Source organism: Bradyrhizobium sp. 22, assembly GCF_000482425.1.
Taxonomy (GTDB): Bacteria; Pseudomonadota; Alphaproteobacteria; order Rhizobiales; family Xanthobacteraceae; genus Bradyrhizobium; species Bradyrhizobium japonicum_B.
The window spans coordinates 316,756-373,914 of sequence record NZ_KI519401.1; the positions used below are offsets into that span (position 1 = coordinate 316,756).

50 protein-coding genes and 6 pseudogenes are annotated in these 57,159 nt (G+C 60.2%); 26 read left to right on the forward strand and 30 right to left on the reverse strand.

All coding sequences use genetic code 11. The features are described from left to right. Nucleotides 1-109: 109 nt before the first annotated feature. Nucleotides 110-1,098, forward strand: a pseudogene (locus tag K410_RS39110) (ATP-binding cassette domain-containing protein); the annotation flags it as partial. An 18-nt stretch (nt 1,099-1,116) separates the two neighbouring features. Here K410_RS39110 and K410_RS0135875 read toward each other — a convergent pair. Further along, a protein-coding gene (locus K410_RS0135875) for an IS3 family transposase (RefSeq protein ID WP_155253484.1) occupies nt 1,117-2,300 on the reverse strand; the annotation gives its coding sequence in 2 pieces (ribosomal slippage) (nt 1,117-2,048 and nt 2,048-2,300; 1,185 coding nt in all). Nucleotides 2,301-2,363: 63 nt separating this feature from the next. Here K410_RS0135875 and K410_RS0135885 point away from each other — a divergent pair. Continuing rightward, nucleotides 2,364-2,836 (forward strand): annotated as a pseudogene (locus K410_RS0135885) (ABC transporter permease); the annotation flags it as partial. A gap of 402 nt (nt 2,837-3,238) precedes the next feature. On the opposite strand, the pseudogene K410_RS0135895 reads toward K410_RS0135885, so the two are convergent. From K410_RS0135895 to K410_RS0135925, 7 genes and pseudogenes are all read right to left on the reverse strand, one after another. Next, nucleotides 3,239-4,857: pseudogene (locus K410_RS0135895) on the reverse strand (DHA2 family efflux MFS transporter permease subunit). Further along, a pseudogene (locus K410_RS0135900) lies at nt 4,854-6,004 on the reverse strand (HlyD family secretion protein). Before K410_RS0135900 ends, K410_RS0135895 begins: the two co-directional pseudogenes overlap by 4 nt. A gap of 811 nt (nt 6,005-6,815) precedes the next feature. Beyond that, complete coding sequence (locus K410_RS0135905) at nt 6,816-8,360, reverse strand: MDR family MFS transporter (RefSeq protein WP_024343490.1); 1,545 nt, start codon at nt 8,358-8,360, stop codon at nt 6,816-6,818. Between the two features lie 4 nt (nt 8,361-8,364). Beyond that, nucleotides 8,365-9,531 carry an HlyD family secretion protein gene (locus K410_RS0135910; protein ID WP_024343402.1) on the reverse strand — a complete coding sequence of 389 codons (1,167 nt, stop codon included), beginning with the start codon at nt 9,529-9,531 and terminating at the stop codon, nt 8,365-8,367. Continuing rightward, complete coding sequence (locus K410_RS0135915; RefSeq protein WP_024343403.1) at nt 9,524-10,006, reverse strand: MarR family winged helix-turn-helix transcriptional regulator; 483 nt, start codon at nt 10,004-10,006, stop codon at nt 9,524-9,526. The genes K410_RS0135910 and K410_RS0135915 overlap by 8 nt, the downstream gene beginning before the upstream one ends. A 455-nt stretch (nt 10,007-10,461) precedes the next feature. Next, on the reverse strand, nt 10,462-10,701 hold the full coding sequence (locus K410_RS0135920) for an acyl carrier protein (RefSeq protein ID WP_028139161.1): 240 nt from the start codon (nt 10,699-10,701) through the stop codon (nt 10,462-10,464). 246 nt (nt 10,702-10,947) lie between these two features. Further along, the gene (locus K410_RS0135925) at nt 10,948-11,547 is read right to left on the reverse strand and encodes a PepSY domain-containing protein (RefSeq protein WP_024343405.1); all 600 of its coding nucleotides are present in this window, start codon (nt 11,545-11,547) and stop codon (nt 10,948-10,950) included. 593 nt (nt 11,548-12,140) lie between these two features. Between K410_RS0135925 and K410_RS0135935 the strand changes: the two genes are divergently transcribed. From K410_RS0135935 to K410_RS0135945, 3 genes are all read left to right on the forward strand, one after another. Next, entirely contained in the window at nt 12,141-13,019 is an 879-nt protein-coding gene (locus tag K410_RS0135935; RefSeq protein ID WP_049820510.1) for an alpha/beta fold hydrolase, read from the forward strand. Then, nucleotides 13,016-13,435, forward strand: a complete 420-nt coding sequence (locus K410_RS0135940; protein WP_049820511.1) for a hotdog fold thioesterase — start codon at nt 13,016-13,018, stop codon at nt 13,433-13,435. The genes K410_RS0135935 and K410_RS0135940 overlap by 4 nt, the downstream gene beginning before the upstream one ends. Nucleotides 13,436-13,720: 285 nt before the next feature. After that, nucleotides 13,721-14,950, forward strand: a complete 1,230-nt coding sequence (locus tag K410_RS0135945) for an ABC transporter substrate-binding protein (RefSeq protein WP_024343408.1) — start codon at nt 13,721-13,723, stop codon at nt 14,948-14,950. Nucleotides 14,951-15,353: 403 nt separating this feature from the next. On the opposite strand, the gene K410_RS0135950 is transcribed toward K410_RS0135945, so the two are convergent. The 14 genes from K410_RS0135950 to K410_RS0136015 form a co-directional block, all read right to left on the reverse strand. Further along, the gene (locus K410_RS0135950) at nt 15,354-16,517 is read right to left on the reverse strand and encodes an LPD7 domain-containing protein (protein WP_024343409.1); all 1,164 of its coding nucleotides are present in this window, start codon (nt 16,515-16,517) and stop codon (nt 15,354-15,356) included. Beyond that, on the reverse strand, nt 16,501-18,447 hold the full coding sequence (locus K410_RS0135955) for a type IV secretory system conjugative DNA transfer family protein (protein ID WP_024343410.1): 1,947 nt from the start codon (nt 18,445-18,447) through the stop codon (nt 16,501-16,503). The genes K410_RS0135950 and K410_RS0135955 overlap by 17 nt, the downstream gene beginning before the upstream one ends. Then, nucleotides 18,413-19,444: a P-type DNA transfer ATPase VirB11 gene (gene virB11, locus K410_RS0135960; RefSeq protein WP_024343411.1), complete on the reverse strand. Its 1,032-nt coding sequence runs from the start codon at nt 19,442-19,444 to the stop codon at nt 18,413-18,415. The genes K410_RS0135955 and virB11 overlap by 35 nt, the downstream gene beginning before the upstream one ends. Beyond that, nucleotides 19,441-20,586, reverse strand: a complete 1,146-nt coding sequence (gene virB10 / locus K410_RS0135965; RefSeq protein ID WP_024343412.1) for a type IV secretion system protein VirB10 — start codon at nt 20,584-20,586, stop codon at nt 19,441-19,443. The genes virB11 and virB10 overlap by 4 nt, the downstream gene beginning before the upstream one ends. An 11-nt stretch (nt 20,587-20,597) precedes the next feature. Beyond that, nucleotides 20,598-21,449, reverse strand: a complete 852-nt coding sequence (gene virB9 / locus K410_RS0135970) for a P-type conjugative transfer protein VirB9 (protein WP_024343413.1) — start codon at nt 21,447-21,449, stop codon at nt 20,598-20,600. Continuing rightward, on the reverse strand, nt 21,446-22,117 hold the full coding sequence (locus tag K410_RS0135975; RefSeq protein WP_024343414.1) for a VirB8 family type IV secretion system protein: 672 nt from the start codon (nt 22,115-22,117) through the stop codon (nt 21,446-21,448). The genes virB9 and K410_RS0135975 overlap by 4 nt, the downstream gene beginning before the upstream one ends. A 351-nt stretch (nt 22,118-22,468) precedes the next feature. After that, a complete protein-coding gene (locus tag K410_RS0135980) occupies nt 22,469-23,455 on the reverse strand; it encodes a TrbL/VirB6 family protein (protein WP_024343415.1) in 987 nt (328 codons plus the stop codon). An 11-nt stretch (nt 23,456-23,466) separates the two neighbouring features. Next, nucleotides 23,467-23,712, reverse strand: a complete 246-nt coding sequence (locus tag K410_RS0135985; protein WP_024343416.1) for an EexN family lipoprotein — start codon at nt 23,710-23,712, stop codon at nt 23,467-23,469. Next, complete coding sequence (virB5, locus tag K410_RS0135990) at nt 23,709-24,431, reverse strand: P-type DNA transfer protein VirB5 (protein WP_024343417.1); 723 nt, start codon at nt 24,429-24,431, stop codon at nt 23,709-23,711. The genes K410_RS0135985 and virB5 overlap by 4 nt, the downstream gene beginning before the upstream one ends. Then, nucleotides 24,428-26,794, reverse strand: coding sequence for a VirB4 family type IV secretion/conjugal transfer ATPase (locus tag K410_RS0135995; RefSeq protein ID WP_024343418.1), 2,367 nt, complete (start codon nt 26,792-26,794; stop codon nt 24,428-24,430). Before K410_RS0135995 ends, virB5 begins: the two co-directional genes overlap by 4 nt. Then, complete coding sequence (locus K410_RS0136000; protein WP_024343419.1) at nt 26,787-27,125, reverse strand: VirB3 family type IV secretion system protein; 339 nt, start codon at nt 27,123-27,125, stop codon at nt 26,787-26,789. Before K410_RS0136000 ends, K410_RS0135995 begins: the two co-directional genes overlap by 8 nt. Then, nucleotides 27,125-27,421, reverse strand: coding sequence for a TrbC/VirB2 family protein (locus K410_RS0136005; RefSeq protein ID WP_024343420.1), 297 nt, complete (start codon nt 27,419-27,421; stop codon nt 27,125-27,127). Before K410_RS0136005 ends, K410_RS0136000 begins: the two co-directional genes overlap by 1 nt. Before the next feature lie 75 nt (nt 27,422-27,496). Next, nucleotides 27,497-28,066, reverse strand: coding sequence for a lysozyme family protein (locus K410_RS0136010; protein WP_024343421.1), 570 nt, complete (start codon nt 28,064-28,066; stop codon nt 27,497-27,499). A gap of 45 nt (nt 28,067-28,111) precedes the next feature. Further along, nucleotides 28,112-28,747 (reverse strand): acyl-homoserine-lactone synthase, encoded by a 636-nt coding sequence (locus K410_RS0136015; protein WP_024343422.1) that lies wholly within the window; start codon nt 28,745-28,747, stop codon nt 28,112-28,114. A gap of 205 nt (nt 28,748-28,952) precedes the next feature. Here K410_RS0136015 and K410_RS0136020 point away from each other — a divergent pair, with 205 nt between their 5' ends. The 5 genes and pseudogenes from K410_RS0136020 (at nt 28,953) to K410_RS39125 (ending at nt 34,817) form a co-directional block, all read left to right on the forward strand. Next, nucleotides 28,953-29,693, forward strand: a complete 741-nt coding sequence (locus K410_RS0136020) for a helix-turn-helix transcriptional regulator (protein ID WP_024343423.1) — start codon at nt 28,953-28,955, stop codon at nt 29,691-29,693. A gap of 187 nt (nt 29,694-29,880) precedes the next feature. Next, nucleotides 29,881-30,184: pseudogene (locus K410_RS41655) on the forward strand (transposase zinc-binding domain-containing protein); the annotation flags it as partial. Nucleotides 30,185-30,778: 594 nt separating this feature from the next. Then, the gene (gene ftsH / locus K410_RS0136025; protein WP_024342346.1) at nt 30,779-32,620 is read left to right on the forward strand and encodes an ATP-dependent zinc metalloprotease FtsH; all 1,842 of its coding nucleotides are present in this window, start codon (nt 30,779-30,781) and stop codon (nt 32,618-32,620) included. Nucleotides 32,621-33,113: 493 nt separating this feature from the next. Continuing rightward, nucleotides 33,114-33,878: an NADH dehydrogenase ubiquinone Fe-S protein 4 gene (locus K410_RS37900; protein ID WP_024342345.1), complete on the forward strand. Its 765-nt coding sequence runs from the start codon at nt 33,114-33,116 to the stop codon at nt 33,876-33,878. A gap of 669 nt (nt 33,879-34,547) precedes the next feature. Beyond that, nucleotides 34,548-34,817 carry a hypothetical protein gene (locus K410_RS39125; protein WP_080672325.1) on the forward strand — a complete coding sequence of 90 codons (270 nt, stop codon included), beginning with the start codon at nt 34,548-34,550 and terminating at the stop codon, nt 34,815-34,817. A 463-nt stretch (nt 34,818-35,280) separates the two neighbouring features. Here K410_RS39125 and K410_RS0136035 read toward each other — a convergent pair whose 3' ends face one another. Continuing rightward, complete coding sequence (locus tag K410_RS0136035) at nt 35,281-35,652, reverse strand: hypothetical protein (protein WP_155248720.1); 372 nt, start codon at nt 35,650-35,652, stop codon at nt 35,281-35,283. Nucleotides 35,653-35,791: 139 nt separating this feature from the next. Next, nucleotides 35,792-36,244 carry an Hsp20 family protein gene (locus K410_RS0136040; protein ID WP_024342340.1) on the reverse strand — a complete coding sequence of 151 codons (453 nt, stop codon included), beginning with the start codon at nt 36,242-36,244 and terminating at the stop codon, nt 35,792-35,794. Nucleotides 36,245-36,969: 725 nt separating this feature from the next. On the opposite strand from K410_RS0136040, the gene rpoH reads away from it, so the two are divergent. After that, nucleotides 36,970-37,863, forward strand: coding sequence for an RNA polymerase sigma factor RpoH (gene rpoH / locus K410_RS0136045; protein WP_029674525.1), 894 nt, complete (start codon nt 36,970-36,972; stop codon nt 37,861-37,863). Nucleotides 37,864-37,902: 39 nt separating this feature from the next. On the opposite strand, the gene K410_RS0136050 is transcribed toward rpoH, so the two are convergent. Continuing rightward, the gene (locus K410_RS0136050; RefSeq protein ID WP_024342338.1) at nt 37,903-38,133 is read right to left on the reverse strand and encodes a hypothetical protein; all 231 of its coding nucleotides are present in this window, start codon (nt 38,131-38,133) and stop codon (nt 37,903-37,905) included. Nucleotides 38,134-38,409: 276 nt separating this feature from the next. On the opposite strand from K410_RS0136050, the gene groES reads away from it, so the two are divergent. The 6 genes from groES (at nt 38,410) to K410_RS0136085 (ending at nt 43,611) form a co-directional block, all read left to right on the forward strand. Next, a complete protein-coding gene (groES, locus tag K410_RS0136055; RefSeq protein ID WP_028139166.1) occupies nt 38,410-38,724 on the forward strand; it encodes a co-chaperone GroES in 315 nt (104 codons plus the stop codon). 36 nt (nt 38,725-38,760) lie between these two features. Further along, the gene (gene groL / locus K410_RS0136060; RefSeq protein ID WP_028139167.1) at nt 38,761-40,383 is read left to right on the forward strand and encodes a chaperonin GroEL; all 1,623 of its coding nucleotides are present in this window, start codon (nt 38,761-38,763) and stop codon (nt 40,381-40,383) included. 188 nt (nt 40,384-40,571) lie between these two features. Continuing rightward, nucleotides 40,572-40,901, forward strand: coding sequence for a hypothetical protein (locus K410_RS37905; RefSeq protein WP_024342335.1), 330 nt, complete (start codon nt 40,572-40,574; stop codon nt 40,899-40,901). Nucleotides 40,902-41,420: 519 nt separating this feature from the next. After that, on the forward strand, nt 41,421-41,879 hold the full coding sequence (locus K410_RS0136075; protein ID WP_024342333.1) for an Hsp20 family protein: 459 nt from the start codon (nt 41,421-41,423) through the stop codon (nt 41,877-41,879). Nucleotides 41,880-42,053: 174 nt separating this feature from the next. Beyond that, complete coding sequence (locus K410_RS0136080; RefSeq protein WP_024342332.1) at nt 42,054-42,386, forward strand: hypothetical protein; 333 nt, start codon at nt 42,054-42,056, stop codon at nt 42,384-42,386. Nucleotides 42,387-42,519: 133 nt separating this feature from the next. Further along, nucleotides 42,520-43,611, forward strand: coding sequence for a trypsin-like peptidase domain-containing protein (locus K410_RS0136085; protein WP_024342331.1), 1,092 nt, complete (start codon nt 42,520-42,522; stop codon nt 43,609-43,611). A gap of 135 nt (nt 43,612-43,746) precedes the next feature. Here K410_RS0136085 and greA read toward each other — a convergent pair whose 3' ends face one another. Continuing rightward, a complete protein-coding gene (gene greA, locus K410_RS0136090; protein WP_024342330.1) occupies nt 43,747-44,226 on the reverse strand; it encodes a transcription elongation factor GreA in 480 nt (159 codons plus the stop codon). 244 nt (nt 44,227-44,470) lie between these two features. On the opposite strand from greA, the gene K410_RS37910 reads away from it, so the two are divergent. Further along, nucleotides 44,471-44,653, forward strand: coding sequence for a hypothetical protein (locus K410_RS37910; RefSeq protein WP_035698935.1), 183 nt, complete (start codon nt 44,471-44,473; stop codon nt 44,651-44,653). A 268-nt stretch (nt 44,654-44,921) separates the two neighbouring features. On the opposite strand, the gene K410_RS0136105 is transcribed toward K410_RS37910, so the two are convergent. Beyond that, the gene (locus K410_RS0136105; RefSeq protein ID WP_024342328.1) at nt 44,922-45,566 is read right to left on the reverse strand and encodes a MarC family protein; all 645 of its coding nucleotides are present in this window, start codon (nt 45,564-45,566) and stop codon (nt 44,922-44,924) included. 298 nt (nt 45,567-45,864) lie between these two features. On the opposite strand from K410_RS0136105, the gene K410_RS0136110 reads away from it, so the two are divergent. Further along, nucleotides 45,865-47,376, forward strand: a complete 1,512-nt coding sequence (locus K410_RS0136110) for an ATPase domain-containing protein (RefSeq protein ID WP_024342327.1) — start codon at nt 45,865-45,867, stop codon at nt 47,374-47,376. Beyond that, nucleotides 47,366-49,054, forward strand: a complete 1,689-nt coding sequence (locus K410_RS0136115; RefSeq protein ID WP_029674520.1) for an ATP-binding protein — start codon at nt 47,366-47,368, stop codon at nt 49,052-49,054. The genes K410_RS0136110 and K410_RS0136115 overlap by 11 nt, the downstream gene beginning before the upstream one ends. Before the next feature lie 38 nt (nt 49,055-49,092). Here the strand turns inward: K410_RS0136115 and K410_RS0136120 are convergent, their stop codons facing one another. The 3 genes from K410_RS0136120 to K410_RS0136130 all read right to left on the reverse strand — a co-directional run bounded on the left by K410_RS0136120 (nt 49,093) and on the right by K410_RS0136130 (nt 50,398). Next, nucleotides 49,093-49,287 carry a hypothetical protein gene (locus K410_RS0136120; RefSeq protein WP_024342325.1) on the reverse strand — a complete coding sequence of 65 codons (195 nt, stop codon included), beginning with the start codon at nt 49,285-49,287 and terminating at the stop codon, nt 49,093-49,095. A 77-nt stretch (nt 49,288-49,364) separates the two neighbouring features. Then, nucleotides 49,365-49,862, reverse strand: coding sequence for an Hsp20/alpha crystallin family protein (locus tag K410_RS0136125; RefSeq protein WP_024342324.1), 498 nt, complete (start codon nt 49,860-49,862; stop codon nt 49,365-49,367). 80 nt (nt 49,863-49,942) lie between these two features. Then, nucleotides 49,943-50,398 (reverse strand): Hsp20 family protein, encoded by a 456-nt coding sequence (locus K410_RS0136130; RefSeq protein ID WP_024342323.1) that lies wholly within the window; start codon nt 50,396-50,398, stop codon nt 49,943-49,945. A gap of 618 nt (nt 50,399-51,016) precedes the next feature. Between K410_RS0136130 and K410_RS37915 the strand changes: the two genes are divergently transcribed. From K410_RS37915 to K410_RS37920, 6 genes and pseudogenes are all read left to right on the forward strand, one after another. Then, nucleotides 51,017-52,141 (forward strand): glycosyltransferase family 4 protein, encoded by a 1,125-nt coding sequence (locus tag K410_RS37915; protein ID WP_024342322.1) that lies wholly within the window; start codon nt 51,017-51,019, stop codon nt 52,139-52,141. Nucleotides 52,142-52,165: 24 nt separating this feature from the next. Beyond that, a complete protein-coding gene (locus K410_RS0136140; protein ID WP_024342321.1) occupies nt 52,166-52,624 on the forward strand; it encodes an RNA polymerase sigma factor in 459 nt (152 codons plus the stop codon). 78 nt (nt 52,625-52,702) lie between these two features. Then, on the forward strand, nt 52,703-52,876 hold the full coding sequence (locus K410_RS41660; RefSeq protein ID WP_433994225.1) for a sigma factor-like helix-turn-helix DNA-binding protein: 174 nt from the start codon (nt 52,703-52,705) through the stop codon (nt 52,874-52,876). Then, complete coding sequence (locus tag K410_RS0136145) at nt 52,851-54,074, forward strand: baeRF10 domain-containing protein (RefSeq protein ID WP_024342320.1); 1,224 nt, start codon at nt 52,851-52,853, stop codon at nt 54,072-54,074. Before K410_RS41660 ends, K410_RS0136145 begins: the two co-directional genes overlap by 26 nt. 2,126 nt (nt 54,075-56,200) lie before the next feature. Further along, the gene (locus tag K410_RS40775; protein WP_024342318.1) at nt 56,201-56,377 is read left to right on the forward strand and encodes a hypothetical protein; all 177 of its coding nucleotides are present in this window, start codon (nt 56,201-56,203) and stop codon (nt 56,375-56,377) included. Between the two features lie 204 nt (nt 56,378-56,581). Continuing rightward, nucleotides 56,582-57,064, forward strand: a pseudogene (locus tag K410_RS37920) (DUF3991 domain-containing protein); the annotation flags it as partial. Nucleotides 57,065-57,159: the final 95 nt, after the last annotated feature.

A 57,159-nucleotide genomic window follows, 5' to 3' on the forward strand; every position in this document is an offset into this window, starting at 1 on the left:
TGCCCGCGAAACAATGTCAAACTAACAATCCACTTCTGTCCTGCCTTGGGGGTGGAGGAGTTTGACTGACCGCACCCGGAGGAATTTGAAGTGACCCGCGGGGCCCGAGTTCGCCGATTCCACGGCGGTCGACCGGGTGAGCTTGCGATCCGTCGGCGCGAAATCTTCGGAGTTTTCGGTTCGAACGGTCAGGCAAAACGACCACGATGAAGATGCTAACCGGGCTTCTGCCGCAACCGAGGGTGAGGCGCTCATTTTCGGTCAGCAGCTGGAAGCCGCCGACCTCGATGCGCGTCGGCTACATGTCCCAATCCTTCTCGCTCTACTGTGAGCTGGCGGTCCGCCAGAACCTCAGCCTCCCGCTCGCCTGTTTCTTCTGCCATCGGAGTTTGCGGAGCGTAGGATTGCCGAACTGGTCGACCAGAGTGACCTCGCCGAGTATTTCGACAGTCTTGCTGCCGCGCTGCCGCTGGGTATCCGGCAGCGCCTGTCAGTTGCCGTTGCCATCATCCGCAAGCCGGATCTTCTGATCTTGGACGAGCCTACGTCCGGCGTTGATCCGGCAGCGCGCGACCGGTTCTGTGAGCTTTTGAATGATCTGGCCCGCAACAGGGTCATGACCGTCTTTCGTCTCGACCCACTCCATGAACGAGGCGGCCCGCTGCAACCGACTTGCGCTGATGCATGAAGAACGCGTGCTGGCGGGCGAGGGGAGCAAAGACGCTGGAGGACGCCTTCATCAACTTCCTCGAGCAGCGGACGGCCAATTCTCAACCAGCCGCTGGCGGAAGAAGCTGGCCCGACGCAGCACAATTCCGCCGGCGCCCTGTTCAGCTATCAGCGCTTGTTCGCTTATACCATCCGAGAGGGTCTCGAATTGGTTCGCGACTCGATACGGCTGATGTTCGCCTTGTTCGGCACAACCATTCTTAAGGTGGCCTTCGGTCTCGGTATCTCGACCGACGTGAACAACCTGACTTTTGCCGTGCTCGACAACGATAAGACACCTGAGAGTCGCCCTATCTCGAGGAGCTCAGAGGTTCAGGATACTTCGTCGAGAAGCCTCAGCTTGCCAATGGCGCAGATCTTGACAAAAGGTGACCTGCCCCTGAGTTTTCATCCAGAGGCAATTAGAGTCTCGGGGGTTTGTACGCCGATTGGCGCAGGTGGAGCAACGGGCGATCGGCGGAGCTGGTCGGGGTTGCGCAGCCGATCGCCCGTTGCGGTGAATGTGGCAGCATAGGCCGCCGGGGTGAGGTATTTCAGCGATGAGTGCGGGCGGTCGCCGTTGTAGTCGGCAACCCACGCCGCGATCTTTGCCCTGGCGTCGTCGAGGTCGAAGAACAGGGTCTCGTTGAGTAGTTCATCACGCATACGCCCGTTGAAGCTCTCGACGAAGGCATTCTGGATCGGCTTGCCCGGCGCGATGAAGTGCCAGTCGATGCCGGTGTCCTTGCACCAGGCCAGCATGGCGTTGCACGTGAACTCGGTGCCGTTGTCGGAGACGATCGAGCCAGGCTTGCCGCGCCGTTCAACGATCGCCGTCAGTTCCCGAGCCACCCGCCGTCCGGAGATCGACGTGTCCGGGACCGCGCCCAGGCATTCCTTGGTGACGTCATCGACGATATTGAGAACGCGGAAGCGCCGTCCGTTGGCGAACTGATCGTAGACGAAGTCGAGGGACCAACGTGCGTTCGGCTTCGCCTCGACCAGGATAGCCCGGGTGCCTGTCGCCTTGCGGCGAGCCCGCCGCTTGCGGACAGTGAGCCCTTCCTCGCGATAAAGCCGGTGGATCCGGTTGATCCCGGATGGCTCGCCCTCCCGCCGCAGCAGGACGAACAGCCGGCGATAGCCGAACCGGCGGCGTTCATTGGCCAGCTCGCGCAGCCGGGCGCGCAGCTCGATGTCCGGTGGCCGGCGAGAGCGGTAGCGGATCATCTTCCGATCCGCACCGACGATCGAACAGGCCCGCCGCTCCGACAGGCCCATCGCGGCCTCCAGATGCGCCACCGCGGCGCGTTTGGCGGCGGGCCCTACCATTTTTTTGAAAGAAGCTCGCGTAGCGCGGCCGCATCGAGCATCTGCTCGGCCAACAGCTTCTTCAGCTTCGCGTTCTCCTCCTCGAGCGCTTTCAACCGCCTGGCCTCGGAGACATCCATGCCGCCGAATTTGGCCTTCCAGTTGTAGATCGTCGCCTCGGAAATCCCGTGCTTGCGAGCCAGGTCGGCCGTCTTCGCCCCGGCCTCATGCTCCTTCAACACGGCGATAATCTGCTCTTCCGTGAACCTTGCTCGCTTCATCTGTCCGTCCTTTTCAGGCCGGACTCTAACTCCATCTGGAGGAAATACTCAGGGGCAGGTCAAAGGGATGGGAGCATCGATCTCAGCATCGAGATCCCGGCAAAGTGTGGCCTCAGCATCAAACTCGGGTCACCTCCCTTGTGTCGGCCTGGATCGACGGCGCCACGCCGCTCCGAGCGGAAACAATCCGGGGCAATCCGCAAAGCATGCACCAGCTCTATCTGGTCGATCCGATTATCAAGACAACGCACAGCATCGCCCCGCCGCTCGCCACCATCGAGATCAGGTTCAAGTACAATCAGGACTTCGATAGCATCTATGCCATGGTCCCCTCGACCATCGCAATGATGCTGGCATTGTTTCCGGCGATCTTGATGGCGCTCGCGGTCGTCAGAGAAAGGGAGCTCGGCTCAATCACCCAACCTCTACGTCACGCCGGTCACCCGGCTTGAATTTCTGATCGGCAAGCAATTGCGTTACGTCGCGGTGACGCCGTTATGTTTGCGCTGGCAGTTTTCTTTTTCCGGGTACCGCTGACGCCGCCGCCGACCAAGATCGGCAGCGTGCCATACAGATTGCCGATCCGCGCGACCCGAATGTCCTCGAGAACCTTGGGCCCGCAGTCGCGAGCCATCGCGACAGGCGTCAGCGCGGCAGGCTATAAATTCTCTGCTGGGCCTGCATTGCGGTTCTCTCAAGCGCAGAGCCATGATCATCGTCTTGGACTTCCGTTTCGCCGATTATGTAGATCGAAGCGGTTTTGGCTTGACACGTCCGGTGCCCCCGAAGCATCCCGGCCATGTGAGATCAGACAGGCGCGTAAACCCAAATTCGCTGTTGGATTGCAATCGTCCTGTCCCGACGCTGGCACCGGACAAGGCGGCACCAGGAGGTTCGATCCGGCGATAACGTGACGAGGCGGCCCAGCCAGGGAACCTTCAATGGGTCTTCGGCGGCGCGCTCAAGTCGATGGGCCGAAGGATCGACGCAACCGGGATCATCAAAAGCGCGACCGCGGCCAGAAGCCAGAACACGTCGATGTAAGCGAGATAGTCGACCTGCTGCTGGAGCGTTTTACCAAGCCAAGCCAGCGCTTGCGATGCAGCATCCGACGCGCTTGACCCCTGGGCCTGGAAATACCGCGTCACCGCATCGATCGTCTGTTGGTACCCGAGATCGGAAGGTGCCACATGCTCGACCAGTCGAGTCTGGTGGAATTGCTGGCGCTGCGCCAGCATCGTTTGCGCGAGCGCGACCCCCATTGAGCCGCCGATATTCCGCGAAACGTTGATGAGCGCCGAGGCCTGGTTGGTTTTCTCGGGCGGCAGACCGTCATAGGACGCGGTGGTCACCGGCAGGAACAGAAACGGCACCCCGCAGCCTGGAATATGCGCACCTCGGTCGCATAGCCATAGCTGATATCGCCGGTCAGTCCTGTGAGCTGCCACATCGAAACGGCAACGATCGCCGCGCCGACCATGATCAGATATTTCGGCTGCACCAAGTTGACCAGCTTGCCGACGATGGGCATCAGAAGCATCGTAATGATGCCGCCCGGCGAGAGCACGAGACCTGCCAGCGTGGCGGTGTAGCCGAATTCGGCTTGCAGAAGCTGCGGCAGCAATTGGGTCGTCGAGATCAGAACTGCGCCGGTTGCAAACATCACGAGGAAGCAAGCGCCAAATTGCCGTTTGCCAAGCAGCCGGAGATCGATGATGGGATCGTCACGGCCAAGCTCCCAAGGTATAAGAGCAAAGAGGCAGAAGGCTGAGATAAGCGCAAAGGATAGAATCATGGACGATCCAAACCAGTCGCTGCGCTGCCCTTCGTCGAGCACGAATTCGAGCGATCCGAGACCGATGGCGACCAGAGCGAATCCGATATAGTCTACCCGCAATCCGGCCCTTAGGAGTTCAGCCCTTTCTTCCTCGGCGCCGGATGGTTCCCTCACCAATGTACCTACCAGTAATAACGAGATCAGCCCCATCGGCACGTTGATCAGAAATACCCAGTGCCAGGAGTAGGTGTCGGTGATCCACCCGCCAAGCGTCGGCCCCAACACCGGGGCGACCACCACGGCGACACCATAGATGGCGAAGGCCTGGCCGCGTTTGTGCGGCGGAAATGAATCCGCAAGAATCGCCTGCTCGCTGGTCGCCATGCCACCGCCGCCCAGCCCCTGCAGAATGCGAAACAGGACGAGAGATTCCAGGTTCCACGCGAGGCCACATAACAGGGAGGCAACCGAAAACGTTGCCACGCACAGCATGTAGAAGCGCTTGCGGCCAATGACGGTGGAAAGCCATCCCGAGATCGACAGCACGATGGCGTTGGCGACAAGATAGCTTGTGATGACATAGGTGCTCTCGTCGAGCCCGACCGCAAGGCCACCCGCAATGTGGCGGAGCGACACGTTCGCGACAGTGGTGTCGAGCACCTCCATGAAGGTCGCAATGGAAACGACAAAGGCGATCAGATAGGGATTGTGTCCGCCGGCCGCCGATCGCTCCGGGGACCAACTCGAGGACCTTCCGCCACTCTGCGCCTGATCGGTCATCTAACCTTCGTCCAAGGCACGACCGACATACCGGGCCCGACCGGCACGTCGGACGGCCAGTTGTCGACAATGATCTTCACCGGTACGCGCTGGACGACTTTGACATAGTTGCCCGTCGCATTTTCCGCCGGCAGCAGGCTGAATGCGGTCCCCGAGCCGGGCTGCACCGACTCCACGTGCCCGGTCAGCTTGCGGTCCGGATAGGCATCGATCCGGATCTCGACCGGCTGGCCAGGGCGCATGTCCTTCAGTTGTGTTTCCTTGTAATTTGCAACCAGCCAAACCTCATCGGGCACGAACATCATATGAGGCTCTGCCCCGGGGTGACGTAGGAGCCTTTTGCTCCGGACAGCTTGACAACGCGCCCGGATCGGACCGCGAACACCCTTGTGTATTGCAAATTGAGTTTTGCCTGGTCGAGTTGAGCTTGAGACTGTTGCCGCTGGGCTGTTGCACCTTCAAGCTGCGCCTGGAGCGCCTTGATTCCGAGTTCGGCGCCAACTACGGCGGTCTTGGCCCTGTCTGTATTGGCCTGCTGGGCCTGAAGATCGGAGCGAGTCTGCTGCGCGCGCTGTACAGTGCCGGCTCCCTTGTCCACCAGCTCCTGTGCGCGCGCGGCCTCCTGCTGCGCGAACTGAAGTTGTGCCTGAGCCTGTTCCAACTGGGCCCTCACCTGATCGATCTGCGCATGCTGGGTATCGATCTGCGCCTGGTAGTTGGCGATGTTGGCCTCGGCGATCGCGAGTTGCGCCTTGGCCTGGTCGACGGCGATTGTGTAGTCGCGGTCATCGATCCGCGCCAGCAGGTCGCCGGCGTCGACATGCTGATTGTCGGTAACGGGAACGTCGGTCACATAGCCGCCCACTTTCGACGCCACCGAGAAGCTTCGTGCGGCGACAAACGCATCATCGGTGGATTCGTAATGACGGATCTCGAGCCAGTAGGCTGTTCCGCCGCCCAGGCCGGCCACAAGAACACATGCGCCGGCCAGCATCAGACCCCAGTGCTCGCGAAAGCGCTCCCATGGCGATGGCTTTCTGGTCGGCTGTGTAAGCTCGGCGCCGTCGCGCTTGTTCTGCGGCATAGTCCTGGGCAATTGACCCGGATGCTGTTCTGCCGGCCCGTGCTCTTGAACTTGGCCCTTCACCAGACAGCACCTCCGGAAGAAAATGCGTGTGGGATTCCTGCCGCATCAGGACCAAACTCCTCCTTCGGAACTTGGTTCCTTTCGATCAAGCAGGCGACGGCCCAGTGGCTCGGCACCTTCGGAAACTTCCGCGGCCTTATTGACAGGCCGGTGCCGAGCACCTTGCGGAATAGGAAAACGAAACAGCGGTGGTAACGCGCCGTACAAAATCATTCCAAACACATGGGGGGTGCTTCGACCCGCCCCCTTCGCATGAACGCTTTAGTAGCGTCTTGGGCACTCTCGGTTCATTCTGCGCGTCTAAGCAATGCCAACTATTTTGAGACGTGGCTTAGTTGGCCTCAGATTTTAAGATTGATCGCGGCTGACCGGAATTCCATGTGCTCGGCAACGACTGCAGCTAATGCAGTTTATAGCCGCCAACCAGGCCAGACTCGAGATCGCGTGTCAGCGTCCGGGGCCCACACCCGCTTCCCTACCCGCTGAGGCAGTGGAGACTGCGGCCCAACTCTTGCTTCTTGACCAGGTCAATGCGATGCAAGTTTTGGTGTGGGGACCGTCCTTCAAACGATCTCGATGCCCGAGACCCAATCCGGTCCATTCGGTTTTCCGACGCATCGCTCGACAACCCCAGTGACCAGGAGCCAGACATCGGGCTGCTGACCCTGTCCGGGCATCCTGATCGGGCAAAGAAGTTTGCCAGCTTGCGCACCCTTCATCGTGACCTCACGCCAAACTTTTGCCTGGGTTGGCAACATCAACGCATGAGAACGACAACTACCAAAGTCTGGCAATACTTTACAGCGTGTCGTCATTCCACCACTGCGTGCTCTGGCCCTGCCGTCTGCTTGCGCAGAGCGGCCTTCGTAGATCCAATCATGATGGCGAGCGGGATCGAGACGAGGATGAACAGCATGACGAGTTGATAGTCTTGTGAGAATGCGATGATCTGAGCCTGAACAGCGACCATCTTGTCCGCCATGGCGCGCCCAGCATCGGTGGACAGGTTGATGATGCCCCTGACATCAGGCATCTGCAGGGCGTGGTTGAACGGGTTGATGTGTTCGGACAGGATCGCATAAGTGCGGCGCGTTCCCTGAGTGAGTTGGGCGATCACGATCGAGATCCCGATCGAGCTTGCGACATTGCGCAACAGCGTCAGCATCGAGGTGCCGTCGGTGCGCAGGTGGTTTGGAAGCGTTAGAAACGAAACGGTCGATAGCGGCACGAAAACAAGGCCAAAACCGAAACCCTGGAAGACGCTGACGGTGACAATCTCCGGAACTTGAGTCATTTCGGTCCAGCCGGTCATCTGGAACAGCGAGCCCGCCGTCAGCGCGAGTCCCGAGATGATCAACGTACGGGCCTCGAAATAGCGCATGAGGCGACCGACCATCATCATGGCCAGGAACGTGCCGAGGCCGCGGCTCGCTAGCAACATGCCGGCGGTAATGATGGGATAGCCGATGACGTTCTGCAGGTAGGGCGAGGCCAGCGCCATGGTGGAGTACAGCACCAACCCCATCACCGTCATGAAGATGCAGCCCGTCACGAAATTGCGATCCTTGAACAGCGCGAACTGGATGAACGGCCGCGCGGTCGTGAAGGAGTGGGCGAAAAAGTAGTAGAAGCCCACGGCCGAGACGATGAACTCGCCAACGATTTCGTTGGATTCGAGCCACCCCAGCTGCTCACCGCGGTCAAGGGCTAGCTGTAAGGACCCGATGGCGACTGCAAGTGCCGCGAAGCCGAAGAAGTCGAACCGAAGCGTGAGATCCTTCTTGGTCTCGTCCATGAAAGCTATCAGACCGAGCACCGTCAGTGCGCCAAAAGGAAGATTGACGAAAAACACCCAGTGCCAGGAATAGGTCTCGGTGAGCCAGGCGCCCAGTGACGGGCCCATGATCGGGCCCATCATCACGCCCATGCCCCAGATCGCCATCGCCTTCGCCCGTTCCTGGAGCGTGTAGGAATCGAGCATCACGGTCTGCGAAAGCGGCACCAGGGCCGCGCCGAACACGCCCTGCAGCAGGCGGAACAGCACCATCTGGTTGATGTCCTGCGCGAGCCCGCACAGCACTGATGCAATGGTGAAGCCGGCCGAGCATATGATGAAGATTCGCTTGCGCCCGTAGCGGTTGGCGATCCACCCCACAGGCGCCGTCATGATGGCGGCAGCGACGATATAGGAGGTCAGCACCCAGTTGATCTGATCCTGCGACGCCGACAGCGTGCCCTGCATGTAGGGCAGGGCCACATTGGCAATCGTGGTATCCAGCGCCTGCATGATCGTTGCGGTCATGGCGCAGATGGTCACCATGTTCCGGCGTAGACCCGGAGGAAGTGGGCCCGACATCAGGTCAGTCCTTGTCCTGATTGGCGGTTGCCGACAGACCGAGCAGGCCCGCGAGCGTGCGCTTATGCCCGGTATCGATGGTGGCGTAGACGCTCATGCCGGCCTTCAGCTTGGCGACGTATTTGTCGTGCTCGTCGAAATAGATCCGCACCGGAACGCGCTGCACCACCTTAACGAAATTACCGGTGGCGTTCTGCGGCGGGAGGATCGCGAACTGCGCGCCGGTGCCTGGCGAGAGCGAGCCGATCGTGCCCTTGAACACGTGGTTCGGGAAGGCGTCGACCTCAAGCGTGACGGACTGCCCTTCGGTGACGTGGGTGAGATCGCTCTCCTTCGGATTGGCATCGACCCAGGGGTGCGCGACATCGATGATGGAGAAGACGGGCGTGCCGGCTGCAACGTAGCGTCCGAGCTGGATCTGCTCGACCTGCGTCGCCACGCCTTCCATCGGAGCTCGCAGCACCGTGTGGTCGAGATTGCGCTGCGCATCGTCCAGCTTGGCCTTGGCCTGCGCGTAGGGGGGGAATTGCTCCAGCGGCAATTCGGGGTTGCCGAGCAATTGCGTCTTGGCGTTGGAGAGTTGCTGCTTGATGTATTGCGCCTGCCCGCCGGCGGTGACCAATGCCGTCGAGGCGTTGTCGAGGTCGAGCTGCGAGCCAAAATTGCTCTTCACCAGCGCCTGCTTGCGCTCGACATCGCGCTTCTTCAGATCGATGCCCTGCTGGGCCAGATCGAGCATGTCGCCATAGATCTTGATGTTGGCGACGAGGTTGTCGTAAGTGGTGCGGGCCTGCGCGAGCTGCGCCTTGGCCTCGTCCACCGCGAGGCGGAACGGAACGGGGTCGATCTCGAACAGCTCGTCGCCGCGCTTGACCGATTGGCCCTCCTTCACGATCACCTTCAAAATCTTGCCAGAGATGTCGGGCGTCACCAGCACCTTCTGGGCGCCGACATAGGCATCGTCGGTGCTGACATAACGTCCGCCGTGCAGGTAAAATGCCAGTCCGCCGAGTGTGGCAGCAATGGGCAGCACCACCAACAGAAGGGGACGGCGATAACGGCGCAGACCCGCCATCATGCGGCGGCGCGGTTCGGCAGCGACCTTCCTAGTCGGCTTGCCGTCGGGCGCGGCCTTCTGCTCAGGCGCGAATTTGACGACCTGATCAGCCATAGCGCGGCTCCTTGCGTACCTGCTCGGCTCCAGCATTTTGAATTGCGTTGCGCACGTTTTCCTTGATCGCTTCCAGTTGTGTCAAAAGACGGTGGGCGTCCGCCGGGAGAATGCCGTCGAGCGCGGTCGCCGTGAGTTCGGATCGCAGACCGCTCAATTTGCCGAGCAATTGACGTCCAGCTTTCCGAAGATGAAGCCGTTTGATGCGACGATCGTTTGCATCCCCCCGCCGCTCGATCCAATCGCTCTCGCACAGCTTGTCAACCAGCCGCGTCAACGTGATCGGCTGCATCTCCATCTGATCGGCAAGTTCCGCCTGGCTCATGCCCTCGTTGCGCTCCACCTTGGCCAGGACCGCCCACTGCGCCCGGGTGATGCCAAACCGCGCGGCTTCCTTGTCTGCATACACGCGAAGGACGCGTGTCAGCTCGGCGAGAGTAAACAGAAAATTCTGGTCTACAGAACCGCGGCTCATAAGTTCAATCTCCATAACTTTAATATATTATAAGCTAGCTCATATATAGCAGTCAAGCGCCGGCGCCATACAAAATGCCAGGATGTCCAGGCTGGATGAGAGCCAATGGAGTCAGGAGCGATAGTGCGCTGGCGGTGACAGACGTCTGCTCAGCAACAATTTTGTCGATCATTCTCGGCTCGCGATGGGCGCTCTGGCGGTGGTCAGGCGCTCGGCCAAGACCGATTGGGTCGCCGCTGCCGGACGCCGGCCTGCGGTGAAGCCCTTGGTTGCGCGCAAAGCAGGAGGATCGATACGCGATCCTACGGTGGTGTTCGGCAAAGGGAACGATGGCAGTGCAACCTCGCAAGGCGTCGCCTCGCAACGAATTGCCGCAAACCAAAGGAGGATACGCGACCGCGGGCGATCGATCCCCATCGGCCCACCTACGCAACGCCCGCCGTAGGCATAACTGACTACGTCTTTACTTTGCCTTCAAGATACTGCCTCGCGTCTGCCACGGTGACGATCGACTCTGCGACCTCGTCGGGAATCTCGCAGCCGAAGGCCTCTTCGAAGGCTATGATGAGCTCAATTGTGTCAAGGCTATCGGCACCCAGATCCTCGATAAACCGCGCCGAGTCGGTGATCTTTTCCGGCGCAACATTCAAATGCCGGCCAACTATTTCTCTGATCCGATGGCTAAGGCTATCCACGGCTGGGGTCCCCGATCCGGCACCATCGAACATTGCCGCGTATTCCAAAAACGCGTCAAGGGAGGAAGCGGTTCCCTGTAGCCGCCACAAATGAAAGCCGCGGTGAAGCCCACGGGACATTGATCGACGCTGAAGTGGGCCACGCGCCTCGGATCCGCCGTTATTGCGATGTCGACGACTAACGCCGACTGATGAGGACGTTTAGCCGCACCACGGAGCCGGATCATAGGGAAGGCAAGAGAGCGATCATGGACTCCTTGCTCCGGGCGATTCGAGAATAACCTCCTTCAAGTGGTTGCCGCTAACGATCAAGACGAGGAACTGCAGCTTACCATCGTTGTTCAGAAGACTTGCGCCAATCGCCTTTCCGTCTGCGGCCTTCTCCGCGATAAGCACGGCGTCCGACAATTTTAGCCGAACGCTCTCCAGGGCGACGAAGTTATTCCGATCCTCAGTATCCAGATTCTCGAGGGACATGACGGTTTCATGGCCCGCAACCTCTCCGGTCTTCCCGTCGATTGCATTTTCCCAGATCCGAGCTTTACGGGTCGTTCTTACCTTGTAAACGGCAGACCCCGACGAGCTATCGAAGGTGACATCCGCAGCTCTCGACCCCGCGTGCAGTTGCTGCGCGATCGCGATCGCCCGCCGCAATGACACTTTGGCTTCGCGGAAGAGTTCGAGTTCACGTCTAGCCGCATCATTGTCGGCATCCTCTTTGTCGACTTGAACTGCAGCTTGATCCTGCAAGAGAAGCGTCGTTGCGTCGGACCAAACGATCGCCTGCGACGGCGAGCACGCCACGAGCGGCAGGAGAGGAATGAGATACTGGATTGTCTTTGACATCAGCCATATCCGTAATGATCGAGCCCTTACCCATCTAGCCAACTGCTTCCGCGGGCTCGCTGCATCGCGATGTCTTGTATGCAAGACTATCATAAGCTTGCTTGTTTAAGCAAAACGCGCTATTGTTATTTGGAGACGGCTTAAAACTGTCGCGCGTTGGATGCGGCGCTCGCTTCGTCCATCGTGCAAATAAGAATAGGCGGACGGGATGCGGGACGCCCTCATGAACCAGAAAGCTGGATCAAGCTCGGCGCCAATATCCGCGCTAGTTGGCGCTGGGTTGGCCTTCGGGATAGCCCTCGCTATCCTCAGCCTTATGTATATCCTTTTTGTATGATGCTGCCCTCCACCAATCCCTGTTTTGCAGCAATTCAGCCAGGCTGGATGTTTACAATCAACGCAAAGCGCTTCCACTTGCCAGGAGGATGAGCAATCTGGGACGAAAAGATCGCGATAAGTGCGTTGCACAACGTTCGAAAGATTTGGCAGTTCGAACCAAGTCGGCATGGCTAAGGGGCGATGGAGGAAAGTGATGTTGAGGTCCTTTGCGGATCATTTAGTCGAGCAACAATTCCCTGGTACCGGGTAGTTACATGACGCCGACGATGCTTGCTGGGTACCAGGGCCACCCGATTGCGGCCTCGATCGAAGGGAGTGAGCAGGCCTTCCCAGTCGTCCTGGCGCACGGCGGAGGGCAGACGCGTCGCGCCTGGAAGGGGATTTCAAAACTTCTGGCAAGCCAAGGATTTCGCGCAGTCGCAATCGACATGCGAGGGCATGGCGACAGTTTCTGGGCTAAGGACGGAGCCTATGATATCCGCGATTTTGCAAGTGACCTTGTGGCCATCGCTAACGCGAGCACAAGAAAGCCGGCCTTGATTGGCGCCTCCCTCGGAGGGCTGGCAGGCATTATCGCCGCGGGCGAGCTTAGCCCTGAGAGCTTTGCATCGCTCACACTGGTCGACATCACCCCGCAAATGGAACCAGAAGGTGTGGCCCGGGTGGTCGGCTTTATGGCCGCGCATGCGCGCGAAGGCTTTGCCTCGCCCGAGGAGGCCGCGCAGGTCATCTCCCAATACTTGCCGCATCGGCAAAGCCGGAAGGCTTCGCCGGGGCTTCAGCGGTATCTTCGTCTGGGGGAAAACGGGAGGTACTACTGGCATTGGGATCCCGCATTCATCGAAGGCGTGATGCAGGCCCGAATAACGGACGTCGAACTCATCGATCATCGACGTGCGGCCTTTAGCGCGGCAGCTTCACGATTGCGCTTGCCGGTGCACCTGATCCGGGGAGGGTCAAGTGATCTGGTCTCGCCCGAGGCCGTGGCCCATTTCAGGAGCCTGGTTCCACACGCCCACTATAGTGACATTGCGGACGCCACACATATGGTGGTCGGAGATCAGAACGACGCCTTTGGCCAGGCCATCGTTGAATTTCTGGTTCGTACGCACGGGGCTGAGGTGGCCCGGTGAGTTCGGAGCAGACCAAGCCTTACGATCTCGAGCAATTGCGGGAGCGCCTGCAGGTCGCGCCCTTCCATCGCTGGCTGGGCATCAATCTGGTTACCCTAACCCGGGATGAGCTGATCCTCGAAATGCCTTGGCGCGACGAGATTGTGTCCAATCCTAAGATCGCTTCCGCGCATGGCGGCGTTCTTTCTGCATTGATCGACCTGACGGGGCTGTACACGATCCTCGCATTTGGAGGGACAGCGCGCGCGACCATTGATCTGCACGTGGACTTCCACCGACCTGCAACACCCGGCGCGCTGCGCGCGATTGGCCGACCTGTCAAAATTGGGCGTCAAATGAGCGTTGCCGCAACACGAATCGTCAGTGGTGACGGCGCCCTCCTGGCGAGCGGGAGAGGCGCTTATGTTGGTGGCTAGGCTGACAATGCGCCGTTGTTTGAGCTTGACCAAGATGCCATTCGCTTTGCGTCAGAGCCAACAAGCTGATCGCGGTCAGAAGCTCCGGTGCCACAGCAACTTACCCTTAGGTGCTCGGGTCGGGATCCCGGCCTCAAGTCCTACGCTCGACTCGCCCAGCGGCTTGACAAACGATATGCCTGCTACGTGCTTGGCCTCAGCGACAAGCGCCGAGGCCCCCGGAACGTTATGCGGCACCGTCGCGTCACAAGAAAAGATACTCATCGATAATAAAGGGAGATAAAAATGACTGCCGTTACCGACAAATTCGCCGCTGCTTCTATCGCGCTCACCTTGTTGGGTCTCTCGACGTGCACCGCGCTGGCGCAGAAGAGGTACGATACCGGGGCCACGGACACTGAGATCAAGGTCGGCAACATCATGCCCTATAGCGGCCCGGCATCCGCCTACGGTGTGATCGGCAAGACCGAAGAAGCTTACTTCAGGATGGTCAACGACCGCGGCGGCATCAATGGTCGGAAGATCAATTTCGTCACCTATGACGACGGCTATTCCCCGCCGAAGGCCGTCGAACAGGTTCGCAAGCTCGTCGAAAGCGACGAGGTACTCCTCGTTTTCAATCCGCTCGGCACGCCCTCGAACACTGCGATCCAAAAGTACCTCAATTCCAAGAAAATCCCGCAATTGTTCGTCGCCACCGGCGCCACCAAGTGGAACGATCCGAAGCATTTTCCCTGGACCATGGGCTGGCAACCATCCTACCAGAGCGAAGCCCAGATCTATGCGAAATGGCTGATGAGGGAGAGGCCCGATGCGAAGGTAGCAATTCTCTACCAGAACGATGACTTCGGGAAGGACTACGTGAAGGGTACCAGGGACGGCTTCGGAGCCAAGGCCTCCAGCATCATCATGGAAGAAAGCTATGAAGTTTCCGAGCCGTCGATCGACTCCCATATCGTCAAGATCAAAGCCGCCAATCCCGACGTCCTGCTGATCTACACCACGCCGAAGTTCGGCGCCCAGACCATCAAGAAAACAGGCGAACTCGGCTGGAAGCCGTTGCAGATCATGACCAACGTCTCAGCCTCAGTCGGCAGCGTTATGCAGCCCGCGGGCTTCGACAACGCTCAGGGCGTGATATCTGCGGCCTACGCCAAGGATGCAACTGATCCGCAATGGGCCAAGGACTCCGGCATGATGAAATGGTCCGAATTCATCGACAAGTACATGCCGGGAGCTGACAAGACGGACAGTGGCCACGTCTATGGCTACGGGGCCGCCCAGACCCTGGCGAAGGTGCTTGAAATGTGCGGCGACGATCTGACACGCGCCAATGTCATGAAGCAGGCAGCGAGCCTGAAGGAGTTTACCCCTGACACTCTTCTGCCCGGCATCAAAATCAACACCGGTCCGGCCGACTTCGCGCCGATCAGCTCGCTTCAGCTGATGAAGTTTCAGGGCGAGAAGTGGGAGCTGTTCGGCGACATCATCAATGGCGACGTCGCGACAGAATGATGGTCGAAAAAACGCAGCAACGAGCATGCGCTTAGACGCCAAGCGGCTCGTCAAGGGGAATGGAACGCGCTGGGACTGGGTGGGGCGCTCCAGGGCAATTCAAGCGTAAACTCAGCAAAGCCTCAGACGGCCAGGGCCCTCGGGTCTGGTGAACGGGTGACTGATCGGGTTTGGACTTGGTTGGCAGTGCCATCGTAAGTCACAGCCATCCGACTCCCGAGCAAGAACAACCGTGGGAGTCCCCCCTTTGTTCGAACCATCACCTGGATCGCCGGCATCCGCACTCGTCCGCTGGGGTGACGATTCTGCTTCTCTTGTTCTGCATTGTCGCGACGGTTGGGTTGGCTCGAGCGGAGGTACTTTCCCAAAAGCCCAGTTCGGCTCATTGATTGACCTCGTGAATTCAGCGCTCACGCTCACGCATTCTCGCGCTTTGACCAGTCTGAGCTCGGATCTCCTTATCTCCTTGCGACGGATAACGATCTCGAACCGGTTCCATGACTGTTGCCCGCGCAAACGAATGTCCGTTCTCCAGATGCTGGGCAATGCGCTCCTTGGCGAAAGCCATAATGTTGTGACGAGCATTCTCATCGTTCGGCAGAGCGCGTTCGACAAGCTTGTTGATGACGGCCATCTGGGATTGGGCCGCGAGCAGGTCGGAATCATACGCGGCCGCCGGTCGGTCTGCACGGCGTTCCTCTACCGTCACACTCCACATGTTGCGCCACATCTGGCGCTGTTCAATACGAGCGAGTCCAGTGGCGTCGTCTACTGACTTGATCGCCCTGATGACGGGTACGACGTTATCTCTTCGCAGAGAGATACGGTCGCCAGGCTTGGCGCCACTATCTGCGACGTCTGCTACAATGCCGACGCCCCACACCTGATGTCGCCGGCCATTGTCCAGTTCGATGGCTACATAGGTTGATGGCTCCGCGTCGGCGCGGTTGCGGTAGGGGCCATAACCGACCTCCAGCAGACGTCCGGAAACGCCCTTGTCGTAATCGAGCCTATCCGCCTGTAGTGACCTGTCGGAAGGCGTGCTGGCTCCGACTTCGTTGTTGTGGGCCTGGGCTCGATCCCATCGGATTCGTCGGTCAGCGAGCGCCTGGCGATCGAGCTCGCTTGGTTGATAGCCCTTCACATCCATCCCGCGCGCGCTAGCCTCGAACCAGGCCTCGCGTCGGAACTCGACAGAACCACGGACCTGAAGTGCCTCCCACTGGCGATGTTGTGCCACGCTGACCATGTCCCGGATCACTTCTGCGGCAGCTATGCGGGTGACCAGGCGATCGTCAGTGGTCTTGAACGCGAGGTACTCTTTCCGCTCGTCGGCATAGAGCCGCGCTTCGCGGTCGGATCCATCCTTGTGGAATTCACTGGCCACCACGTAATATTTCCGACGGATGCGGTCCGGAAACGCACTATCTGTGACCTCCGCGGAAGAAGGCTTGTTGGGGGCTGTAGTTGCGGCCTCGTCTTCCCCCTTTTCTCGGGCGGAAGCGTGCCCCGCGCGACGCTGCCGCTGCAGGCTGAATTCCTCGCTCGCGTCATGCCCGCCGTTCATGCTGCTCGCCCTTTTGCTTGCGGCCCGTCCGCCGCGTCGGCGGAATGACCTGAGCGTCGATGTAGTTCAGGGTCCAGGCTTTCAGGTCGTCCTCAGAGAGGCCTTCGAGATCGACATCCACGTCCCCAAAATCGAAGGAGGCGTCGGCGGGAATTGTGGAGGGATCGGCGACCTCCTCGTCGGTCATCGGCCGCGACCGCAATACCGCCTGGAGCTCCGCAACCTCGGAGCGAAGCTCGTTGATCTCGGCGTGAAGCAGTGCTGTCGAGCGACCTTTCGGCAGATTCTGGACAGGCGCGGGTAGCAGGCGTGTGAGGAACGCCTTGTCTTCGTAATAGACGATCTTGTCGGCGACGATCGGCGGAAGGCCGGTGCCCAGGATGAAGGCCTTGGACCTTGGAAGAAGCTTCAGCTCCTGGGGCAGCATCAGGGCGCGCCGATGCTCGGAGACGGTCTCGCTGGTCGACCGCGTTGCCAGCCCTTTCGGTCCGCTGCGGCTGCGCGCTTTGACCGTGTCATAGCCGATGCGCTCCGAGAGTTCATTTGCGACATCCTGTTCTTTCGGCGCGAATACCACTTCGACGGCATGGTTGGTCATGAAGTTGCGGGCCGCATCGATCCCGTAGATCGCCCGCAGCTGGGCCGGACTCTGGACCACGGTCAGCAGACGGATGCCGTAACCGGCGATGAACGCCACCGATTTCGCGAGCACGTTGACATTGCCCAGCGCCGGAAATTCATCGAGCAACAGCAGCACCTTGCGATTGAGTTTGAGATTTTGTTCCGGCAGCTCGCGGGTATTGAGATCGACCACCTGCTGAAAGAACAAGTTCAGAAGCGGCGCCATGCGGTCGAGATTGTCAGGGGTCACGCCGAGATAGATCGACATGAGCCGTTGCCGCAGCTCTCGCAGATCGAAATCATTGGCCGAGGTTGCGGCATCGATGCGGGGATTGAGCCAGAGACCGAGCCGTGCCGTCACGGTTTTGCGCACCGAGTTCATGGTGTTTTCGGACGCAGCGAGAAAATCGTTCAAGGCCGTGACGCAATGCCGCGACAGTGGCGAAGGGCCGGACTTGCGAGTGGCGATGAGTTTCTCAAAATGTGCCTTGAGGTCACTGGCCACGGAGAGCTGGTGCAGGATTTCGCCGATCGTCAATGGAAGACCCGGCGTCTCCGCGACATAACCGCCGATTGCTACGAACGCAGACCGCGCGGCCTCGAACCAGAAGGGATCACCGCGGCTTTCGGCCGGAAACAGCATGACGGAGATGCGTTGCAGATCGTCATAGAGGTCGGCAGGATCCCTGCGCACGTAGCCAAGAGGATTGTAACGCGCGGTGCGACCGTTCTCCTCGAGCGGGTCGAACAGATAGACCTCCTGCCCGTGGGCTGCGCGAAATCCGGCCGAGCGGTCCCAGTTCTCCTTCTTCACATCCAGAACGACGACTGAATCTGGCCAATTGAGCAGGTTCGGAATGACGTAGCCGACACCCTTCCCGGCCCGGGTCGGAGCGTAGACCAGGACGTGTTCCGACCCGCCGAAGCAGAGCAGCGCGCCGTCCTTGCGGCCGAGAAGCACGCCATCTTTGGATCGCAGGCCAGCGGCCTTGATTTCGCGTTCAGACGCGAAGCGCGCGCTGCCGTGCAGCGGGAGAGGACGGTGCCGGAAGATCGCACCGAGCAGCCCAAAGACGACGACCGCGCCGGCAAGGCTCGACAGGGTCAGCCAGCGGTCGAAACGAGGGTCGGCACCGTAGCGGGGCCAGCCGGTGGCGATCTCCGACCAGTGCAGGCCGCCATCGTGAAGCCTGAGCCCCAGCAGCAAAACGTTGGAGGCGACCAGCAGGAACAGTGCGCTGGCCGCGAGCGCGACCGCGAGGCCCTGCGCCGCCTTAACGGAGGTGGTCGCGCTTGCGAACGGGGTCATAGTAGATCTCCGAAATGCGATAGCGACCGTCCCGCTTCCGCATCTGGATGACGACGTCGACGAGAAGCAGCAGCAGCGAGCGGATGTCGTCGCGATGCAGGTCGCGGCCTTCCGCACTTTCCTTGACCAACAAGGTCAGCTGCTCGAAGGCGAGCCGGGCGCTGTCGGCATGAACCGTTGTAATCGATCCTGGATGGCCGGAGTTCACGTTCCGCAGATAAAAGAACGCCGTACCATCGCGCAGCTCCTGCAGCAGAATGCGATCCGGCCGCATCCGCAGGCAGGATTCGAGCAGTTCGCGCGGTCCTATTTTGGCAACGCCCTGCCCGTCCTTGGCGTAAAGCAGCCGCACGCAATTCTGATGAGGGATGACTAGCTCAGCGGTGTCTTCAATGGTGATGAGCCGCTCTTGTGCCGGGATCGCCGCGATCAACGCCTTGGATAGCGTCGTCTTTCCCGAACCAGTCGCCCCGGAAATGATGATGTTGCGGCGAGTTTCGACGGCAAGCTGGAGGAACTCGCGCCAGGCGCCGGCGTCTTTCAGCGCCATGAGCCGATTCTCGTCGGTTGTGAGTTCGTCATCGGCGACACGGACCTCATCGAACAGTTTTGCCTGCTCAAAGGTCTCCAATGTCATCGTCAAACCTGACGGCTTGCGGATGGTAAGACTGACGGTGCCTTCTGGCACCGCCGGCGGGACCACGATCTGGCAGCGCTCCTCGCCGATCAGGGTGGTCGACACCACGGGGTGCTCCGGACCTATGTCTTGACGGGTGTGGCCAGCGGCCGCGGTCGCCAGGTGTGAGAGATAGGCATGCGTCAAAGCTGGCGCTTCGTGCCGGGTCCAGCCGTCAGGTCCTTCCACGAAAACCTCGCCGGGACGGTTGACGATGATTTCGGTCAAGGATTTGTCCGCCAGAAATGGCGCCAACGGCTCGAGATAGCGCGTCAGCACGAGGCGGCTGCCATCGCGCTCGATGGAATGTACGGCGCTCACTTAGTCACCACGGCCGGGGCCGCGAGGCCTCCGGGAACAGTGCGGTCCAAAATCTGCGTGCGGGTCTCGACCCGCCGCAATTGATAGACCGAGGAGAAATCAACATCGCGAGCGACAAAGATGTTGACCAGTTCGCCCTGGTTCTTGTTCAGCGTCGGCGGAATGTTGATCGACTGCTCAACGGCGATTGCCGCGGCGGTATTGGTGGCGCCGGTGGTGTTGTTGATCTGGATGGAGCTGTCCTGCAGCTGCTGGCGCCCGATCGAGGAGGCATCATTGACGACCGACAGCAGCAGTGCTGAGCCAAACCGCTCAAAGAAATGGGTGTCAATGTCGCCGTCGAAGCCGGCGCGCCCCAGCGCATCGGTCGCCGGCGAGGCCAGCGCTGCAATGACGCCGGTCGGCGTTTTGGCGCGAGTCCACAGTACGAACAGGCGTTTTGATCCGCGCCGCACATTGCCGCGATATTCGCCGACCACTTGTGTGCCCTTTTCCATCAGCACCACGTTGCCGGAATCCGACATCACGTCCCGCACGACGACGCAGGAAACGAAACCGGCCACGTCCGAGGACATCGCGGTTTCCAGCACGCACGGGATCGAGGTGCCTTGTGTGACCAGCAGATTGCGGTTGGGGAGCCGCGCCGCGCGCACGCCCTCGATCGGCGTGGGCTTCAGCTTGTCGGCGAGGTCATTGCGCGGCTCGCCCCGGCCAAACCCGTAAGAGTCGGTGACGACACCTCCTGTCACGCTGTCGTGGGCCGCCCGCCCAGCAGAACTTGGCCGGTTATAGGCCAGCACGGGCGCGCGCCGGGCGCTCTCCAGAAGCTGGTCGGAGGCGGGTGCCGGAGCCGCTGGCGTGGCTGGGACCGGAGCGCCTCCAATTGAGGCCGTGGTAACAGGCACGGCCGGCGCTTCCGGGAGGGGCTCGAAGGCCGCCGCCTGGCGGATCACCAGCTTCCGGGCGGAATCGCTGACCGGCTTATCGCCTTTCCAGGTCCCCCAGATGATCAGAGCGGCAAAGGCGGTGAGCGCCAGCGCACCGAAGCCGCGTTTGAGCATTGCCGTTCGGCCATTGTCCCCTCCGCCCACTGGCGTAATGCCGCGGTCGCCGGCGATCGTCTCATCTTGATGTTCGGTCATATCGCCCTCGCCTATCGCGGCCTTGGGGTTAGTGGTGATTTCTTCGCCCGCCGCTCGATCGATGGGCTGGTGGTATTGGTGCCCGGGTTAATCCCCACCGCGTCGAATGCTTCGTTGAAAATGCAGAGAACGTTGTCGCCTTTGCGCAGCCTGAACTCCCGCGCCGTGGCATGAACCACCACGAGCTCCCCGCGGACGTCTTTTGGCACGAGGCTTTCCGAGCCGTCGGAGTTGATCAGATAGATCGCGGGGACTTCGCGGTTGCCTGCGAAGCGGAACGTGGTCTCCTTGCCGTCGTCGAAAACAGCTTCGGGCTCGAGGTCGATCGATCCCTGCGCCGAAAAACGCCAATTGCGCGCGCCATAGGCATGATGCAAGTCGAAGGTCTGGTCGATCAGCGCGCCTTCCCGCTCGGCGCCGCGCGCGGCCGCCTCAGTGCGCCGGCGCTCTATCTCGTCGCCGGGATAGGCGAAGCGGACGACGAAGTAACTCTCCGCGAGCGTCGTCTCGGCAATTGACAACTCGAATTGATACGAGCGCTTGCGTCCGTCAGGGCGCGTGGTGACGACCTGCAAATTGGTTGGTGGATGTTTCTCTCGGGGTTTAAGGAACAGGATTGAGCCCGCCGGTGCGACCTCCCATGCAATCGCGTCACCAATCGCGACATGCGCAACCTCCTCATCGTCGGCAAACAACACCTGTGTTGATGCCCGAATCACGCCGTTGACCTTGACGACGTTGGCCGGATCGTAGGTCACGGTTCTCACGCGGGCATCATGTTGACCTGGTGACGGCTGTTGCAAGGCCATTGCCGGCCCCGCGAATCCGAGGGCGAAAATCATCAAGAGAGCGAAGGATTTCATGGCACGACCTCCGGATCGGCGCGATATTCCGAGACCAGAAAGCCGAGAGGATTAATGAGACGGTCGGCGGAGGACATTGGCGCGTTGGCATAGGTGAACGTCAGGGTCGAGACCCAATGGGTGATGCGGGTTTCCTCGCCTTTGCGGCTCTCTCTCATAAAGCGCACCGAGGCGACATTGTCGGCCAGGAGCGAGATCGCCTTGATCCGCACGGTCGCAACGCCGAAACGGCCCTGAACGACTTGCGGGCTTTCGGGATTGGAGCCCCGGTACCAGACCGCGAACCGTGCCTGTTCGCCCTGCCCCGAGAGTAGCGAAATGGTGCGAAAATTGGTTTCGGCCTCCGGATAACTGTAACCTTCGCGCGCGCGGACGTAGCGACCAAGAAAATACTTGGTAACGGCTTCATCGTAACGCGCCGGCGTTGAATTGAGGGCGGAGACGGTGTCCACAATGCCGGTGGCATTATCGACCCGGATCACGAACGGCTCGACCGTCTTCAGCGGCGCAAGTGCTGCGACTGCGCCAACCGAGGCGACCGCCAACGCGCAGGCAACCGCGGCAATCACCCATGCTGTTCGACGCGAGCGATGGGCCGATAGCAGGAGATCCTGTTCCCATCGCCGCGCATTGTCGAAATAAGCTTTCAGCTCATCGTGGCCGACCATCTTAGGCCTCCTTGCCGCAGGAACGGTAAGAGGCTGCAACGTCGACTTGGTGGCCTGATGCACCCAGTTGCGAGGAGAGTGCCGCCGGGTTGGTCTCACCTTTGCGGATGACTGGTGCTGGAGCGGATGGCGCAGGTGGCGGCTCGGGTGCCGCCAACGGCGTGTTGGTCTCCCAATCCCACAGCGAACGATTGAGCGGCCGCCGAGCTTGGCCATCACATGACGGTGGTCCCTTTGACCAGATCGCGCATCCGCCAAGCTGAAACGCGATCACGCAGATGATAAATAGTCGACGCCACATCGTTCTGATGCCCCTGTTTGTCTTTGTCGTCTGATACCGACGATGATTGCCTACGCCGCCGTGGACCCCTGCGATCGCGTGCGCCGCATACTGCCGCCTTGCCGGCTCGCTCGGAGTGCGTCGAGACCGCGGCTGGCCGACCAGCGGGCACCGGCATAAGCGCCGCCGGCTGCGGTCGTGGCGTTGGCGATCATGGGGCTCGTGACGAGCCGGCTTGCCAGCGACGCACCACCTCCGGCGAGGCCGCCTGCGATGACCGGCAGTTGAAGCGAGATGTAACCGGACAGGCCGAGCACCGCGCTGATGGCGACAGCGGCCACCACCATCTCCCCAGCCGTGCCGGCGTTTGCCGCAAACCTGTCGATGAAGCCGGTAACAGTCGTTAGCATCAGTCCGACCAGAGCGACCACGAGGACCAGGAGGATCACGAAGTTCGCGACTTGCCGAAGCCAGGCTTCCGTAAACGGCCGCGTGGCCTCAAAGAGTCCAAGCGCAATGAAGATCGGGCCGAGCGCGATCACAACGCCCAAACCAACCTTGGCATAGAGCAGGATGGCAAACTGCAAGAAGGAGCCCACCGCCACAAAGACTAGGAGAATGGCGGCGACCAGCGCTGGTGCGATGTTGGTCAGTCCGGCCTGTTTGTAGATCTTATTAGCGACATCAATGCCTTTGGTCAGAAGCTGATCGAACGGAACTCCGGAATTGGTATTCAGCCCGGCACCCGCCAAGGCATTGCCAATCTCCTTCGGCAAGGAATCGAAAAACAGCCCCGTGACGTATTGCTGGAACGCGCTCGAGTTGGTCGCTAGCAGAACCACAACCACGATCCGCATCGCCCGCCAGGCAAATTCCATGATTGGTTCGGAGATTGCGCCGCGCATCACCGCAAAACCGTAGAAGATGACATAGAGCATCACGGCCGTGCGGAGGGGACCATCAATGTAGGAGGCAAGATTCGATACCGAGGTCGACACGAATGCCGTGATCGGCTGCTCGAACTCCTTCAGAAAGCTATCAAAGACGTTTATGGCCATCGCGGCGATCCTTACTTCAGGGCGTCTTCCATCTCTTGGACGGTAATCTTGTTGCGAGCCTCGTTCGCGTTGATGCAGTTCGGCGTCTTCGCGAACTCTCCGGGATTGTCGCCGCACGTAGTGAGAACCGCCGCAAGCTCGTCCCGATGGTCGAGGTACCAGCCGACCGTGTTTGTGCGCTCGCTCTTGTTGTCCTCGTTACAGCCTGCAAGAACAGCGACGAGAGTGAGTACCAAAATGGAGGTGTTCAATTTCATTGCAGCGCCGCGCTCATTTCATCGATCAGTTGCTGTTGTTTCTCGCGCTCCCGCTGGCCATCCATGTCGGTGCGGGCCTGCTGTATCATTGCAAGACCCTGCATCCGCAGCACGTCGTTCTGCAGCAACGCCTGTTCGGCTTGCAGCCGCGCGGACAGATCGAGCGTCTCCTTGACGTCGGTGGCCGAGCTGATGCGCGTTCTCAAGTCTTCGAGTGCTTCGATACGCTGCGATGCTGTGTCATAGACAGCCTGGCCCATGGAGTGCTTGGCGCCAGTCTGCCGTGCGATCCGGTCGAGCTCGCTCTGATAATACGAATTGCCGCTGTTGCCGGCATAGGCGCGGTTCTGCGAAAGATAATGGTTCATCGCGTCGGCGAAGTTGCCGCCACCCTGCCCCGCGACAAGGCGTTCGATATCGGAGAACTGTTGGGGCAGAACTTTCCGGAACTGCGGCGTGTTCAAGAGCGCGCCAATGTCGTTCGCGTTGGTCCGCTTGTTGAAACTGTCATAGAGCTGCTTGGCCTGGTTCAATTGGTCCTGCGCCACCTTGAGCTGGGACGTCAGGGTATCGACCTGCTTCTTCAGTTCCGTCAGCTGCTCGAATTGCCGCGCATAGACGCTAGGATCGAACACAATCTCGGCTCCCGCAGGTGATGTCATCACGAGGGTCAGGACTGAGACGGATGTGAGAACCATCGGGATACGCAGAGCCGTCATCGGACTGTCCTCCGTTCGGCGTGAAAGACCGGCAGCCAGCGGACCGGATCGTCGCCGACCTCCGCCCGAATGCGGTCCAGCAGTTCGACCGTCTCCGTGCGTCCGGACAGCACAGCGAGCGCATCGTCGAAACCGCTGAGATCAAGTTCCGCCACCACCGAGTTGTGGCCCTGCTTGACGAGAAACCGTCGGCTTTCGGGCGCGAGCTCCTCCTTGATCAGGCGGAATTCCGTGTCGGTCAGATGGAATCCATCGACATAGTCCGAGCGTGTTCCCCGCGCGTTTGGCAGGAAGATTTGCGTGGGACACTGTTCGACAATGGTGTGTGCGATCGGGGAAGCCAGCGCATCGCGTGGTGACTGCGTGCCGAACACCATGACGCCGTTCTGCTTGCGGATGGTTTTCAGCTTGTTGTTGGCGAGATCCCGAAACGCCTCGTCGCCAAGCGCCTTCCAGAACTCGTCGATGTCGATGATCAGGCGCCGTCCGTCGATCAGGCGCTCAACGCGATGGAACAGGTACATCATGAGCGGTGTGCGAACGGTGGGATGATCCAAGAGATCGGTCATGTCGAAGCCGATGAACCGGGCCTCTAGCCCGATCGCATCCTGCTCGCCATCCAGCACCCAGCCGAAAGGTGCGCCCCGGCACCATCGCTCCAACCGGGCGCCGATCCCTTCGCGATCCTGTTGGCCGAGAAAAGCCCGCAGCGCCCCGAACGAGCGTTCCGCCTGCCGCAGCTGCCCAAGCGCTCGCAAGCCGGAGTCGATCCGCTCCTCCTCGGTGACGGTCAGCGGACGGGTTTCCGGTGTGACAAGCTTTCGGACGAGTGCGCCCAGGAAGGAAAGATTGGCTGGCGTCAGCTCCAGCGCCTTGAGCGGCGCACAGCCGGTCCCAACGCCGTTGTGGAGCGTCAGATAGGTCCCGCCGGCGGCGCGGACGAAGATCTCGGCCCCGCGGTCCTTGTCGAAGAAGACGTAAGTCGCGCCGAGCCGCTCGGCCTGCGACAGCAGGAAGTTCTGCACGACGGTCTTGCCAGACCCGGAGGGGCCGCAGATGAAGGTATTGCCAAGATCGCCGTGATGGAACGAGAAGTAGAACGGCGAGCCGGACGCGGTCTTGAGCATCGCAACCGCCGGTCCCCAAAGGTTGCCGGCAGGCTTTCCGGTCGGATAGGTGTGGAACGGAGAGAATGCCGCGAAATTGCGCGAGCTGATCGCGCCGGTTCGCGCCCGATACTTGAACAGCCCCGGGAGCTGCGCCCAATAGGCCGCCTCAAGGCCGAGATCTTCGCGGGCCACCACGGCGCCCGCGTCGGCCAAAGCGCGCCGGGCCACGCTCATGTGATCCTGGAGCTGCGAAGGCGTCTCGGCATAGATCAGCAGCGAGAGATGATGATCTCCAAGCACGAACCTGTTGGATTCGAGATCGTCGAGCGCGTCAGAGAGCTCATCGACCTGCGAGGCCGCCGGATCCTGGGCTGAGACCAGCTGGTTCTGTTTGCGCGTCAGGACAGTCTTGGCGTCTGCTTTCGACAAAAACGCCAAGGATTGGGTGAGGATAACCTCGAAAGGCGCGGAAAGCAGCGCGTTCAACAGGCCAGGCCTTGTCGACGCCGGATATTCCTTAAGCCCAAACATGCCGCCGAAGCGCGATCCGCCCGCGCTGCGGATTTCGATGGCCTCACGGCCGAAGATGACGCGGTTTGAGTAAAGTGCCGGGCCAATCGGTCCTTGTGGCAATGGCATCGGCATCCACTCGCCGGAGACGACGGTATGGAGCAGTTCCATTGGCTCTGAGAATACGATGCCGTCGCGCTCAATCAGTCCGAGGGCACGGGCGCCGTAGCGCTCCAATGCCGCGACCATATCGCGCGTGGCATCGTTGAGCCGCTTGATGCCGGCGCTGTCGACTTCGAGGGAAGCCGCAGCGCTCCAGCCAAGCCGTTTGAAGAACGCAGCCGCGGCGTCGGTGGGGGCGCGCCCGGGATGCCACACCAGCGTCAGATAGAGATCGTTGCGAAATAGCGCCGCCTTGCGGAGCTGGTCGCGATATTGCGCGTCTAGCGAAGCTGAAAATGGCGATCGGAATGCACCGTCCGGATAGTCCGACGTCCGGCGTCGGGCCAGATGGGTCCAGAGCGCCAGCCGCGGATCTGCAACATTGCGCATGGTGAGATTGAGCTTGGCATGCAGGTCGTTCAGATCCGCCGTCTCAGCGGTCTCAAACGAGGCGCCGTCGAGCCGGATCACCGTCAGCAGAGCGCGCGTTGTAAGACTGATGACCGTATCGGTGACGTGTCGGCCGAACGGCAGGTAGACATCGGGCCCGATCTCCCGGGTTTTGAGCGCTGCGTTACGCATAGCCAAGGTCTCGTGCTCGATATCGCCGAACGAGCTTGAGCGGCGTGCAGGACGATCCGCCCCAGAATGATCCATTGCGCGTGCGTCCGCGGGTTTCGATCCAGGCGAGCAGAATCCGGAACATGTTGGGGTCATACCGACAGATGACGCGGCAAAGACCATGGATCGGGATCGCAACCAGGCCGTAGATGATGCTTCCGGCCTCCAGGAACAGGATGCAGGAAAACATCACGTTAAGCGCCATGGCTTCCATGGTGACTCCGGCAATCATGGCCGGCCGCGTGCAGGCGAGGAATAAGGTATCCTCCGTGAGACGCGTGGCCTCAATCATCAACGACCCCCGGTCAGGGTCGAGACCACTTCGGAGGCGCCGAACGTAATGGCGACGCCGAGTACGACATAGGCGGCCTTGCGCAGATCGAGATAGCCGAACATCCAGGCGATGCCGACGATGATGACCGCCAGCGTCGCCAGCAGGCGCGCGACGTTGCCGGTGAGCATGTTGACGATGTTCTGCAGCACACCCTCGATGTTCGCGGTCTGCGCGAGCGCAGGCTCGACCAAGGCGATGCTGAGAACGGCCCCCATGCACACGAGTGTAGCGGCTTGTTTAACACGAGAAGTCATGACGACTGAGCTCCGATTGCAGTGCAGCCGGACCAGCCCGGACCGCGGTTTTGAATTGAGGCAAAACAAAAGAGTTCATAATCGCCCATAGACGAAGGCTGACGTGCCAAGGCCCGAGCGATAGACGTCCCAGTTCGGACGCTCCCTGATGGCGGGAGCTGGCGCGTTGAGATTCGGGGTCTCGCCGGTGGAAATGTCGGCATCGCCGGGCGGGGTTCGGGGCTCGGGCGTTGTTCGGGAAGTGTTAGTCGCGAAGCTCGCGACGACCCTGGCAATGGCCTGATCATGGCCGGAGGCGTTCACGTTCGCTGCTTGCAATCGGGCCTGGAATAATCTGCCGAGCCCCGCGATGTGCTTGCAGGCGTCGAAGGTCGTGGTAGCTGTCAGTCCGGCCTCTTTCATGTCCGCGGCATCAAGCTGAGCGAGACCGGTCCGGACCGGCTGGCCGGTGGCGATGGCTTCGGTCGCGAACTGGATCGCTTCGTCACGGTCACTTGCCTGAATCGGAACCGGTTTGCGCGCCTGAACTGTGATCAGCAGCGGCTCGAACGAGCTCGCCTTCCGCACAATGGCCGTAAGCGGCCGAACCAGTTCTGGCGTCGGGGCGCACCGTTCGGCTAGAGCCGCGAATGCAGCTGGATCCATTTTGATAGCCTCTTGTTATTGCCAGGAGCTGCAGAGCGCTCGACGCTATGCCGCGAGCGCCGTGCTCGACGGAGCCTCAATCGCCGGCTTCGAAATCTTGCCGGCTGCCCGGATCGCCCGGAGGGCGTCATCGGTGACTGGCAACAGTCCTGCGACGGCCGTGGTGGTTCCGATTTGACGCGGCGTGCCGAGGCGATCGAGATGCCATCCCGCTCGGCGCAGGATGCGCTCCAGGCGCAGATCAGTAACCGTTGCGATGGCTTGCAGGCCGCACTGCTGGCCCCATTCAATCATTGCCGCAAAGAGCAGGAACGTCGCTTCCCGCAAGCCGTTGGCGGCTGTAGCCGCGACGTTTTTGGTATCCACGCAAAAACGCGAACTCTCCCAGATACTGGCTGCTCTGGGCGCCGCGTGGCCATCCAGCAACACTGGGAACGTGTCGGCAAGCATGTTGCGCCCGGTGGTGGGCAGCAAGCGAACACAACCGACAACCTCGCGCCGTTCGACCACCAATAGATAAGTCGGCCTGAAGGCGTCGTACTGATCAATCTCCATGCCACCTGTGACAGAGACGTCCCAGTCGAGCCGCTCCTTGAACACGCGCGCCCGCAGACGGTGCATTCCCATTGTTAGTTCAGAGTCGTGCAGGAGCGCCATACGCGTGCGCGCAATGACCTTCATTCTTAACCTCTCGCTTACGAATCACAGCTTCGAGATCAAGAGAGCAGGCGCGGTCACGGCGTTGCGCTGTCAGTTCTGACAGGGCTGTTTGGAATCGTTCTTGCCGCAAAGCTGCCGCAAGGCCGCAATACACACCCACACGCAGCGCGCGAATGTTGCGCGGCTGTCGCGTTTGGGAACCAGAGAAAGTTCTAAAAGGGGTGCAATGAAGAATGTCAAAAGAGCATGCGATGAGTTTGTCGATTGCCTTCACTCTGCCCATACGGAAGATGATTTTAGACGCGTCGCGGAGCGAACCGCGCATGCATTGGGCTTTCGCTGGTTCGCCTATTTTGGCCACCGCGCGAATGGCCCCAAGCTGATCTCTTCCTATCCGAAGAGTTGGACCAACCACTATTTTCGGGAAAGATATCACAACATCGATCCCGTTCTTCAGGATCCGCGAAACACAAGCCGGATGTTTCTGTGGGATGGACGTGAAGCGCGAAGCGCAAAGTCGGCGAAAGAACGCCGTCTGTTTGACGATGCGCTCAGCTTCAAGATCAGGACCGGTCTTACGATTCGCGTTCCGGCAAGACAGAATCAGTTCGCAGCGTTCACGTTAGCGGTAGACGACCGCAGCATTGGACTCGATCGTTTTATCGAGACCTCGCAAGATATGCTTGAAAGGATGGGTCTCACCTTTCATGCGCATGTTAACGCCGCCCGAATCGGACGCGCGCCCCCGGACTCTAAGCAGGAAAGTCCCCTCACTCAGCGCGAGCGGCAGTGTCTCGAGTGGATTTCTGATGGCAAGACGATGCAGGACATCGCGGAGCTTCTCGGAGTTTCTCCTCGTGGGGTGAAGTATCATCTTGATAATGCCAGGCGAAATCTTGCTGCACTGACCCTTCCCCACGCCGTGGCCCTCGCCTTTCGGCAGGGATTGCTGCCAATGTGCGTATAATAGCCGTCCGGGTCGGCAACCGTGGCTCAAAGATCGATGGGTTAACGACGAGCGCGAAAGGAGATATGTGACGAGTTTCTTCATAAGTTGACGCCCTGTCGCCAGCAGAACGATCAGCGAGGTCATGAGCCCGCTGGAGCATATCGCACTTGAGCCTCAAGGAGATACAACCAAGGCTGACGCGCGCGTGTCATGCCTGGCCTTTGAGGTTGCGGACATCTTTTGCGACCATGGCGCGGCATGACGTCAAGCACATGCCGGCCATGTTAGCCTCGACCAATTGAAGGTAATGTCGGCGATCGAGCGCTGCAGCGCCGCGTCACTTGGTGAACATTTCGCGTGTTGAGCGGACTGCGTGTTTAGCACGACCGCCTACAAAATCTTGCCGCAACCGGCACTGCCCGGCCAAGGCCGCCGCCGAAGACTGGCTCGCCGACCGCGATACTGAGCTGTTGGGGGTACCGTACTGTCACATGGCGTTAACGCTGCCCGGAGACCAGAGGACAGACGCGCCACCCGACCGTGTCCTTCGCGAGGACGTCGAAGCGTCCTACTTAAGAATCGGTAACCACGAGGCGGACGCTTTCGGAATCAAGCCGCAAACCATACTACTGCCTTTGATTTTAGCAGTGTTGTCGCAGACCGGTCTTACACCCTCCACACTTACACCGATGCCGCGCTGAACATGCTACGCCACATGCGGAATTCGTTTGGGCTATGAAGCTGCCTCTTTCGGCGGCCTCTTCGTTCTGGCCCACCGCCACTGCTCACCACTCCGGTTGACGGACAGTGTTCTGCGGTCTTGGCCACCAACCTTGTTCTCCGAAAAAGGCGCGAGGCACTATGTCAAGGAGCAGTCATCGGGTGCTCGTTGCCCGACCTGGCGTCGCCTCAAGATGCATGAACTCATTCTAGGCGACGAGCAATGGCCAAAGAAGCGATCTACAATCTTACGACTGCTCAGTTGGGCATCCTCCAGCGAAATTGCAGCCGGCTGATAGTCTCGTAACACAACGTTGAAACCAAGACCACGTCAAAGGCGTTTGGGCAAAGTTGGTTGCACATTATACATTAGGGGTCTGGCCATGACAAACAAAACCCGCTTCAATATCGGATACGCTCTTGTCGCCGTTTTTGCGGTCTTCTTCATTCAGTATCTTATCGCGACGGCTACGCAGATCGCTGTCATTCCTTACAGCGAATACCTACAGCTGCTACAGCAGGGCAAAGTCGACGCCGTCGGCATCTCCGACCGCACATTGCAGGGTACGTTAAAGGAGCCGCTGCCGGGTGGTCAGAAAAGATTTGTGACCACGCGCGTCGACCAGGACGTGGCGCAAGAACTCCAAAAGCACAACGTCCGGTTCACCGGGCAAATCGAGAGCACCTTTCTGCGAGACCTCCTCTCCTGGGTGATGCCCGTACTGCTTTTCTTTGGGCTATGGTGGTACATCGGCCGTCGCATGGCTGAGGGAGGTGGTCTTGGCGGCGGACTAATGGCGATCGGCAAGAGCAAGGCCAAGATCTATGTCGAATCCAACACTGGCGTGACGTTTGCCGATGTAGCGGGGGTAGACGAAGCCAAGGACGAATTGCGCGAGGTCGTCGAATTTCTAAAAAATCCTACCGACTACAGTCGTCTTGGTGGCCGCATGCCTAAGGGCGTGCTGCTGGTTGGCCCGCCGGGAACAGGCAAGACGTTGCTGGCGAAGGCGGTTGCGGGCGAAGCTCGGGTGCCTTTCTTCTCAATCTCGGGCTCTGAATTCGTAGAGATGTTCGTGGGTGTTGGCGCTGCCCGGGTGCGCGACCTATTCCAGCAAGCTCACGAGAAGGCGCCGGCGATCATCTTCATTGACGAACTCGACGCCCTTGGCCGAGCCCGCGGTATCGGCCCCTTCGCCGGCGGGCACGACGAGAAGGAACAGACGCTCAACCAGCTGCTGGTCGAACTCGACGGCTTCGATTCCCGCTCCGGGCTCGTCATCCTCGCCGCAACCAACAGGCCGGAAATCCTCGACCCTGCCCTGTTGCGCGCTGGGCGCTTTGACCGACAGGTCTTGGTCGACCGCCCCGACAAGAAGGGCCGTATCGATATACTCAACGTCCACATGAAGAAGGTGCGGCTCGCAGGTGACGTCCAGCCAGAAGCCGTTGCGGCCTTAACACCCGGATTCACCGGGGCCGACCTTGCCAACCTTGTTAATGAGGCCGCTCTTCTAGCCACACGCCGTGGGGCCGAAGCGGTTAGCATGAGCGATTTCAACAACGCGGTGGAGCGCATGGTCGCCGGTTTGGAAAAGCGCAACCGGCTGCTCAATCCCAAGGAGCGCGAGATCGTTGCTTACCACGAGATGGGCCACGCGCTCGTCGCGCTCTCACTGCCCGGTGTCGATCCTGTGCACAAGGTCTCGATCATCCCCCGCGGAGTCGGCGCACTGGGCTACACTATTCAGCGGCCCATCGAGGACCGATTCCTGATGACCAAAGAGGAGTTGGAAAACAAAATGGCCGTACTTCTCGGCGGCCGTGCGGCTGAGCTAGTTGTGTTTGACCATCTATCGACGGGAGCCGCCGACGATCTGCGGCGGGTAACCGATATCGCGCGAAGCATGGTGACTCGCTATGGCATGTCGGAGCAACTCGGCAGCGTTGCCTATGACCGCGAGCCTGGCAATTTTCTCGGAGGACCCGATCAGACCTATCGAGCTCACGAGCGAGACTATGCGGAGGAGACCGCCGCTGCGATCGATCGCGAGGTGAAAGCGATTGTAGATCAAGTCTTCCAACGCACTCAGGGCCTCCTAAATACACGGCGTCCGGTCCTCGACCGCGCGGCAAAGAAGCTACTGGAGAAGGAAACGTTGGAGCAAAGTGACATTGACGTGTTGATACGGGAAATGCCCAGGGAGGGTCTGCGTGCGATCTGATTCACTTCCCACCTGCCCCGAGGGCGCAGGACGCCGCGTCTCCGCAATCACGAGCGCCTTCAACCCCTTGCGTCTCACAGAGCTCTGGTTTCCGCGATCGGTAGGTGAACCTCCCTCGTAGACTCAGTGAAGACGCCGGTCGATATCCCGAATTTTTGATGAGCACGGGTGTGTGCCTGGATACAGTCGGACGACGCCTTGCTTTACGGCCGGGAGCACCTGACGGCTCCGGCCGGAGTCTCATGGGGCGACGTCAGAGCTGCTGGAGGACAACAAAGAACCGTCCGAGCAACTTTCAAGTGGGTGAGCACGGGACAGCAGCGGCGCTGTTCTACTTTCTGGCGAGCTCTTGAAGGCTCGCGAGCAGATACCCAACTTGATGGCCGTGACGCTGCAAAAGAAGCGGCGCGAAATCATTCATTCAGTCATCCTTTGATAGGACTGCCACGAGGCGCGGCCAAACCGTGCGGTCCACGGATATGGGAGGGACAACATGAAGGTCGTGAAAACCAGAGTCTTGGAACAATCGGTATCAGAGGCTGTGTCTGCCAATGACAATCGTCCGGCAGACCAGCTTTTCACCCCGTCCGTCTTTCCGAAGGGTGCAATAGCCATCATCTTTAGGGCGTCGCCTTCGCCGATGAGTTCGGGAAGAGCTCATTGCCAAGACTGGCGGCTCGTCTTCAAGCGCCGCACCGCCCCTTACCTGGAGCCTTTGATGGGTTGGACCTCTGATGATGATCCGCTGGCCCAGGTCGAGCTCAAGTTTCCGACCCTGAGATCAGCACTTCGCTATGCTGAGCGGCAGGGGCTAAAATACGCTGTTCAGACGCCTTGGCACGAGCGCACGGAGTCATACGAAGTGGGCCCTGGAATTACGCGCGCCTTCTCCGATGCAACGCTCGAACGTCTGGGGCTTGGTGCCCTGCAAACGAGCTATACGGAGGCCATTGCAGGCGCCGAAGCCCGCCACGACCTGCGAGGGGACGAAGGGTGGGTTTCACCCATGGCAGTGGTGAAGGATGCCTCTCTCTCACTTGAGGCGAAACGCTCGATCCTGATAAACTGGGCCTGGACCGAATACCTGTTCGGGCAAGCTGACGCCGACGAAAAACCGCAAGGACAGCGGCAATCGCGGTTGCCTGAAGTCGAGTTCGCCTTGCTCGAGCTTGAACGGGCTGCCACTCATTCCAAGAGCCCTCCGCCGGAGGGCGCTTCTGTCCAAGACAACGAGTCTAGGACAGAACTGGCAGCATGAGGGCTCGCTGCCCTGCAGTTCGTCAGCTTTCAAGAGAAACGACGATCCGGCTCAACCGAGCGTCTTCGTGTCCCTTCGACAGCTTATGGATCACTCGGTCGAGATTTTCGCTGTGCGCGGCCAGAGCCATGCCTATCAGTGTTACGCCCCCAAAAGCCAGTCCAATCGCCCACAGCGCCCCATTCGGGAAAGCCGCGAATCAGCAGGCCCATGAGGCCCGCAATCAGTCAGCGCGTACGTGCCCTGCACGGTCCCGACCAACAGGGCTACCCCGGTAGGTAATTGCGACAGGGCGGAGAGCAATGACCACCAAAAACGCCCCGCACTCCTTTCGCCCAGGCCGTTAGGACCAGGTTCAAATCAGCGATGGAATTTGCGCTGGTCCGGCCATCGTTACGCGAACTCGACTGGGCCTTGACCCGCGCCGGTTATCGCTGATCGCGGCCGATGGGAGCTGACCCGCTCGTCCACGATTTGCGCGTCCGCGGCAAGGGAGCGGTAGCATCTCCGTTGCGCTGATGTCGTACAGACAACCGCACGGCGACGGACGTTTGTCACTTGAACTTGCCCCGGACACTTCTAATTCAGTCTATAGCTGAACAGCGGTTCGGCTAAGAGGACCATGATGAGATTAGTGCGGAGAGCGCGTAGAAGCTTGAGGGAAATGATATGAGAAAGCTTGCTCTTACAATCGTCGCGGCGGCAACGCTCCTCATCGGAACGATGGCGCCGGCTTCGGCCCATTGGCGTCACCATGGTTGGGGCGGCCCGGGTATCACTTCTGGGCTTGCTCTCGGATTGTTCGCGGGAACATTGGCGGCCGCTGCCGCGCCCCCGATCTATTATGGACCGGTCTACGGTCCGCCCTACTACTACGGCCGCCCATATCGGGTAGTCCGCTACTATCCGCCGGTTGATCCCTACTGGTACGCCTGGTGACGAGAAGAAGGCCCGGTTTCCGCCGGGCCTTCTTAGTGCCCGACACGGTGCTTCCGGGAATGAAACTCGATGGCTGGACGAGGTTGGCCTTGGCGAGGTGACCGAGTGTGTTGTTGGGGCGAAGATGCCGAAGGACAGTCTGCGGTCGCTGAGCAGCAATGTTGCGCCCTCGCGCACTCAGCTCGCGCGCCGCTTGTGAGCTCGGGGCGGCTCGATCGGCCAGCCGGTAGATGACGGCGCTCGAGAGATGAGGGCTGGCTGTCCCTCCTGTTGCGATGGCTGGCTCGGACGAGTGGGGTAGTTTTCGAGGTAGATCTGGCCAGCAACCAGCATGATTCCGGCAGATAGGAGCGGAAGGCTTGCTGTTACAATGTCGCTATAGTCGTCCATTTTCTGTCATATCCCTTAAGCGAGAGAAAACGTCTGCCATCTGTGATCGAAGTTTTGCCACAGCAAAGCTCGCCTAGCAGGCGGGCATGCTGGCTCGGTGTCGTCGCGGTGGTTGGGTCTGCTCCGCAGAACCCGAAGGTGTCGCGTTAAATACGGATTGGTCCACGGTCTTACCCTCGCGTTCCCGCATCACCGGCGCGACAAGCCGAAAGGCGATCGCAGAGCCGGGAATGGGGTCTTCACCCGCGCGCCTCACTAGTCCACGGTGGATGAGATCCTTCAGCGCGAGCCTGAACTCCTTCGCGGCTGCGTGCGTTCCGACGCTAACTTCCAGACTCTGCAATGTGATAGCCCTGCCATCGCTGCCGTGGCGCTCGAACGCAGCAAGCAGTTTACGTTTAATCTGCTCAAGATCGATAGGAACTGCTCTTTCCATGGCCTTCACTGTGGCTCTCTGATCAAGTCTCGATCCGGGCCAGCCGGAGTTCCTCCCTAGCGGAGAGACGAAGCGACTATCGGCTGAAATGCGGACAATGCTCCCGTGCGCGGCGCAGGCCGCGCGACGGGAGCGATTCGGCCAAGACTTAAGCCGTCTGCTTGTGCTCGAGCTTCTGATTGTCGTTGCCGGCCTGGATGGGAATCTGGCGCGGCTTTATCGCTTCGGGAACCTCGCGCACCAGCTCGATCTTGAGCATGCCGTCCACGAAGGAAGCGCCCTTCACCTGCACATATTCGGCCAGGTTGAACTGCCGACGGAACGGGCGGGACGAGATACCCTGGTACAGGAACTGATGGGCACCCTTGTCCGCCTTACGGCCTTCGATCGTCAGTACGTTCTGCTCAGCCGTGATCGTCACCTCATCAGGCGAGAAGCCGGCCAGAGCGAGCGAGATCTGATAGTGGTCCTCATCGCTCCGCTCAATGTTGTAGGACGGGTAGTTGTCGCCGGTCCATTGGGCGGAATCTTCGAGAAGATCGAATACGCGGTCGAATCCAACTGTCGATCGCCACAGCGGACTGAAGTCAAAGGTGGTCATAGCCACATCCTCCTTTCGAGCAACATGGTTACGAGCGCACGGACACCGTAGCTGGCGCCCGATCACCGGGTCCTCAGAGGCACCCGGAGCAGCGCATCGCCGCGCGCTGCACTCTTGGAATTAGAACGGGCTTGGCCGGTTTCAAGGCCCTTCGTATCGTGAGCCACCTCGATAAGAGGCTTCGAAGGCGTTGCCGACGGTCCGCGGATGCGCATGCGGTCGCTTGCCACCACCAGCCCATGCCGTATCGGCGACAAAATGGCGGGGATGACCTGATCCCTGAGTATGCGGCTCCGCGCCCGGGTTGAGAGGCCTGGGACAAGCGGATTTGCGCTCCACCTCAATCGAGCAGGTGACCGCGGGCACGATGGCAAGCCCACCGTTTTGGGACCGTCCATTCGTCCGGGGGATGGCGGCGGTTCGACAGGTCGTCCGAATTGACCGAGATTTTCCGACCAATGGGCTAGCCAGAACATGGAACAACCCGTTGGCTTCGCAGTTCTTTCGGCGCCGCCGGCCTGAGTTTCGCTGGGCGCCTTCTGGGCCCAGCTAAGCCGGGCAACGCGGCGGCTCGTACCATCTTGCTCCATGGAGGATTTGGATATGAAAGCCACCGGTCTCTTCACTTCGCGGTCTGCCGGTCTCACTTGCCTCGGTGGGCTCGCGCGGTCGCGCCTTCCCTTCAAACTCAAGAACAGCTCTGGCGCCTGAAGGGAGGGCAAGTCATGTCAATTGCCTCAGCCCTCCCTGCCATCCATTCGGAAGCCGGGTTGTCCCGGTATCTGCAACAGATCCGTAACTTTCCGCTGCTCGATGCGTCGGAAGAAGCGATGTACGCGAGGCGTCTTCGGGATTTTGGCGATCGCGAAGCTGCCTACCGTTTGGTGACGAGCCATCTACGGCTGGCTGCCAAAATCGCGCTGAAGTACCGGCGGTACGGTTTGCCGATTGCCGACCTTATCTCGGAAGCCAATGTCGGATTGATGCTGGCGGTCAAGCGGTTCGACCCTGAAAAGGGATTTCGCCTTGCCACCTATGCCACGTGGTGGATCAAGGCATCCGTGCAGGAATTCGTCCTGCGGTCCTGGTCACTGGTGAAGCTCGGCACGACGGCCGCACAAAAAAAGCTGTTCTTCAACCTTCGAAAGTTGAAGGCGCGTTTGGGTGCTCCGGAGGACGGCGAGCTTTCGGCGGAACAGATCAAACAGATCTCTGAGCACCTTCAGGTCAAGGAAGCCGACGTCGTCGAGATGAATGGGCGGATCCGTGGCGACATGACGCTGAACGTTCAGCTCAGTGACGAAGAAGGCGAACAATGGCAGGACAGGCTCGCCGATTCGTCGCCTGATCCTGAAACCCTGCTCGTGGAGACCGGAGACCGTGAACAGCGCAAGGCCGCACTCTCGGAAGCCTTAAGCGCGCTTTCGCCGCGAGAACGCACCATCGTCGAAGCGCGCTACATGGCAGAAGAGCAAAGAACACTGGACGATCTTGCTGCCAGGTTCGGGATCTCTCGCGAGCGAGTTCGCCAGATCGAGCAGCGTGCCTTGAAGCGTATCAAGGCGATGATCTGCGCTCGTCTCCCCGATCTTCAGACTGCATCAGCAGGGGCATACTAGGAGGATCACACAACCGCTGACCGGCTGCCGATCGATAGATCAGCAGCCGGTGCAGATGTCAGGCACAATGGCTTCCGCTGAGAATTCACGGTCCTTGCGGGCATCGGCCCTTGTTCTTGCGAGCTTGCCAGGCGGCTGTGAGCTTTGATTGCTCACGATTTGCTTAACGGCGGCGCCCGAGCCTCGCAACGCTCGCAGCGATTCCGCTTCCTTCGCCTGCAGCGAAACCATCATGCCGAGTAAAGCAGCGAATACCATCAAGGTCCGCATCTCTGATCACCCTCCTTTCGACGATGCTCCATGTGCTGCGTTGCTCCGCGGCCGAGCAACATCTCGGTTTGATGATCTAAGTTTTCAACTGCGCGGCGAGCGATTCCGAGGCCGATGAAGCTTCGAGCCGCGGGCGCTATCGATGAGCAGATTTGGGGCAGAAAATTTGCTCACTTCCACTTGAAAGTAGAACCCTCGCTCCTAGGTGGATTTTCGCCGGGGGCCGCTATGGACCCGGTTCTGTGGACATCGCTGACCTAGCCAAGGAGGATGTGCATGCATTTCCGTCCCTTGCACGATCGCGTGCTCGTGCGACGTCTCGACGCCGAAGAGAAGACCGCCGGCGGCATCATCATTCCAGACACCGCGAAGGAGAAGCCGCAACAGGGCGAGATTGTCGCCACCGGGCCCGGCGCACGCAACGAACAGGGCCAGCTCGTTCAACTCGACGTCAAGCCAGGCGACCGTGTCCTGTTCGGAAAGTGGTCTGGCACCGAAGTCAAGATCAACGGCGAGGAATTCCTGATCATGAAGGAAAGCGACCTTCTGGGTGTCATCGAGAAAACAGACACGGTCAAGAAGGCAGCGTAGCGCGCTGACAGTCATAGCGGAAAGGAGACTCAAGAAATGGCTGCCAAGGACGTGAAATTTGCAACTGAGGCCCGAGAGCGCATGCTGCGGGGCGTCGATACACTGGCAAACGCGGTGAAGGTCACACTCGGTCCGAAAGGACGCAACGTCGTCATCGAAAAATCGTTTGGTGCGCCGCGCATCACCAAAGATGGCGTGACCGTCGCCAAAGAGATCGAACTGGAAGACAAGTTCGAGAACATGGGCGCACAGATGGTGCGCGAAGTCGCGTCGAAGACGAATGATCTTGCGGGCGACGGCACCACCACGGCTACCGTGCTCGCTCAGGCCATCTTCAAAGAAGGCACAAAATCAGTCGCCGCCGGCATGAATCCCATGGACCTGAAGCGTGGCATCGATCTGGCTGTCGACGCTGTCGTGTCCGATCTGAAATCACACGCCAAGAAAATCACCTCCAACGATGAGATCGCCCAGGTGGGCACAATCTCCGCCAACGGCGACACCGAAATCGGCCGCTTCCTCGCCGACGCCATGAACAAGGTCGGCAGTGAGGGCGTGATAACCGTCGAGGAGGCCAAGAGCCTGCATACGGAGCTCGAAGTGGTCGAGGGTATGCAGTTCGACCGCGGCTACATCTCGCCATATTTCGTCACGAATCCCGAGAAGATGCGCGTCGAACTCGAGGATCCCTACGTCTTGATTCACGAGAAGAAGCTGTCCGGCTTGCAGACTATGCTGCCGCTTCTGGAGCAGGTCGTTCAGTCCGGTCAGCCGCTCCTGATCATCGCGGAGGATATCGAAGGCGAAGCGCTTGCGACATTAGTCGTCAACAGGCTACGAGGCGGACTGAAGGTCGCGGCCGTCAAGGCGCCGGGCTTCGGCGACCGTCGCAAGGCCATGCTGGAGGACATCGCGATCCTGACCGGCGGCAATGTTATCAGCGAGGACCTCGGCATCAAGCTGGAAAAGGTCACAGTGAAGATGCTTGGCCGGGCCAAGAAAGTGGTCATCGACAAGGACAACACCACCATTGTCGGCGGCGCGGGCGCCAAGAAAGATATCGAGGCGCGCGCCCAGCAAATCAGGCTTCAGATCGAGGAAACCACCTCCGACTATGATCGCGAAAAACTGCAGGAGCGGCTGGCGAAACTTGCCGGAGGCGTTGCGGTGATCCGCGTGGGCGGTGCGACGGAGGTTGAAGTCAAGGAGCGCAAGGAGCGGGTCGACGACGCGATGCACGCGACTCGCGCGGCGGTGGAGGAAGGCATTCTTCCCGGCGGCGGCGTTGCCCTTCTGCGTTCGCTCAAAGCGCTCGAGGCCATCAAGACCGCGAACGCGGACCAGAAGGCCGGTATCGAGATCGTTCGCCGCGCCATCCAGGTGCCGACTCGGCAGATCGTGCAGAACGCCGGCGAGGATGGCTCACTGATTGTCGGCAAGCTTCTGGAGCACCAGAACTATAACTGGGGCTTCAACGCGGCGACCGGCGAGTACGAGGACCTGGTGAAAGCCGGTGTGATCGATCCCGCCAAGGTCGTCCGCACCGCCTTGCAGGACGCCGCGTCCGTGGCTTCGCTGCTGATCACCACCGAGGCGCTCGTGGCCGAGAAGCCGAAGAAGGCAGAACCTGCTCCGGCAGCTCCCGCCATGGACTTCTAAACGTTAGAGTCCGGCCGAGGACGGCCGGGCTCTGCCGATACGAGGAGAGAATCAAAGAGGAGTCTCGCATGAACAGGTCTGATCATCGTCGGCTCAGGATGAAACAGGACGCGACCCATTGGTTCATGTTTTCCCTGAGCTTTCTCACTCTCGCCTGGGTCTGTTGTCGAACGATTGGAGGAGTATAGATGAGCCATCATCATACGTTCTCCGCCCGAACGGAGACCAAACACAACCTGCTGCGACACCTGCCGGCGCTCGCGATTGGCAGCGCAATTTCCATGACCGCCTTTGGTGCCTACGGCATGGACAGCCCGCGCGGAGCCGAGACGACGCAGAGTGCTTTCACCGGCCTGCCACTGCCGCCGATCCCTTATCTTGATACAATGCCGTGGATGAAATGGCAGCCTGAGGCAGCAAAGATGAAGATCGACATTTTGCTGCCGCCGGCCACTGCGCCGATGGGAATCTGGCCGCAGCCGACACCCCGTCCGGCCGGAGTGGCGGCAACAAGCTGAACGTCAGGGAGCGACCCTCCGGCCGCTCCCGCTGCAATGCATCAAGAGCGAGCGACGATCATGTCCGGACTAAATTCGGCGAGGCATTCCGCCCGCGGAGGGTCCGACGCAGCCTCAAGCACAGCTATCGCGCCTGGCGTCCGCGACTTTCTCATCCGGGGCAGCCAGAAGGTGATCGGTCACTACGAGCGCCTTCTTAAGACCGCGACGAGTGAGGAAGAGCGCCAGCTTTATCAATCCCGAATTGAGCGAGAGCGGCGAGCGATAGACGATCTACGCCAGGGCGCGCTCCTGGATCGCTTCGCCGCGTAGTGGCTAAGCAGCTTCTGTCAGAAAAAGTACGTATCGCCTCTTGAACTCACGCGTGTCGGTTCTAGTTCGATTCTCGACCGCGACTGCGGTGTGTCGAGCGCCAGGCCGGGCTCGGCACGAGGCGCTGGACTGGGCGTCTTCGACTCCAGCCGAAACTCCCGTCCTGCCTTAGCTTCGTATCCATATTGCTCTTTGGAGGACTTGGCTATGAGGACACCTGATTTTACGCCACTTTGGCGCAACACCGTCGGCTTCGACCATCTGGCTGACCTTGTCGACGGCATGTCGCGCCAGCCGACCGAGGACAACTATCCTCCGTACAATATCGAGCGGTCCGGTGAAGATCACTATCGAATCACGCTGGCCGTGGCCGGCTTTGGCGTCGACGACGTCTCCGTGACGGCCGAGCAGAATGCTCTCACGATCGAAGGCAAGAAGTCCGATGGTGCTGCACGCGAGTATCTGTACCAGGGTATCCCGGCGCGACCGTTCCGGAGGGTCTTCAGCCTCGCCGACTACGTGCAGGTGAAGCAGGCGATCTTCCAGGATGGCCTCTTGATCGTGGATCTCGTTCGAGAGATTCCGGAAGCCATGAGACCACGCAAGATCCAGATCGGAAGCGGAGAGGCCTCTTCTTCTCAAATTGAACAGAAGAAGGCAGCGTAGAATGGCCCGACACGGATGCTGAGTTGTGACCTTGAGCTAAGTCACACTTTCTCGGAGTGATCTCGCGGCAGACGTGATTGCGCACGAATACGAAACGCGGGTGGCGACGCATGCCGCGCCGCCGCTCATAACGCAAGCACCATCCCTTTAGAAAGGAGTGATAGGGAGGCACTCATGACGAACGTCAACATTGGCGGTGGCATGCATCCATTCTTCCACCCCGCCGCTCACTACAGTTCGCCGGTGGAAGTCCTGAATGACAAGGATCTCTCGATCCCTGAGAAGCGAATCATCCTGTCTTCATGGGCGTCCGACATGTACGCGGTCGAGTCCTGCCCCGATTTGCGGGAGATACCCGGCACCGGCAATTCGGTACGGTTGAGCGACATACTAGCAGCGTTGCGCCAGCTCGATGGCGGCGGCGATGACGATCCGCCCCGTGGCGGCGGCGTTCCCATGCGGTTGCGGCGGCCTTGGGCCGCCGCCGCGCGGTGGAGGTCACTGTGATAGTAACGGAAGCCGTTTTGGGCATCGTTCTGCTGGGCCACGCCGCAGCGGCTTGGGCAATTCCGATTATCGCATTGCAACGAGCGATTCTGCCTCCACTTGGTCCTTTCACGAGCATGCAACGGTGATCGAAATGTCAACTGGGCGAGTGATATTGGCGAGGCTTCTTATTTTGGCCTTATCCGCATCTCCGGCTGCGGCCCAGGTACCGGACCTGAAGACGGGCAGCTCTATTCCAACGTTGGCCCCAGTGGTTCGGCAGGTGACGCCGGCCGTGGTCAACATTTCCGTGCACGGTCGTGTGCGCGAGGACAATCCGCTTTATCGCGATCCTTTCTTCCGCGAATTTTTCGACATTCCCAAGCAGGTCGAGAAGGAGGTCAATTCGACGGGTTCGGGAGTCATCGTCGATGCGAACCGCGGCTATGTGTTGACCAACAATCATGTTGTACAGGGCGCGTCTTTGGTTCAGATTACGACCAAGGACGGCCTCCAGCTTCCTGCCAAAGTAGTCGGACGCGATCCTCCTACCGACGTCGCTGTACTGCAGATCCAGAACCCTGTCGGCCTTCAAGGGCTTCCCTTCGGCGACAGTGACGCGCTTGAAGTGGGAGATTTCGTGCTTGCCATTGGCAATCCCTTTGGTCTCGGCCAGACGGTCACCTCCGGCCTCGTGAGTGCGCTGGGTCGCACAGGCTTGAGTAAAGAAGGTTACGAGGACTTCATCCAGACCGATGCTGCGATCAATCCGGGCAATTCCGGCGGCGCATTGGTCAATCTTCGTGGCGAGTTGGTCGGCATCAACTCGGCTATCATTTCACCTGGTGGCGGCAACGTCGGAATTGGCTTCGCCATTCCCGCAAACATGGCGCGGCTGGTCATGGACCAGATTGTAGACAAGGGACGCGTCGAGCGCGGACGCATCGGCGTCTCACTGCGCGACCTCCAACCATCGACCAATAAAGGTCGCCATGAAGGTGCGGTCATCGCGGAGGTGTCGCCGGATTCTCCCGCTGAGAAGGCCGGCTTGCGGAAAGGTGACATCGTCATTATGGCGGACGGTCGTCCGATCCGCACGGCCTCGCAACTTCGTAATAGGATCGGTCTTGCGCGTGTCGGCCAGGACGTGAAGCTTACGCTAGTGCGCGGCGAATCCACGAATTCGGTGATCGTCAGAGTCGCCCCGGCAGCGGAAACGAGTAGCGCGTCTACTCGCTTGCGCTAGGTGCAGGACCGCAAGGCTCACGGCAGTACAAAGCAGCTGAGCGAGATGCGCTCAGGCGGAGCAGCGCGTTTTAATCCCCAACCCCGCGAGAGCTTCCTCCCCAACCAGCGACCAAACGAGAAGGTTCTGTGGCCCCTATGGCAGCCACGTGACGTCCTCAATCCTGTAACTCTTATCTCCTCCGGGCGTCTCTACAGCCACGAGCGCGCCCTTCGACTTGCCAATCAATGCCCGCGCGATCGGTGAACTCACCGAAATCTTGCCTCTGGCAGGATCGGCTTCCGGCTCGCCAACAATCTGGCAAGTTCGTTTCTCGCCCGTATCCTGATCCCTGAGCGTGACCGTCGCGCCGAACTTGATGTTTTCGCCGGAGAGCTTGGATACATCGATGATTTCTGCACGCGCAAGCCTGGCCTCCAGCTCGACTATGCGAGCCTCGTTAAGGCCTTGCTCGGTCAGCGCCGCCTGGTATTCAGAGTTCTCGATGAGATTGGGATCGTCGGTGATCGCTTGCTGAATGCGCTCGGCAAGTTGCGGCCGCTTGGTCCTGATGCGGTCGTTTAGTTCGGCCTGAAGAGCGGCGTAGCCCGCCGCAGTCATAGGTAGGCTTGGCATGGAATTAGCTGGCTTCTTCGGACGGCACTGAGCCGAGGCCGGTCCCGGGTTGGGAAACTGCCCTGAACCATCGTTGTTCCAGAGCACCACACCTTCGGAGCCGATGTACCGAGGCCGCACCCGAGGAACTGGTCGTCCGATCGAGAGTTTAGCGGGTATTCAGAGTGGATGACGGCGCGCTCGCCAGTCGAGCGCTCAGCGTCTACTTGGTTGTATCGCGACAACGAAGAATAGGTGCCGAGCAATGTACCAGCATCCCGAACTCACGCCGCCGATGACGAGTATTGCAATGCTTCTGACGCAAAAGCAGCACCTGATCAGCCGCCTAGAGGAGGATCCTGGCCCAAGGGAGCGCGAGCAGATCGAGCGTATTCTTGAAAAGATTGATGCCGAGCTGGACGCAGTTGATAGCCCTGATCGGCTGTGAGCACTGTGGCATGACGTCCATGTCGACGCGTTCCTATTCTGACCTGGGCAGTGCCGCTCAAGAGGACGCGGCATACCTCGAATCGTTGATCCGGCAGGATTTCGAGCGATGTCATCCCGGAGAGACTCTTGACGATCTCAAACGCCGGGCAGCCTTTTCGAAAGAGGCCAGAGGATTGCTTCGAGACTGGATGGCGGTCGCGGCAAAGCGCGCCGCGGATGAGCGGTCCAGGAGAACTCAGTTCAACTCGGCGGCCTAGCTTACTAGCTTAGATGGTTCGGTTCACCAGGCCGGGCAACTCGCTTTTTATTACGGTCATGATAAAATTCACGGCGATCGCCGCAATGATGAGCGCCATCACGCGTGTCATAACGTTGATGCCGGTTCGTCCCAGGAAGCGCTCAATCGCAGCAGCCATCCACAATGTCAGGCCGATCAGTACTGTGGCGAGGACGGCCGCCGATGCCAAGAATGCCTTTCCAAGCCATCCGGGATTGTCGTTCGACAGAGTGATCATGATGCTCAGTTCGGCCGGTCCCACAAGCAAAGGAAACGCAAAAGGCGTGATGGCAAGACCATGTATGTCGACCTCGCTAAATTTCGTTTCGTCAGCGCGAGGAATGAACTTTCCATATTGAGCTTGAAACATTTCGAACGCGATCACCAAGACGAGCAGCCCGCCCGCAATACGGAAATCATTGAGGCCCACATTAAAAAACGCCAGGATTTCCTTGCCGAACATTGCAGAGCCAACAAAGAAGATGGCTACCGTTGTACAGGCCAAAACGATTATCCGATGAGTCTTCAGCGAACCGGCTCGCCCCGTCATCGCCAAAAAGACCGGGATGGCGCCGACCGGGTTCGTCAGCGCGTAGAGGAGGATCGTGGTGCCGACAAACTGATTCCAAGCCACAGTCTTCAGGTTTTCCTTTGTTCTGCCCCGCCGAGCGGCTGTTCTGCTCAACCGTCTTTGCGGGGAGCCGGGTAATGCCAACTTCCGATCCGGGTTCTAGCCCGCTGCAGCTCCAGCCGCTTGACAGAACACCGGAAATTCGTACGAAATTAGACATTAGGAAGATGTTTGCAGCCACGGTGCCTGCTCAAGGGCCTTGGCCCTGTCTTCGCGAAATCAAGATTATCACACCCGAACCATGGCGGTCAGGCGGAGCAAAGTCTGCTTGCCGTCATGCGCGTGGCCAATCGGAAGACAAATGAACATTCCTGAACGCAGCATCAAAACCCAAGCGATCTCCACCGGTATCGGCGGCTTTGACGGCATCCTCGATGGCGGATACGCGTCGCACCGCGTGCATTTGATCGAGGGCCAGCCGGGAACCGGAAAGACAACGCTCGCGCTGCAGTTTCTCCTCGACGGCGCATCCAAGGGCGAGCGCTGCCTCTACATCACCCTGTCCGAGAGCAAGGACGAGCTACGGCAAGTGGCCGAAACCCACGGCTGGAATCTTGATGGGATCGAGATCTTCGAACTCGTCCCGGCTGAACTCAGCCTCGACCCCAAGCAGCAGCAGACGGTCGTTTACGCGTCCGACCTCGAGCTCGGGGAAACCACGAAGATGACCTTCGACGAGGTCAAGCGGGTCGCGCCGGCGCGAGTGGTTTTTGACAGCCTCTCCGAAATCCGGCTCCTGGCGCAGAACCCGCTGCGCTACCGTCGGCAGGTCATCGCCCTGAAGCATTTCTTTGCCCAGGAGGGCTGCACCGCGCTGCTTCTGGACGACTTGACCGACGAGGCCGACGATCTCAATCTGCACAGCCTCGCCCACGGCGTCATCCGGCTCGAACATAATGCGCTGCAATACGGCGCCGAACGCCGCAGGCTGCGCATTTTCAAGATGCGTGGCCGCAGCTTCCGGGGCGGCTTTCATGACTTCGTCATTCGCAAGGGCGGCCTGGTGCTGTTTCCACGACTGATCGCGTCCGAGCATGTGGATGGCGCGCCGGAGGCCGAGCCGCTTCTGAGCGGCATCGGCGAGTTGGACCAGTTGCTCGGGCGCGGCCTCGACCGCGGCACCAGCACCCTGTTCATGGGGCCGTCCGGATCCGGAAAATCGTCAATCGCGATGCAGTTCGTCACGGCGGCGCTTGGCCAACGCGAACGCGCTCTCTTCGTGACATTCGACGAGACCAAGGCGATCCTGATGAAGCGCTCGGCCGGCATGGGCTGGCATTTGGATCAGCCGATCGCATCAGGACAGCTCCTGCTCGAGCAGGTCGACCCCGCCGAACTGTCGCCGGGAGAGCTCACGGGAATGGTGCGCCGACGCGTCGAGACCGACAATGTAAGGGTTGTGGTCCTGGACAGCTTGAGCGGCTATCAGAATGCCATGCCCGCGGAGCAGTTCATGCTGCTGCTGATGCATGAAATGCTGACCTATCTAAATCACCGCGGAGTCGTGACGATCTTGACGCTTGCCCAGCACGGGCTGGTCGGTTCGATGCAATCCAGTGTCGATCTCACCTATCTTAGCGACACGGTCCTGCTGTTGCGCTTCTTTGAGGCGGCCGGAAAGATCCGTCGCGCGATCTCGGTCCTGAAGAAGCGCACCGGACGCCACGAGGACGAAATCCGAGAGTACCGGCTCGATAACCGCGGCATCCGCGTGGGTCCTCCTTTGGCGGAGTTCCAAGGGGTCTTATCGGGTTCTCCCGTCTATACAGGCCAGCACGGCGCGCTCCTTGCGACGGGGAGCAATGGACAATAATAGTGCAAGCCCGGATGGGCCGGTGCTCGTATTGGCGCCATTCGGTCGTGATGCCCGCGTCGTCTGCTCCGCACTGCGTGACGTCGGCATCCGCGCGTTGCAGCAATCGAGCCTTTCGGAGTTGGTGGGCAATCTGAATGATGCCGCCGCGGCGGTTATTGCCGAGGAAGCGCTAGTTCACGATCATCGTGGCGCATTGGCTCAATGGATCGCCAATCAGCCACCTTGGTCGGATTTTCCCTTCGTATTGCTGACGCTAAGGACGGGCCAAAATGGTGCGGCTCTCACGGAGCTGATTGAGCTGCTTGGTCACGTTACAGTCCTCGAGCGACCATTGGCCGCGACCTCTCTCAGGAGCGCAGTATTGGCAGCCGCGCGTGGCCGAGGGCGCCAGCGGCAGGCCGAAAAGTACCTCGGGGAGTTGAAGCAGATGGCTGAAACGCTGGAGCGGCGCGTGGAAGAGCGGACCGCCCAGCTCTCCGAAGCGAACAAGCGGTTGAGAGAGGAGATGGTGGAACGAGAGCGAACCGAAGTGGCGCTCCGCCAGGCACAGAAAATGGAGGCAGTGGGGCAACTCACCGGTGGCATTGCTCACGATTTCAACAATCTTCTGATGGCTATCATTGGGAATCTCGAGCTGATCGCCCGGCGGGTCGAGGACGAGCGCATTCAACGATATGTCCGCAATGCGATGCACGGCGCGCAGCGCGGCGCCAAGCTGGTCGGACAGTTGCTGACATTCTCCCGCAAACAGCGTCTCGCGCCGGAGCCCGTCGACGTCAACCAGCTGGTGGACACAGTCGCAGAGATGCTGTCCAGAACCCTTGGAGCCTCCATACGGGTCGACGTCGTCACGCAAAAGGATCTTTGGCCTGCACTGGTTGATGCGACTCAACTTGAGCTGATGTTGCTCAATCTTGCGATTAATGCGCGAGACGCAATGCCGGAGGGTGGCCTTCTTACGATCGAGACAAGCGTCCTCCATGCTGTCCCGGAAGATCTGCGAGCCGACCTCAAGCCAGGTGAATATGTCTCGATTGCAGTCAAGGACACTGGCACTGGAATGCCTCCGAATGTTTTGGCACGAGCCTTCGATCCGTTCTTCACCACCAAGGAACCTGGAAAGGGAACTGGACTTGGATTGTCCCAGGTCTACGGGTTTGCCCGCCAGTCCGGCGGGACTGCCAAAATCGAAAGCGAGCTTGGTCGAGGAACGGTGGTGCGAATCCTCTTGCCACGATCAACCGACGTTGTGGTCGGAGGCGACGACCGCCGACTAGATACCCCACCCCGGGGGGAAAGAGAGCACATCCTTGTCGTGGACGACAATGCCGGCGTGCTCGAAACGACCCGGAGCATGCTTGACGATCTTGGTTACCAGGCTATCGCGGCTGGCAATTTGGACGCCGCGTTGGCGACCCTCTCAGATCAAGCCATCGATTTGGCCATCGTCGATCTCGCAATGCCTGGCGTCTCGGGACTGGACGTGGGACTCGAGCTTCAACGAAGGCAGCCCAGCCTTCCAGTGGTGTACTGCAGCGGGTACCCAGATCTCATCGAAGAGACCGGTAAGCGCATCAACGGCAGCATGCTACTAAGCAAGCCGTTCTCCTCGCGGGAGCTCTCCGCCAAACTGGAAGGGATGCTGCGCGCAAAGACCAGCCAACACTCCGCTTGAGACGGCCGTAGCGATCCAAAATCTCGTTCCATTCGGCTTCAGTCGATACCGGTCCGCACGATTGCGCGTGCCAACTCCAGCTCGCTGATCGCCTGCCGCAATGACCTGCGGGCCGCGCTCTTGTCGCCGTTCGCGCAAGCCACTTTAAGTTTCTTAATGTGCTGGACCGCGGTCTCAGCGTGCGCGACGACATCCGCAGCGCCTGCAAAACTGCCTTTCCGCTTTGTGTCCATGGCGGGCACACATCCCCGTCATTTTTGCTGTTTCAAAAGCAAAACGGGAGCGGAGACCCGCTCCCGTCGATCTGCACTCATTTGGAATTGATCGCAATCCGCTTGACCTTCGATTCAGCTTGCGGCAGCTTTGGCATGGTGACCGTCAGCACCCCGTTCTTGAACGCGGCAGAGATCTTGTCCTGATCCACGTCGTCGACCGGAATGCGCCGTTCAAACCGGCCATAGTAGCGCTCGCTGAACTTTCGATCCTTGTCTTCCGTTTCGGTTTTCTTCTCTCCCTTGATCGCGAGAACGCCGTTGACGAGTTCGACCTGGACGTCTTTCTCCTCGAGGCCCGGCAACTCTGCCGTGACCTTGACGTCCTTGTCGCTCTCATTGACCTCGATGCTCGGCCAATTCATCGACTGCTCGAAGAAGCTGCTGCCGAATGGCGCGACATCGAAGCCGCGGAAGACATCGTCGAACAGCCTGTTCATTTCCCGATGCAGGGTAAGAACCGGATTGTAGTTTTCGGAGCGACGGGTGGTCAGATCACGACCACGGCTCCAGGGGATCAGATCAGTGATAGCCATAGCGTTTCTCCTTTCGTTGTTTCCAAAGGCTCGCGACGCGGTGGGGCCATGCCGCGAACTCCGACTGCGAGCAGGCGGCGCTAGGCCGCTTGCTTGTTCTCAACTTGCTGGTGGTCGCCACCTGCGCTGATCGCAATCTGGCGGGGTTTCATGGCTTCCGGAATCTCCCGCACCAGATCGATCTTGAGCATGCCATTCTCGAACGAGGCGCCCTTCACCTGCACGTACTCGGCGAGATTGAAGACGCGCCGGAACGGTCGTGAAGAGATGCCTTGATAGAGATACTGGTGGCCGCCCTTCTCGGCCTTGCGACCTTCAATGGTCAGCAAGTTCTGCTCGGCCGTGATGGAGACCTCGTCCGGCGTGAAGCCCGCAAGCGCCAGCGAGATTTGGTAGTGATCCTCGCCGACACGTTCGATGTCATAGGGGGGATAGTTGTCCCCGCCGGTCCATCGGCCGGAGTCCTCGAGAAGGTCGAACACACGATCGAAACCAACGGTCGATCGCCATAGGGGAGCAAGATCAAGCGTGTTCATAGCCATATCCTCCATTGAGCAACATGGTTCTGGGCGCTTCGGACACCTGCCGGGCGCCCGCTAACCGGGCCCTGCGTTAGGCGCCCGGTGATGCCGCGCGATGGCTCGCGCTTTCACCCACCAAGTTAGAAGTGACCTCAATCGTTTCAAGTCCTGCCGGCATCTTGCGAAAACGGCGATGCCGCACCCATGTTTTTCGGCGAGAGTGGCCGAGGCGAAGATTGTTTCCTATCATCCTGCTGCGCCTCCGCCGCCTCTCCAGTCGTACTTGGCCGAAGAGAGAGACCATGGCAGCAGTCCTCGACGATGTCATCGAAACGGCGCTTCTGGAATCCTTTCCGGCGAGTGATCCGCCGTGCTTTGCCGCGCTCGGCGTCAACATCGGCTCTCCCGACAGGTCCGGCACTTGGCGAGCACGACCAGGGGACCGCTCCACGGCCGCGCCGCCGGAACGACGGGCTCCTTCCGAGGTTCATGGCGCCGCCAAGCGCCGCCAAGCGCCGCCAAGCGCCGCCAAGCGCCGCCAAGCGCCGCCAAGCGTCGGCTCAGCCGTCTGGCAAAGCCGGCCGACCTGATGCTTGAAAAGAAATTTACCCGACGGGATGCACGGAGGACCGAATGAAGATCGCGCAGATTGCTCCGCTATTCGAGAGCGTGCCGCCCCGGCTTTATGGCGGGACCGAACGGGTCGTGCACTACCTGACGGAGGAGCTGGTCAGCCAAGGACACAAGGTCACTCTGTTCGCGAGCGGGGACTCCATCACATCCGCCGAACTCGTCCCCTGCACGAAGCAGGCCCTCCGGCTCGATGCGGATGTCAGAAATTCGATTCCGCACCAGATGCTGCTGCTGGACAAGGTCCGCGAGCGCGCCGAGGAGTTCGACGTGCTTCACTTCCACGTCGACTACTTGCACTTCCCACTGTTCCGAACCCAGGCCGGACGGACCTTAACGACCCTGCATGGACGCCAAGACCTGCCCGATCACATGCCGTTCTACGCCCATTTCCCCGAGATGCCCCTGGTCTCGATTTCCAACTCGCAACGCGCGCCGCTGCCGCGGGCCAATTTCGTTGCAACCGTCTACCACGGACTGCCGCTCGATCTGCACAAACCAACTCTCCAGGCGGCCGGTGGCTATCTAGCTTTCCTCGGACGAATTTCGCCGGAGAAGCGACCTGACCGCGCCATGGCGATTGCGCGAGCAGCAGGACTGCCGTTGAAAATTGCCGCGAAGGTCGACAGTGCCGACGAGGCCTACTTCCGCGACACCATTGCGCCGCTGCTCGACGGTCCAGGGGTGGAATTCATCGGCGAGATCAACGAGAGCGAAAAGACCGAATTTCTGGGCAACGCGGCAGCACTGCTGTTTCCGATCGATTGGCCGGAACCCTTTGGTCTCGTCATGATCGAGGCCATGGCATGCGGCACGCCGGTCCTGGCCTTCCGCGGAGGATCGGTCGCCGAGATCGTCGAGAACGGGATCACCGGACGCATCGTCGAAAGCGTCGAAGAGGCCGTGCAGGCCATGCCGTCTCTTCTGGCGCTGGACCGCAAGGCGGTGCGCGCCCGTTTCGAGGAGCGCTTCTCCGCCACCCGTATGGCTGCCGAATACGTCAAGCTTTACCGGAAGCAGCTGCGAAAGCGCCCTGCACCCGAGCGTCACCTGCAGAGCCTCGCGGGACATTCGATCGCACGATTGCATGCTCAGGCGGAAACTGGGTTTCAAAACGAAGCCAATTGAGGAGGCCCAATACGGGACATAACCATGACGCCCATCGATGTCTCGGACGCCAGTATATCCGGCCCTGCGTCTGGTACGTTGGAAAACAGCACGGCATGGGCGCGTTGCCTGGACGGCGATCGGGACGCCTTCCAGGTTTTGATCAGCGCTCACCTGGACGAGCTGTTCGCTGCCGCTGAGCGGGACATCCGATATCAGGTTGCCCTCGGCGATCTGCGCGACGGCGATCTGTCTGCGGAGGAACTCGTTGGCGAGACCCTGCTGCGGGCATGGCGAGACCGCCGAACCCGTCCGCAAGCCCTCGGTCTTCGTGCATGGCTGCTCGGGCTCCAGTTCCGCGTGCTGATGCGCATCGTCCGGCAGGAGCAACTGCTGCGGCGTCTCGTTTCGGTTTCGTTGGAGGCGCGTGCGCCGGAGCCGCCGATCTACGACGATGACGAAGGCTTCTACGAATGGTTTCAACCAGACGAGGTGGTGCGGTAGGAGGACATTCTGTGTGCTGAGTCCGATCTGGAGCCCGCCGCGGGAGTATTCGACCAAAATATTCCGGGTCTATCCCCCATTGCTCGCCAGGTGCTGGTAATGCGTCATGTCCACCGCCTCAGCTTTACCGAAATTGCAGTTGGTTTGCGAATTTCGCGGGAAAGCCTGTCGCAGCTCTGGCGAGAGGGGCAAGCCCGCTTGGCTGAACTGATGAGGAGGACTGCAAATGAAGGCTCTCAGCCTCGCCATTGACGCGCATCACGCTCTCACTCCCGAGTTGCGGGACCGGATCGTTCAGAACGTTCGCGCGCGGATGCAAGAGCACTCCTATCGCTTGCTCTCTCCCGAGCATTTCCGCGCTCTCGCTGCGCTCGACACGGCGGGCGCGCCAGTCGTCAGCCTCTATCTACAGCTGACCCCGGAACGGCGCGTCGGGCGCGCCTGGCAGTCGGCCCTGTCGGCCCTCAGCCACAGGATCTCTCAGACGTCTGATCAGGCCGCTCGGGCCAGCGTCAATGCCGACATCGAGGATATCCAGGGCGCGCTGGATCACCAATTGCCCGAGCTCGGTCGTGGCGCTGCATTCTTCGCTTGCCGCGAACGCGGGATCTGGCGGCAGATCACGCTGCCGATTCCGCTGCCGGACAGTATCCACATCGGCCCCCGGCCCTACCTGCGACCTCTGTTGCGCACCTGGGGCGGCAGCGACCGAATGCTACTTGCGGTCCTTTCGCGGGAGCAGAGCCGCTTTTTCGTCAGCCATCTCGGCACCATCGAAGAGATCTACCGCGTCAAGGGGCAGCGCATTCGGGGCATGCTGACGGATCGCGTCCCGCGCGACCGCCGCGATGCGCTGGCGATCCAACTCATGAAGGACGAAGCAAAGGCCTTGGCTTCGATGGCGGAGATCATAGGCCGGGAGTTCGAAACGTCTCATATTTTGCTCTGTGCGCCTCCCGACATGAGCGCGGCGTTCCGCGATCATCTGTCCAAGGATTCCCTTTCCCGCCTTGCGGCGTTCGAGGCCAGCGTACATGCGTCGTCCGCCGAAATCGGTGCTGTGGCCGCCGCGATACAAGATCAGCTCAAAGCCCGAGAGGAGCGCGAGCTTGTCGACCGGTTGCGCGAAGCGAATCCAGGGGCGGTCTCAACGGGAACGCAGGAGACGTTAGACTGTCTGAGCGAGGGACGAGTTCTCACCTTGGTCGTCGATGACAGCTACGCTTCTGCTGGCTCGCAATGCGGTCACTGCGGGAGTTTGTTCGAAGACGCACAGCTTTCCAAGTGTCCTGTTTGCGGCGAGGCCTCTCTCGAGGCGGTCGATGATCTCTTTGAGGCGGCGCTCCAGCAGGCGCTTGAGCGCAGAGCGCAGGTCCACTTCGTCCGCGATCCGACGTGCCGTTCAGCTCTTTGCGAGAAATCGCCGCTGCAAGCCTTGTTGCGATACTAAAGAGGCGGGCCGCGGGTCGCCTTCTTCCGCGACATCGGTTCTCGAAAAGCGGCCTCGGCCCCGCAGCTGCATTGGCATGCAAAATTGCAAGCGATAGGCAAGTCCGGTCCCGGATCGGTCTCGACCACTTGCGTCCGAAGGAGCGACAACCAGATATTTGGTGCGCGCTCGACCCAATCGCAGGCTGCCCCGGGCCGCCACGAAGGCGCCAAGGCGGTAAAGGCCGTGCCGTCCCCGACTGCCTGCGATCGGGCCGAAAATCGTCCGGCTGAAAGGGTTTCACACCTCGCCAAGGCTGTGACAGCGATTCTACCGGGCAAGCTCGTTGCAAATACTGGAATGTCGCGGGCCCAGAGTATCTCGGCCAAAGGATAGGACAAATCCACCGTGTACTAAGATGCCCAGAATCGCTGCATCCAGACGCCTCCGATGAGCCAGAGCTAAGGCGTTCGATATGGCATCGACAGGGCCAATTATCGCGGCTCCGCGAGCTGGCAGTTCCGCAAACATGCTGGCGATGAATTCTGCCGCCCTTCAGCGGCAGCCCGTACTTACCCGATCTTCCACCCCCCAGCCTTCAATGCACTCGACTACGGAAGCTGGACCCCGCCGATAGATCGTACTCTCAGACCGCCTTTCGGTTAGCCAACTCTAAGTGGCGCACGGCGAGCAACGATGGTTAGTTCTTTGAGGTGCGTCATCTCATGGCTAGCAACTTCGGCGAGCCTCTCTGCGACGTATCTGCGTGTGCTATGATCTCCACCATGAACCAGGCCACTGCACCTCTGCTCCAGAATGGCGTCCAGTCTCGCTCGGATATTCCCGCGAAGGCGCGAGGTCAAAAACTTGCACGGATGGCCCGTCGGCTCTGCGAGCTTTTCTATCGGGCGCGGCAGGCCAAGCTAACTGACAACATGACAATGATCTTTCAGCCAGTATGGGCGAATTGGGCGTAAGCGTGGGGAATGGGGATCGCCACCGTCCATCGCACCCTGCAGGAGCTGAGAGCAACCGAAAGCGCTGACTTCCGCGAAGGCGACCTCGTTATAAGGGATTGGGCCACTCTCGTAAAATCGGAGAGTCCCATCCTACACCTTCATGCCAGAGATCGTCTTGACCTTTCCTCGTGACAAGCAGTTTGTGGCAGCTTTTCATCCGCGCGGGTTAACTTTCCGTCCCCCAGCGGGTCCAGTGGGCGGGGACGCGGTTGCGCTCGGCTTCTGCTACCCGCAATTAGTCCTCGCCGCGTAGATCGCCGGAGGCTAGATCTTGCTCGCGACGAGGTCGCCATACGGGTCTTCGGGTCTCTTATAGCTGTTCCACAGGCGTCCTCATGAACGGTAGAAGGATCAGCTGCAGGCACTATCCCACAGCGTATTTACTGTTTGGTCTCCGGGTGAAGATCGGCCTTCCTTGCGAGCAGCTGTGCGATCAGCTCGGCTATGCCATCCAGTGTGGTTCGGTCAGTGACGCGGGACTGGATCGCCTTGTAATGCTCGATTTTCTTGTCCAGTTCGTTGCACTTCTCACACATCGTCGACCGCCGGGGGGTACCTCCAGGGCAATTAACAAATGATCAGTGCGTTCCAGAACGGAAATAGGATAATTCCAAATCCAACTTAGGCCGACGCGAAGATGGTGACCGTCAACCGTTGCGACGGGAACACGGTTGGGAGCAGCCGGGGGAGAAAGTATTCGGCTGGGCGGGTGGCCCATCGTCGCTGCCCGCGATCCAGCTGAGAGGATTACCATCAAGGTCGCTAGTCACACAAGCTGCGGTCCAAGGGGATCTATGATGTAGAACCATGGCCATCCTGAAGCACGCCGACGAGGTCGCGCCCGGCCGAGAAGCCCCGAAGCTAGCGGCGGCAAGCGGTGGGTGCCGTGGCTATCCGCGCGACCAAATATGCGCCTCTTGGCACACCCGACTTCCGGTGAAGGACCAACCTCACTCTCGAATGGGCTTCCTTGGTTCTGGTGCGGCCTTCCACGATCAACCCGCAAGGGGTTCGCTACGCAAGCGTGCGACCTCTTCGGCTTCGCCTCTCGACGTGACCGCGGCCGCCCCCGAACACGTCGGCGCCTGTCGAGCGGGGATGGTCCCCGCCGCAAGACGGGAGCCTTCAATGTCGCACAATCTCACTCTCGCCCAGAACCACGCCTTCGATCTGGCCCGCACGCTCATGGTGCCGGTCATTCTGTTCCAGGCTGACAACGAATTCGGCGTGATGGTCTCCAGCGAGTACGACGGCGATCAGGACGCCGTCGTTCACGAATACGACCCCTGGTGCCCGGCTCATTGAGCCGGGCGACCGGCTGCCGCTGGCGCCATGCCGGCTGCAAGGGAAGCTTCGCCGCGCCCGATGACGCGGCGACTAACGGTTGGTCAGCGCGCCCTTGCATTCGGCAGGCTTCGCGGCCGGTCGGGGATGCTCCGCAAGGCTGGGAGCAAGAGAGATCAACAGAAGAAAGGGGCGGACTCGCTTGCGCGAGACCGGTGCAGATAAATGGACAAGAGAGAAATCGAAGAGCTGCGCCAAAAGGTCGGCTGCGCGGCCCTGCTCGAGAAAGACGGCTGGAAGGTCGACGTCAGGGAAAGCACCCGACGCGCGATCAAGTATCGGCGTGACAGCAACATCATCATCGTTATCCACGAAGGCCGCGGCTGGTTCGATCCGTTGTCTCCGGCGAAGGGGGACGTGTTTTCGCTCGCCGAACATCTGGGCGCCGATGGTTTCGTCGAAGCATATGACTGTGTTGCGGATATGGTTGGTTTCTGTCCCAGCGCCCCAGCGTGGCAGCGGCCGGCAAGGCCGAAGGGGCCGAGATCCGTTACTGAGCGGTGGCAACATCGCTTTAAGCCGCGCCCGGGCTCGCCAGCCTGGCGCTATCTCACGGACGAGCGCGGGCTGCCGGCGGAGATCGTGAAGCAGGTGATCGCCTTCGATCGGTTGCGAGAAGGCCCCCGAGGCAGCATATGGGCCGCCCATTGTCGCGCGCCATGGAAAACTGCCCCCTCAGCGTCACAAGGGATTGCCCCCTCCTTGGATAGCTGAGGAGAGAGTGAATGAAGCGGGAACGAATC

Coding starts and splice junctions, on each gene's coding strand:
- K410_RS0135905 (WP_024343490.1), bottom strand. CDS start 8,360: ATGTCGGGCCCACTTCCTCCGGGTCTACGCCGGAACATGGTGACCATC.
- K410_RS0135910 (WP_024343402.1), bottom strand. CDS start 9,531: ATGGCTGATCAGGTCGTCAAATTCGCGCCTGAGCAGAAGGCCGCGCCC.
- K410_RS0135915 (WP_024343403.1), bottom strand. CDS start 10,006: ATGAGCCGCGGTTCTGTAGACCAGAATTTTCTGTTTACTCTCGCCGAG.
- K410_RS0135925 (WP_024343405.1), bottom strand. CDS start 11,547: ATGTCAAAGACAATCCAGTATCTCATTCCTCTCCTGCCGCTCGTGGCG.
- K410_RS0135935 (WP_049820510.1), top strand. CDS start 12,141: ATGACGCCGACGATGCTTGCTGGGTACCAGGGCCACCCGATTGCGGCC.
- K410_RS0135945 (WP_024343408.1), top strand. CDS start 13,721: ATGACTGCCGTTACCGACAAATTCGCCGCTGCTTCTATCGCGCTCACC.
- K410_RS0135950 (WP_024343409.1), bottom strand. CDS start 16,517: ATGAACGGCGGGCATGACGCGAGCGAGGAATTCAGCCTGCAGCGGCAG.
- K410_RS0135955 (WP_024343410.1), bottom strand. CDS start 18,447: ATGACCCCGTTCGCAAGCGCGACCACCTCCGTTAAGGCGGCGCAGGGC.
- virB10 (WP_024343412.1), bottom strand. CDS start 20,586: ATGACCGAACATCAAGATGAGACGATCGCCGGCGACCGCGGCATTACG.
- virB9 (WP_024343413.1), bottom strand. CDS start 21,449: ATGAAATCCTTCGCTCTCTTGATGATTTTCGCCCTCGGATTCGCGGGG.
- K410_RS0135975 (WP_024343414.1), bottom strand. CDS start 22,117: ATGGTCGGCCACGATGAGCTGAAAGCTTATTTCGACAATGCGCGGCGA.
- K410_RS0135980 (WP_024343415.1), bottom strand. CDS start 23,455: ATGGCCATAAACGTCTTTGATAGCTTTCTGAAGGAGTTCGAGCAGCCG.
- K410_RS0135985 (WP_024343416.1), bottom strand. CDS start 23,712: ATGAAATTGAACACCTCCATTTTGGTACTCACTCTCGTCGCTGTTCTT.
- virB5 (WP_024343417.1), bottom strand. CDS start 24,431: ATGACGGCTCTGCGTATCCCGATGGTTCTCACATCCGTCTCAGTCCTG.
- K410_RS0135995 (WP_024343418.1), bottom strand. CDS start 26,794: ATGCGTAACGCAGCGCTCAAAACCCGGGAGATCGGGCCCGATGTCTAC.
- K410_RS0136000 (WP_024343419.1), bottom strand. CDS start 27,125: ATGATTGAGGCCACGCGTCTCACGGAGGATACCTTATTCCTCGCCTGC.
- K410_RS0136005 (WP_024343420.1), bottom strand. CDS start 27,421: ATGACTTCTCGTGTTAAACAAGCCGCTACACTCGTGTGCATGGGGGCC.
- K410_RS0136010 (WP_024343421.1), bottom strand. CDS start 28,066: ATGGATCCAGCTGCATTCGCGGCTCTAGCCGAACGGTGCGCCCCGACG.
- K410_RS0136015 (WP_024343422.1), bottom strand. CDS start 28,747: ATGAAGGTCATTGCGCGCACGCGTATGGCGCTCCTGCACGACTCTGAA.
- K410_RS0136020 (WP_024343423.1), top strand. CDS start 28,953: ATGAAGAATGTCAAAAGAGCATGCGATGAGTTTGTCGATTGCCTTCAC.
- ftsH (WP_024342346.1), top strand. CDS start 30,779: ATGACAAACAAAACCCGCTTCAATATCGGATACGCTCTTGTCGCCGTT.
- K410_RS37900 (WP_024342345.1), top strand. CDS start 33,114: ATGAAGGTCGTGAAAACCAGAGTCTTGGAACAATCGGTATCAGAGGCT.
- K410_RS39125 (WP_080672325.1), top strand. CDS start 34,548: ATGAGAAAGCTTGCTCTTACAATCGTCGCGGCGGCAACGCTCCTCATC.
- K410_RS0136040 (WP_024342340.1), bottom strand. CDS start 36,244: ATGACCACCTTTGACTTCAGTCCGCTGTGGCGATCGACAGTTGGATTC.
- rpoH (WP_029674525.1), top strand. CDS start 36,970: ATGTCAATTGCCTCAGCCCTCCCTGCCATCCATTCGGAAGCCGGGTTG.
- K410_RS0136050 (WP_024342338.1), bottom strand. CDS start 38,133: ATGCGGACCTTGATGGTATTCGCTGCTTTACTCGGCATGATGGTTTCG.
- groES (WP_028139166.1), top strand. CDS start 38,410: ATGCATTTCCGTCCCTTGCACGATCGCGTGCTCGTGCGACGTCTCGAC.
- groL (WP_028139167.1), top strand. CDS start 38,761: ATGGCTGCCAAGGACGTGAAATTTGCAACTGAGGCCCGAGAGCGCATG.
- K410_RS37905 (WP_024342335.1), top strand. CDS start 40,572: ATGAGCCATCATCATACGTTCTCCGCCCGAACGGAGACCAAACACAAC.
- K410_RS0136075 (WP_024342333.1), top strand. CDS start 41,421: ATGAGGACACCTGATTTTACGCCACTTTGGCGCAACACCGTCGGCTTC.
- K410_RS0136080 (WP_024342332.1), top strand. CDS start 42,054: ATGACGAACGTCAACATTGGCGGTGGCATGCATCCATTCTTCCACCCC.
- K410_RS0136085 (WP_024342331.1), top strand. CDS start 42,520: ATGTCAACTGGGCGAGTGATATTGGCGAGGCTTCTTATTTTGGCCTTA.
- greA (WP_024342330.1), bottom strand. CDS start 44,226: ATGCCAAGCCTACCTATGACTGCGGCGGGCTACGCCGCTCTTCAGGCC.
- K410_RS37910 (WP_035698935.1), top strand. CDS start 44,471: ATGTACCAGCATCCCGAACTCACGCCGCCGATGACGAGTATTGCAATG.
- K410_RS0136110 (WP_024342327.1), top strand. CDS start 45,865: ATGAACATTCCTGAACGCAGCATCAAAACCCAAGCGATCTCCACCGGT.
- K410_RS0136115 (WP_029674520.1), top strand. CDS start 47,366: ATGGACAATAATAGTGCAAGCCCGGATGGGCCGGTGCTCGTATTGGCG.
- K410_RS0136120 (WP_024342325.1), bottom strand. CDS start 49,287: ATGGACACAAAGCGGAAAGGCAGTTTTGCAGGCGCTGCGGATGTCGTC.
- K410_RS0136125 (WP_024342324.1), bottom strand. CDS start 49,862: ATGGCTATCACTGATCTGATCCCCTGGAGCCGTGGTCGTGATCTGACC.
- K410_RS0136130 (WP_024342323.1), bottom strand. CDS start 50,398: ATGAACACGCTTGATCTTGCTCCCCTATGGCGATCGACCGTTGGTTTC.
- K410_RS37915 (WP_024342322.1), top strand. CDS start 51,017: ATGAAGATCGCGCAGATTGCTCCGCTATTCGAGAGCGTGCCGCCCCGG.
- K410_RS0136140 (WP_024342321.1), top strand. CDS start 52,166: ATGACGCCCATCGATGTCTCGGACGCCAGTATATCCGGCCCTGCGTCT.
- K410_RS0136145 (WP_024342320.1), top strand. CDS start 52,851: ATGAAGGCTCTCAGCCTCGCCATTGACGCGCATCACGCTCTCACTCCC.
- K410_RS40775 (WP_024342318.1), top strand. CDS start 56,201: ATGTCGCACAATCTCACTCTCGCCCAGAACCACGCCTTCGATCTGGCC.